The organism is Kitasatospora sp. NPDC091276, from assembly GCF_040684355.1.
Taxonomy (GTDB): Bacteria; Actinomycetota; Actinomycetes; order Streptomycetales; family Streptomycetaceae; genus Kitasatospora.
The window spans coordinates 115,344-172,418 of the sequence record NZ_JBFBFU010000008.1; the positions used below are offsets into that span (position 1 = coordinate 115,344).

At 72.2% G+C, this 57,075-nt stretch carries 50 protein-coding genes and 1 tRNA gene (2 of these 51 running past the window's edge); 9 read left to right on the plus strand and 42 right to left on the minus strand.

What is annotated here, in order from left to right:
• Positions 1–88, minus strand: the 5' end (the start) of a protein-coding gene (locus AB0O19_RS12545) for a histidine kinase (RefSeq protein ID WP_363619299.1). The gene continues 1,115 nt to the left of window position 1, outside the view; the window shows 88 of its 1,203 coding nt (coding positions 1–88); the start codon lies at positions 86–88; its stop codon lies off the left edge, out of view.
• A 156-nt stretch (positions 89–244) separates the two neighbouring features.
• Here AB0O19_RS12545 and AB0O19_RS12550 point away from each other — a divergent pair, with 156 nt between their 5' ends.
• The gene (locus AB0O19_RS12550; protein WP_363619300.1) at positions 245–847 is read left to right on the plus strand and encodes a hypothetical protein; all 603 of its coding nucleotides are present in this window, start codon (positions 245–247) and stop codon (positions 845–847) included.
• A gap of 28 nt (positions 848–875) precedes the next feature.
• On the opposite strand, the gene AB0O19_RS12555 is transcribed toward AB0O19_RS12550, so the two are convergent.
• From AB0O19_RS12555 to AB0O19_RS12680, 26 genes are all read right to left on the minus strand, one after another.
• Complete coding sequence (locus tag AB0O19_RS12555) at positions 876–1,448, minus strand: cob(I)yrinic acid a,c-diamide adenosyltransferase (protein WP_363582002.1); 573 nt, start codon at positions 1,446–1,448, stop codon at positions 876–878.
• A gap of 211 nt (positions 1,449–1,659) precedes the next feature.
• Positions 1,660–2,160, minus strand: coding sequence for a DUF2550 domain-containing protein (locus AB0O19_RS12560; RefSeq protein ID WP_063347798.1), 501 nt, complete (start codon positions 2,158–2,160; stop codon positions 1,660–1,662).
• Between the two features lie 149 nt (positions 2,161–2,309).
• Positions 2,310–2,693: a F0F1 ATP synthase subunit epsilon gene (locus AB0O19_RS12565; protein ID WP_363582000.1), complete on the minus strand. Its 384-nt coding sequence runs from the start codon at positions 2,691–2,693 to the stop codon at positions 2,310–2,312.
• Positions 2,694–2,875: 182 nt separating this feature from the next.
• Positions 2,876–4,321 carry a F0F1 ATP synthase subunit beta gene (gene atpD / locus AB0O19_RS12570; protein ID WP_363581998.1) on the minus strand — a complete coding sequence of 482 codons (1,446 nt, stop codon included), beginning with the start codon at positions 4,319–4,321 and terminating at the stop codon, positions 2,876–2,878.
• A 2-nt stretch (positions 4,322–4,323) separates the two neighbouring features.
• A complete protein-coding gene (locus AB0O19_RS12575) occupies positions 4,324–5,238 on the minus strand; it encodes a F0F1 ATP synthase subunit gamma (protein WP_363619301.1) in 915 nt (304 codons plus the stop codon).
• Between the two features lie 32 nt (positions 5,239–5,270).
• On the minus strand, positions 5,271–6,845 hold the full coding sequence (atpA, locus tag AB0O19_RS12580) for a F0F1 ATP synthase subunit alpha (protein WP_363581994.1): 1,575 nt from the start codon (positions 6,843–6,845) through the stop codon (positions 5,271–5,273).
• A 161-nt stretch (positions 6,846–7,006) separates the two neighbouring features.
• Positions 7,007–7,822 (minus strand): F0F1 ATP synthase subunit delta, encoded by an 816-nt coding sequence (locus AB0O19_RS12585; protein ID WP_363619302.1) that lies wholly within the window; start codon positions 7,820–7,822, stop codon positions 7,007–7,009.
• Positions 7,819–8,376, minus strand: coding sequence for a F0F1 ATP synthase subunit B (locus AB0O19_RS12590; RefSeq protein WP_363581990.1), 558 nt, complete (start codon positions 8,374–8,376; stop codon positions 7,819–7,821). The genes AB0O19_RS12585 and AB0O19_RS12590 overlap by 4 nt, the downstream gene beginning before the upstream one ends.
• 34 nt (positions 8,377–8,410) lie before the next feature.
• Positions 8,411–8,647 (minus strand): ATP synthase F0 subunit C, encoded by a 237-nt coding sequence (gene atpE / locus AB0O19_RS12595; protein ID WP_350879602.1) that lies wholly within the window; start codon positions 8,645–8,647, stop codon positions 8,411–8,413.
• Between the two features lie 93 nt (positions 8,648–8,740).
• On the minus strand, positions 8,741–9,556 hold the full coding sequence (gene atpB / locus AB0O19_RS12600; RefSeq protein WP_350879603.1) for a F0F1 ATP synthase subunit A: 816 nt from the start codon (positions 9,554–9,556) through the stop codon (positions 8,741–8,743).
• A gap of 285 nt (positions 9,557–9,841) precedes the next feature.
• Positions 9,842–10,285 carry a hypothetical protein gene (locus tag AB0O19_RS12605; protein ID WP_363581988.1) on the minus strand — a complete coding sequence of 148 codons (444 nt, stop codon included), beginning with the start codon at positions 10,283–10,285 and terminating at the stop codon, positions 9,842–9,844.
• A 301-nt stretch (positions 10,286–10,586) separates the two neighbouring features.
• Complete coding sequence (locus AB0O19_RS12610) at positions 10,587–11,864, minus strand: MraY family glycosyltransferase (protein ID WP_363581986.1); 1,278 nt, start codon at positions 11,862–11,864, stop codon at positions 10,587–10,589.
• A 175-nt stretch (positions 11,865–12,039) separates the two neighbouring features.
• Entirely contained in the window at positions 12,040–13,320 is a 1,281-nt protein-coding gene (locus tag AB0O19_RS12615) for a serine hydroxymethyltransferase (RefSeq protein ID WP_363619303.1), read from the minus strand.
• A gap of 181 nt (positions 13,321–13,501) precedes the next feature.
• Positions 13,502–14,143: a protein-tyrosine-phosphatase gene (locus tag AB0O19_RS12620; RefSeq protein ID WP_363372045.1), complete on the minus strand. Its 642-nt coding sequence runs from the start codon at positions 14,141–14,143 to the stop codon at positions 13,502–13,504.
• A 32-nt stretch (positions 14,144–14,175) separates the two neighbouring features.
• Entirely contained in the window at positions 14,176–14,823 is a 648-nt protein-coding gene (locus AB0O19_RS12625; RefSeq protein ID WP_063347809.1) for an L-threonylcarbamoyladenylate synthase, read from the minus strand.
• 220 nt (positions 14,824–15,043) lie between these two features.
• Positions 15,044–15,910: a peptide chain release factor N(5)-glutamine methyltransferase gene (prmC, locus tag AB0O19_RS12630; RefSeq protein WP_063347810.1), complete on the minus strand. Its 867-nt coding sequence runs from the start codon at positions 15,908–15,910 to the stop codon at positions 15,044–15,046.
• Positions 15,911–15,972: 62 nt separating this feature from the next.
• The gene (prfA, locus tag AB0O19_RS12635; protein WP_363581982.1) at positions 15,973–17,049 is read right to left on the minus strand and encodes a peptide chain release factor 1; all 1,077 of its coding nucleotides are present in this window, start codon (positions 17,047–17,049) and stop codon (positions 15,973–15,975) included.
• A gap of 156 nt (positions 17,050–17,205) precedes the next feature.
• Positions 17,206–17,427: a 50S ribosomal protein L31 gene (gene rpmE / locus AB0O19_RS12640; protein WP_030057539.1), complete on the minus strand. Its 222-nt coding sequence runs from the start codon at positions 17,425–17,427 to the stop codon at positions 17,206–17,208.
• A 138-nt stretch (positions 17,428–17,565) separates the two neighbouring features.
• Complete coding sequence (locus AB0O19_RS12645) at positions 17,566–18,666, minus strand: LCP family protein (RefSeq protein ID WP_363619304.1); 1,101 nt, start codon at positions 18,664–18,666, stop codon at positions 17,566–17,568.
• A 138-nt stretch (positions 18,667–18,804) separates the two neighbouring features.
• Complete coding sequence (gene rho, locus AB0O19_RS12650; protein ID WP_363581978.1) at positions 18,805–20,922, minus strand: transcription termination factor Rho; 2,118 nt, start codon at positions 20,920–20,922, stop codon at positions 18,805–18,807.
• A gap of 596 nt (positions 20,923–21,518) precedes the next feature.
• Complete coding sequence (thrB, locus tag AB0O19_RS12655; RefSeq protein WP_363619305.1) at positions 21,519–22,457, minus strand: homoserine kinase; 939 nt, start codon at positions 22,455–22,457, stop codon at positions 21,519–21,521.
• Between the two features lie 361 nt (positions 22,458–22,818).
• Positions 22,819–23,916 carry a threonine synthase gene (gene thrC, locus AB0O19_RS12660; protein ID WP_063347816.1) on the minus strand — a complete coding sequence of 366 codons (1,098 nt, stop codon included), beginning with the start codon at positions 23,914–23,916 and terminating at the stop codon, positions 22,819–22,821.
• A 9-nt stretch (positions 23,917–23,925) separates the two neighbouring features.
• Complete coding sequence (locus AB0O19_RS12665) at positions 23,926–25,218, minus strand: homoserine dehydrogenase (protein ID WP_363581974.1); 1,293 nt, start codon at positions 25,216–25,218, stop codon at positions 23,926–23,928.
• A gap of 138 nt (positions 25,219–25,356) precedes the next feature.
• Positions 25,357–26,799, minus strand: coding sequence for a diaminopimelate decarboxylase (gene lysA / locus AB0O19_RS12670; RefSeq protein WP_363581972.1), 1,443 nt, complete (start codon positions 26,797–26,799; stop codon positions 25,357–25,359).
• 85 nt (positions 26,800–26,884) lie between these two features.
• Positions 26,885–28,546 (minus strand): arginine--tRNA ligase, encoded by a 1,662-nt coding sequence (gene argS, locus AB0O19_RS12675; protein ID WP_363619306.1) that lies wholly within the window; start codon positions 28,544–28,546, stop codon positions 26,885–26,887.
• 84 nt (positions 28,547–28,630) lie between these two features.
• On the minus strand, positions 28,631–29,050 hold the full coding sequence (locus tag AB0O19_RS12680) for a response regulator (protein ID WP_363582150.1): 420 nt from the start codon (positions 29,048–29,050) through the stop codon (positions 28,631–28,633).
• Positions 29,051–29,248: 198 nt separating this feature from the next.
• Here AB0O19_RS12680 and AB0O19_RS12685 point away from each other — a divergent pair.
• Positions 29,249–29,320 (plus strand) — tRNA-Arg (locus tag AB0O19_RS12685).
• Between the two features lie 109 nt (positions 29,321–29,429).
• Here AB0O19_RS12685 and AB0O19_RS12690 read toward each other — a convergent pair.
• The 4 genes from AB0O19_RS12690 to AB0O19_RS12705 all read right to left on the minus strand — a co-directional run bounded on the left by AB0O19_RS12690 (position 29,430) and on the right by AB0O19_RS12705 (position 34,980).
• A complete protein-coding gene (locus AB0O19_RS12690) occupies positions 29,430–30,458 on the minus strand; it encodes a serine protease (RefSeq protein WP_363619307.1) in 1,029 nt (342 codons plus the stop codon).
• 116 nt (positions 30,459–30,574) lie between these two features.
• Positions 30,575–31,489 carry a carbohydrate kinase family protein gene (locus AB0O19_RS12695; RefSeq protein ID WP_363619376.1) on the minus strand — a complete coding sequence of 305 codons (915 nt, stop codon included), beginning with the start codon at positions 31,487–31,489 and terminating at the stop codon, positions 30,575–30,577.
• Between the two features lie 84 nt (positions 31,490–31,573).
• A complete protein-coding gene (locus AB0O19_RS12700) occupies positions 31,574–33,010 on the minus strand; it encodes an MFS transporter (protein ID WP_363619377.1) in 1,437 nt (478 codons plus the stop codon).
• A gap of 263 nt (positions 33,011–33,273) precedes the next feature.
• Complete coding sequence (locus AB0O19_RS12705) at positions 33,274–34,980, minus strand: DUF885 domain-containing protein (RefSeq protein WP_363619308.1); 1,707 nt, start codon at positions 34,978–34,980, stop codon at positions 33,274–33,276.
• 162 nt (positions 34,981–35,142) lie between these two features.
• Here AB0O19_RS12705 and AB0O19_RS12710 point away from each other — a divergent pair, with 162 nt between their 5' ends.
• The gene (locus AB0O19_RS12710) at positions 35,143–35,898 is read left to right on the plus strand and encodes a TetR/AcrR family transcriptional regulator (protein WP_363619309.1); all 756 of its coding nucleotides are present in this window, start codon (positions 35,143–35,145) and stop codon (positions 35,896–35,898) included.
• Positions 35,899–35,949: 51 nt separating this feature from the next.
• Here the strand turns inward: AB0O19_RS12710 and AB0O19_RS12715 are convergent, their stop codons facing one another.
• From AB0O19_RS12715 to AB0O19_RS12750, 8 genes are all read right to left on the minus strand, one after another.
• Positions 35,950–36,801 (minus strand): fumarylacetoacetate hydrolase family protein, encoded by an 852-nt coding sequence (locus tag AB0O19_RS12715; protein WP_363619310.1) that lies wholly within the window; start codon positions 36,799–36,801, stop codon positions 35,950–35,952.
• 208 nt (positions 36,802–37,009) lie between these two features.
• Entirely contained in the window at positions 37,010–38,218 is a 1,209-nt protein-coding gene (locus tag AB0O19_RS12720) for a serine/threonine-protein kinase (protein WP_363619311.1), read from the minus strand.
• Positions 38,219–38,311: 93 nt separating this feature from the next.
• The gene (locus AB0O19_RS12725; protein WP_363619312.1) at positions 38,312–39,295 is read right to left on the minus strand and encodes an ABC transporter substrate-binding protein; all 984 of its coding nucleotides are present in this window, start codon (positions 39,293–39,295) and stop codon (positions 38,312–38,314) included.
• A 152-nt stretch (positions 39,296–39,447) separates the two neighbouring features.
• Positions 39,448–40,239 carry an amino acid ABC transporter ATP-binding protein gene (locus tag AB0O19_RS12730; protein ID WP_363619313.1) on the minus strand — a complete coding sequence of 264 codons (792 nt, stop codon included), beginning with the start codon at positions 40,237–40,239 and terminating at the stop codon, positions 39,448–39,450.
• Positions 40,236–41,339 carry an amino acid ABC transporter permease gene (locus AB0O19_RS12735; RefSeq protein ID WP_363619314.1) on the minus strand — a complete coding sequence of 368 codons (1,104 nt, stop codon included), beginning with the start codon at positions 41,337–41,339 and terminating at the stop codon, positions 40,236–40,238. The genes AB0O19_RS12730 and AB0O19_RS12735 overlap by 4 nt, the downstream gene beginning before the upstream one ends.
• Before the next feature lie 28 nt (positions 41,340–41,367).
• Positions 41,368–42,318, minus strand: coding sequence for an ABC transporter substrate-binding protein (locus AB0O19_RS12740; RefSeq protein ID WP_363619315.1), 951 nt, complete (start codon positions 42,316–42,318; stop codon positions 41,368–41,370).
• Positions 42,319–42,328: 10 nt separating this feature from the next.
• Positions 42,329–42,841 (minus strand): GNAT family N-acetyltransferase, encoded by a 513-nt coding sequence (locus AB0O19_RS12745; RefSeq protein ID WP_363619316.1) that lies wholly within the window; start codon positions 42,839–42,841, stop codon positions 42,329–42,331.
• Positions 42,838–43,998, minus strand: coding sequence for an LLM class flavin-dependent oxidoreductase (locus AB0O19_RS12750; RefSeq protein ID WP_363619317.1), 1,161 nt, complete (start codon positions 43,996–43,998; stop codon positions 42,838–42,840). Before AB0O19_RS12750 ends, AB0O19_RS12745 begins: the two co-directional genes overlap by 4 nt.
• 659 nt (positions 43,999–44,657) lie before the next feature.
• Between AB0O19_RS12750 and AB0O19_RS12755 the strand changes: the two genes are divergently transcribed.
• From AB0O19_RS12755 to AB0O19_RS12765, 3 genes are all read left to right on the plus strand, one after another.
• Positions 44,658–45,641: an amino acid ABC transporter permease gene (locus AB0O19_RS12755; protein ID WP_363619318.1), complete on the plus strand. Its 984-nt coding sequence runs from the start codon at positions 44,658–44,660 to the stop codon at positions 45,639–45,641.
• Positions 45,638–47,689, plus strand: a complete 2,052-nt coding sequence (locus AB0O19_RS12760) for an FAD/NAD(P)-binding protein (RefSeq protein WP_363619319.1) — start codon at positions 45,638–45,640, stop codon at positions 47,687–47,689. Before AB0O19_RS12755 ends, AB0O19_RS12760 begins: the two co-directional genes overlap by 4 nt.
• 198 nt (positions 47,690–47,887) lie before the next feature.
• Positions 47,888–50,173, plus strand: a complete 2,286-nt coding sequence (locus tag AB0O19_RS12765; RefSeq protein ID WP_363619320.1) for an FdhF/YdeP family oxidoreductase — start codon at positions 47,888–47,890, stop codon at positions 50,171–50,173.
• Between the two features lie 53 nt (positions 50,174–50,226).
• On the opposite strand, the gene AB0O19_RS12770 is transcribed toward AB0O19_RS12765, so the two are convergent.
• Entirely contained in the window at positions 50,227–51,846 is a 1,620-nt protein-coding gene (locus tag AB0O19_RS12770) for an NlpC/P60 family protein (protein ID WP_363619321.1), read from the minus strand.
• A gap of 333 nt (positions 51,847–52,179) precedes the next feature.
• On the opposite strand from AB0O19_RS12770, the gene AB0O19_RS12775 reads away from it, so the two are divergent.
• Positions 52,180–53,364, plus strand: a complete 1,185-nt coding sequence (locus AB0O19_RS12775; RefSeq protein ID WP_363619322.1) for an inorganic phosphate transporter — start codon at positions 52,180–52,182, stop codon at positions 53,362–53,364.
• A gap of 26 nt (positions 53,365–53,390) precedes the next feature.
• Positions 53,391–53,639, plus strand: a complete 249-nt coding sequence (locus tag AB0O19_RS12780; RefSeq protein ID WP_063347835.1) for a hypothetical protein — start codon at positions 53,391–53,393, stop codon at positions 53,637–53,639.
• Positions 53,640–53,741: 102 nt separating this feature from the next.
• Here the strand turns inward: AB0O19_RS12780 and AB0O19_RS12785 are convergent, their stop codons facing one another.
• Positions 53,742–55,289 (minus strand): MDR family MFS transporter, encoded by a 1,548-nt coding sequence (locus AB0O19_RS12785; protein ID WP_063347836.1) that lies wholly within the window; start codon positions 55,287–55,289, stop codon positions 53,742–53,744.
• 209 nt (positions 55,290–55,498) lie between these two features.
• Positions 55,499–55,948: a MarR family transcriptional regulator gene (locus AB0O19_RS12790; RefSeq protein ID WP_363581937.1), complete on the minus strand. Its 450-nt coding sequence runs from the start codon at positions 55,946–55,948 to the stop codon at positions 55,499–55,501.
• A gap of 112 nt (positions 55,949–56,060) precedes the next feature.
• Here AB0O19_RS12790 and AB0O19_RS12795 point away from each other — a divergent pair, with 112 nt between their 5' ends.
• Positions 56,061–57,075, plus strand: the 5' portion of a protein-coding gene (locus tag AB0O19_RS12795) for an ABC transporter permease (RefSeq protein ID WP_363581935.1). It continues 38 nt past the right edge of the window; the window shows 1,015 of its 1,053 coding nt (coding positions 1–1,015); the start codon lies at positions 56,061–56,063; the stop codon falls past the right edge of the window.

Consider the following 57,075-nt stretch of genomic DNA (forward strand, 5'->3'; position numbering starts at 1 on the left):
GGAGCGCGATCAGCAGCGCTCCGCCGAGCAGACCGAGCAGGGCGATCCCCCGGTCCTCCTGGCGCGGGGTGAGGGTCGGTCTCAGCACACCTCCATCTCACCATCCCCGGGCGCCGCCCGGCTCCGGTCCCCGGAGGAGCCGCCGTACATCGAAAGGTGCAGGCCGGGACGGCACCCGGCGACGACGACGCGGCCACGCCCGCGCGCCAGGCTGGAGGCACCGCCGACCGCCCGGGAGCACAACGTGATCGTCACCCTCATCGTCGCGGCCGAGATCTCCTTCTGGATCCTGCTCGGCCTCGGTCTCACCGCCCGCTACCTGCTCCGGTGGCGCCGCACCAGCACCGCCCTGCTGGTCGGCCTGCCGGTGGTGGACCTCACCCTGTACGTGCTCACCGTGCTCGACCTGCGCGGCGGCGCCGCCGCGAGCTGGACGCACGCCCTCGCGGCGAGCTACGCGGGCTTCTCGATCGGGTACGGGCCCTCCCTGGTCCGCTGGGCCGACCGGCACTTCATGTACCGCTTCGCCGGCGGCCCCAAGCCGCCGCGCTCACCGAAGTACGGCCTGGCGCGGTCCCGGTACGAGTGGCAGATCTGCCGCCGCACGGTGGTCTCGGCCGCGATCACACTGAGCCTGATCACCCTGCTGGTGCCGCTGTCGGGAGGCTCCGCGCACTTCGGCACCTTCCTCCAGTGGTACCTCAAGCTGGGCATCGCCGCCGTGGTCAACGTGGTCATCGCCGTCAGCTACACGCTCTGGCCGAAGCAGCCGCCGGCCGGCGAGCAGGACGCGGACGACCCGATCGCCGAGCAGCCCGTCGCCGGCGTCCCGGAGAAGCGGCTCTGAGGGGCTTGCCGGCGGTTCTGAGGGACCGCTAGCGGTTCTCGCCCGGCACCCAGAGCACGTCGCCGCGCTCCTTGTTGGCCGCCCGGGCCAGGATGAACAGCAGGTCGGAGAGCCGGTTGAGGTACTTCGCGGTCAGCGGGTTGACGCTGTCCCCGTACTCCGCGATCGCCGCCCAGGTGGCCCGCTCGGCCCGCCGCACCACCGTGCAGGCCAGGTGCAGGTAGGCCGCGCCGGGCGTACCGCCGGGCAGGATGAAGCTGCGCAGCTTCTCCAACTGCTCCAGGTAGTGGTCGCAGTCCCCCTCCAGCCGGTCGACGTACGACGGCAGCACCCGCAGCGGCGGGTACTTCGGGTCCTCGACCACCGGCGTGGACAGGTCCGCGCCGACGTCGAACAGGTCGTTCTGGATCCGGACGAGCACCGTGACGATGTCCTCGGGCAGCGATCCGGCGGCGACGGCCACGCCGATCGCCGCGTTCGCCTCGTTGGTGTCGGCGTACGCGACCAGGCGGGGATCGGTCTTGGTGGTCCGGCTCATGTCGCCGAGCGCGGTGGTGCCGTCGTCGCCGGTGCGGGTGTAGATGCGCGTCAGATTCACCATGCGGCCAGCGTAGCCGGACGGGTTAGGCGGCGTTAACCCCGAGCGGGACCAGCTCTACCCGGCGTTGTCCCCGAGGGTCCCGCCGCTACGCGACGTTGACCTCCCCCAGCCTCCGGCCGGGGGTACCCCCACCCCGAGGGTCCCGCCGCTACGCGACGTTGACCTCCCCCAGCCTCCGGCCGGGGGTACCCCCACCCCGAGGGTCTCGCCGCTACGCGACGTTGACCCTCTGCCCGGGTGGGGCGGCCTCCAGCCAGGCGAGGAAGCCGGTGAGCGCGTCCTCGCTCATCGCCAGCTCCAGCGGCTCCCCGTTGTGCAGGCAGCGCAGCACCACCGAGCCGGAGAGCAGGGCGAGCTCCTCCTGGCCCTCCGGGTAGCGCCGGCCGAGCACCTCGATCTCCCGGCGCGGCAGCACCCTGCGCGGGCGCGGGGCGTACGAGAAGACCCGGAACCACTCGATCGAGTCACCGCTGTAGCGGCCGATACCAAAAACCCACCCCTTGCCGTCGGTCTGGGGGACCGGGGCCGAGGTGGGTTTGCCGTTCTCGTCGAGGTCGGGCTGCGTCGAGGCGTCGGCGGGCATTTTGAGTCGGTAACTGCAGTCGAACGTGCCGCCGACCCGCTGGATCAGGCGGCGTCGTACCGCGAACGCCACCAGGCCGATCACACCCAGCGCCACGACCGCCGCACACACCACAAGCGCGAGGACCATGCTCACCTACCTCCTCGCTACCCGCGTTCCCCGTATCGGTCGTATCAAGCGACCGCGTTGACCTACCAACTACGACGACAGTCCCGGGGTCACGCTCACGCGTCCCCGGGACCGTCGGTCGACCCCGCTGAACCAGGGTCTTGGCGCACTCAGACGTGGGCCTTGAGGCCGCGCGCCGCGAACAGGCGGACCTCGGCGCGCCGCTCGGCGTGCTCGTCCAGGCCCGACTTGGCCTTCTCCAGCGCGCGCTCGGCACGGGCGACGTCGATCTCGTCCGCCAGCTCGGCGATCTCCGCGAGCAGAGACAGCTTGTTGTCGGCGAAGGAGATGAAGCCGCCGTGCACCGCGGCGATCACGGTGCCGCCGTCCGCCGTGCGAATGGTGACCGGACCGGTCTCCAGCACGCTCAGCACCGGGGTGTGACCCGGCATGATGCCGGTGTCGCCGGAGGCCGTACGGGCGACGACGATGGTGGCCGCACCGGACCACACCTTGCGGTCGGCTGCGACCAGCTCGACGTGCAGCTCAGCCAACGTGGGCTCCTAGGCTCATGCAACCCCCGATTACTCGGGAGTTTCGGTAAGAATAACGGCCGCGCGCCTCCGGCATGAAACCGGCGGCACGGATTTGACCGGAATCACAGCCGATGCGACGCGAGGGGTGGTCCCGGGCTCGGGGCCACCCCTCACGGTCACTCAGCTGCTACCGGCCGCGACTACTTCTTCGCCAGCTCGGCGGCGTTCTTCTCGAGGTCCTCGATGCCACCGCACATGAAGAAGGCCTGCTCCGGGATGGAGTCGTACTTGCCGTCCGCGATCGCGTTGAAGGCCTCGATGGTCTCCGACAGCGGCACGGTCGAACCCTCGACACCGGTGAACTGCTTCGCCACGTAGGTGTTCTGCGAGAGGAAGCGCTCGATGCGACGGGCACGGTGGACCGTGACCTTGTCCTCCTCGGACAGCTCGTCGATACCGAGGATCGCGATGATGTCCTGGAGGTCCTTGTACTTCTGCAGGATCCCCTTGATACGGAGGGCCGTGTCGTAGTGGGTCTGCGCGATGTACCGCGGGTCGAGGATGCGGGACGTGGAGTCCAGCGGGTCGACGGCCGGGTAGATGCCCTTCTCCGAGATCGGGCGCGACAGAACGGTCGTCGCGTCCAGGTGGGCGAAGGTGGTGGCCGGGGCCGGGTCGGTCAGGTCGTCCGCGGGGACGTAGATCGCCTGCATCGAGGTGATCGAGTGACCGCGGGTCGAGGTGATGCGCTCCTGGAGGAGGCCCATCTCGTCGGCCAGGTTCGGCTGGTAGCCCACCGCGGAGGGCATGCGGCCGAGCAGGGTCGACACCTCGGAACCGGCCTGGGTGAACCGGAAGATGTTGTCGATGAAGAGGAGCACGTCCTGCTTCTCGACGTCACGGAAGTACTCCGCCATGGTCAGCGCGGAGAGCGCGACGCGCAGACGGGTGCCCGGCGGCTCGTCCATCTGGCCGAAGACCAGCGCGGTCTTGTCCAGAACGCCCGAGTCGACCATCTCGTCGATGAGGTCGTTGCCCTCACGGGTGCGCTCGCCGACGCCGGCGAACACCGACACACCACCGAAGTTCTCGGCGACGCGGTAGATCATCTCCTGGATCAGAACGGTCTTGCCGACACCGGCACCACCGAACAGACCGATCTTGCCACCCTGGACGTACGGGGTGAGGAGGTCGATGACCTTGATGCCGGTCTCGAACATCTCGGTCTTGGACTCGAGGTCCTTGAACTCCGGCGCCTTGCGGTGGATCGGCCAGCGGACCTCGACCTGCTGGTCGAACTCCTTCTGGTCCACGTTCAGCACGTCGCCGAGGGCGTTGAAGACCTTGCCCTTGGTGATCTGGCCGACGGGCACCGAGATGGCGGCACCGGTGTCGGTGACCTGGGTGCCACGGACCAGACCGTCGGTCGGCTGCATCGAGATGCCGCGGACCATGCCGTCGCCCAGGTGCTGGGCGACCTCGAGGGTCAGGGTCTTCTTGCCCGAGCCGTCGGGGTTCTCCGCCTCGACGTGCAGGGCGTTGAACATGTTCGGAATAGCGTCGACGGGGAACTCCACGTCGACGACCGGGCCGATGACCCGCGCGACGCGGCCCGTCGCCGTGGTCGGCTCAACAGTGGTGGTCATTCTCATTCGCTCCCGCGGCTAGCGTCGGCGAGGGCGTTGGCACCGCCGACGATCTCGCTGATTTCCTGGGTGATCTCGGCCTGACGGGCCGAGTTGGCAAGCCGCGTGAGCGACTTGATGAGCTCGCCGGCGTTGTCCGTCGCGCTCTTCATCGCGCGTCGGCGGGCGGCGTGCTCGGAGGCGGCCGACTGCAGCAGCGCGTTGTAGATCCGGCTCTCGACGTACCGCGGCAGCAGCGCGTCCAGCACGCCCTCCGCCGACGGCTCGAAGTCGTACAGCGGGAAGATCTCCGCCTTGGCCGGCTGGTCGTCGCTGAGCTGGACCTCGTCCAGCTTCAGCGGCAGCAGCCGGGCCTCGACCGCGTTCTGCGTCAGCATCGACACGAACTTGGTCGAGATCAGGTGGAGCTCGTCCACGCCGCCCGTCTCGGCCGTGAAGGCCTCGATCAGGTCGGCCGCCACGGTCTTCGCGTCCCCGTAGGTCGGCTTGTCCGAGAAGCCCGTCCACGACTCCGCGATCTCGAAGCCGCGGAACGTGTAGTACGAGACGCCCTTGCGACCGACGATGTACGTCACCACGTCCTTGCCCTCGGCCCGCAGACGCTCGCTGAGCGACTGCGCGGCCTTGATGGCGTTGGTCGAGTAACCGCCCGCCAGGCCGCGGTCCGCCGTGATCAGCAGGACGGCGGCGCGCGAGGCGCTCGGGTTCTCGGTGGTGAGCGGGTGCTTGGCGTTGGACCGGGTGGCCACCGCCGTCACCGCACGGGTGAGCTCATCGGCGTACGGAGTGGAGGCGGCCACCGCGCGCTGCGCCTTGACGATGCGCGACGCGGAGATCATCTCCATCGCCTTGGTGATCTTCTTCGTCGCGGTGACAGAGCGGATCCGGCGCTTGTAGACCCGAAGCTGTGCTCCCATGGGTCGTTACGTCCTTTCCCTCGCTACCGGACTCAGGCCTGCTCGGAGAGCAGCTTGCCGTCAGCGGTCTGGTAGCCCTGCTTGAACGCGTCGATGGCGCTGGTCAGCGCGTCGACGGTGCCCTCGGCGAGCAGACCGGTCTCGACGATGCCCGCGAGCAGGTCCTTGTGCTGGAGGCGCACGTGGTCCAGGAACTCGCGCTCGAAGCGGCGGATCTCGGCGACCGGGACGTCGTCCAGCTTGCCGGTGGTGCCGGCCCAGATGGAGACGACCTGTTCCTCGACCGGGAACGGCTGGTACTGACCCTGCTTCAGCAGCTCGACCATGCGCGCACCGCGCTCCAGCTGGGCCTTGGAGGCCGCGTCCAGGTCGGAACCGAAGGCGGCGAAGGCCTCCAGCTCGCGGTACTGGGCGAGGTCCAGACGCAGACGGCCGGCGACCGAACGCATGGCCTTGATCTGGGCGGAGCCACCGACGCGGGAGACCGAGATACCGACGTTCACGGCCGGGCGGATGCCGGCGTTGAACAGGTCGGACTCCAGGAAGCACTGGCCGTCGGTGATGGAGATGACGTTGGTCGGGATGTACGCCGAGACGTCGTTGGCCTTGGTCTCGATGATCGGCAGACCGGTCATCGAGCCGCCGCCCAGGGCGTCGTTCAGCTTGGCGCAACGCTCCAGCAGGCGGGAGTGCAGGTAGAAGACGTCGCCCGGGTAGGCCTCGCGGCCCGGCGGACGGCGCAGCAGCAGCGACACGGAGCGGTAGGCCTCGGCCTGCTTCGACAGGTCGTCGAAGATGATCAGGACGTGCTTGCCGTCGTACATCCACTCCTGGCCGATGGCCGAACCGGTGTACGGGGCGAGGTACTTGAAGCCGGCCGGGTCGGAGGCGGGAGCAGCCACGATGGTGGTGTACTCCAGCGCGCCGGCCTCCTCCAGGGCGCCGCGGACGGACGCGATGGTGGAGCCCTTCTGGCCCACGGCGACGTAGATGCAGCGGACCTGCTTCTCCGGGTCGCCCGAGCGCCAGTTGTCGCGCTGGTTGATGATCGTGTCGACGGCCACCGCGGTCTTGCCGGTCTGGCGGTCACCGATGATCAGCTGACGCTGGCCACGGCCGATCGGGGTCATCGAGTCGATGGCCTTGATGCCGGTCTGCAGCGGCTGCTTGACCGACTTGCGGGCCATGACGCCGGGGGCCTGCAGCTCCAGGGCGCGGCGGCCGCTGGAGGCGATGTCGCCCAGACCGTCGATCGGGTTGCCCAGCGGGTCCACGACGCGGCCGAGGTAGCCGTCGCCGACCGGAACCGAGAGGACCTCGCCGGTGCGGCGCACGGTCTGGCCCTCTTCGATGCCACCGAACTCACCGAGGATGACGACACCGATCTCGCGGGTGTCGAGGTTCAGCGCGAGGCCGAGCGTGCCGTCCTCGAACCTCAGCAGCTCGTTCGCCATGACCGAGGGCAGGCCCTCGACATGCGCGATGCCGTCCGCCGCGTCAGTGACCGTGCCGACCTCTTCCACAGAAGCGGCGTCCGGCTGGTACGACTGGACAAAGTCGGCCAGCGCGTCCCGGATCTCCTCCGGACGGATCGTAAGCTCCGCCATCAGGCTTCCCTGCTCTCCTAGTTTGCGATCCTCGGCCCGCCATTGAGGGCCGCAAGTATTCGACTCTCGGCCGGGTCTGCCGAACCGGCCGTCCGATGTGCCGGCTCCTTGGGGAGCCGGTTTCCCGACCGAGGGTCGGATGTGCTGCTGCTTCGGTGTGCTCAGCCTTCGAGCGACTGGCGAGCGCCTTCGAGGCGGCTCGACACGGTGCCGTCGATGATCTCGTCGCCGACCTGCACCCGGACACCGCCGACGACCTCGGGGTCGACGTCGATGTTCAGGTGGACCTGGCGGCCGTACATCCGGCCCAGAGCACCGGACAGGCGCTCCTTCTGGGTGTCCGACAGCGGCACCGCGGTGGTGACCAGGGCCACCACGCGGCCGCGGCGCGCGGCGGCGAGCTTCGAGTAGGACTCCAGGCCCTGCTCCAGGCTACGGCCACGCGGCGCGTTGACGATGGCCGTGACCAGCCGGACGGTGCCCGGGTGGGCGCGGCCGCCGAGCAGCTTCTTGATCAGCGCGGCCTTCGCGGCGATGCCGGCCTTCGGCTCGGTCAGCGCGGCGCGCAGCTCGTGCGAGCCGCCCACCACCCGGCTGAACCGGAACAGCTCGTCCTCGACGTCGTCCAGGGCGCCTGCCCTGTCCGCCGCGATGACCTCGGCGTACGCGGCCAGCTCCTCGGTCCCGTCCACCAGGTCGCGCGAGCCCGACCAGCGGGAGCGGACCAGACCGGAGACGAGGTCGACGGTCTCGCCGGAGACCTGACCGGTCAGCAGCGAGGAGACCAGCTGGGCCTTGTCCTGACCCGACCGGGACGGGTCGGTCAGGACACGGCGCAGCGACACCTCACGGTCCAGCACGGCCGTGACGGCGGTGAGCTCCTCGGCGAGCTTGGCCGCGTCCACCGAGGTGGAGTCGGTCAGGCTCTCCAGGTTCTGCCGGCCGGCGGCGAGGGCCTCGCGGCTGGCGCCGATCACTTGGCCGCACCCTGAGCAACGGCGGCCTTGGCCTCCAGCTCGTCCAGGAAGCGGTCGATCACGCCGCTCTGCCGAGCGCTGTCCTCGAGGGACTCGCCCACGATGCGGGAAGCCAGCTGGGAGGCCAGCGAACCCACGTCCTGGCGCAGGACGGCAGTCGCCTGCTTCTTGTCGGCCTCGATCTGCGCGTGGCCGGCGGCGACGATGGCCTCGCGCTGACGCTGGCCCTCCTCGCGCATCTCGGTGAGCTGGGCAGCGCCCTGCTCGCGAGCCTGCTCGACGATGCGGGCAGCCTCGTGACGCGCCTCGGCGAGCTCGGCGCGGTACTGCTCAAGCAGGGCCTGGGCCTCCGCCTGAGCGGCCTCGGCGCGCTCCATGCCGCCCTCGATGGCGTCCCGACGCTCCGACAGCACCTTCTCGATGCTGGGGAGGAGCTTCTTGCCGAGGAGACCGAAGACGATGAAGAAGCAGAGCAGGCCGATGATGATCTCGGGCCACGCGGGGAGGAGAGGGTTCATCTTCTCCTCGGCCGCGAGCGTAACCGCGATGCTCATATCTGGACCTTCCTCGAATGGGTCTGCGGCAGGATTACTTGTTGCCGAAGACGAACGGCATGACGATGCCGATGAGGGCGAGCGCCTCGGTCAGCGCGAAGCCGATGAACATGTTGGAGCGGATCAGGCCGGCAGCCTCGGGCTGACGGGCCATGGCCTGGACACCGTTGCCGAAGATCAGACCGACGCCGATGCCGGGGCCGATCGCGGCGAGGCCGTAGCCGATGGAGGCGACGGAACCGTAGACGTTGCCCTCAGCGAGGATGCTCATTGACGTTGTCCTTTGCAGGGGTGGTGAACCGGTGGTGATTGGCCACCGGGCAATCCGGAGAGGTTGGTTCAGGGAGGGCCGAAGCCCCCTGGCTCAGTGCGCCTCTTCGAGGGCACCGGCGATGTAGCTGCTGGCCAGCATCACGAAGATGTAGGCCTGCAGGAACTGGACCAGCAGCTCGAAGGCGGTCAGCGCGACGGCGACGATGAACGAGGCCGAGCCGTAGAGCGCACCCAGGGTCGGGCTGAGCAGGTACCAGGAGGCGATGGAGAACATCACGATCAGCAGGTGGCCGGCGAACATGTTCGCGAAGGCTCGGACCGCGAGCGTGAAGGGGCGCACGAAGATGTTCGAGAAGAACTCGATCGGCACCAGGATGAACATGACCCAGCCGGGGATGCCCGAGGGCCAGCAGAGGTTCTTCAGACCGCCGACGAAGCCGTGCTTCTTGAAGGTCAGCGTCATGTAGGTGATCCACACGACCGCAGCGAGGCCGGCCGGGAACGCGATCGCCGCCGAGACGGGGAACTGCGCGAAGGGGATGATCGACATGATGTTCATCAGCCAGATGAAGAAGAACATCGAGACGAGCATCGGGACGTACTTCTCGCCCTTCTTGCCGATCGTCTCCAGCACGATGGAGCGCTTGACGAAGTCGTAGCCGATCTCGCCGACGAGCTGCAGCTTGCCGGGGACCAGGCGCGGCTTGGCGAAGGCGGCCCAGAAGAAGACGACGACCAGCAGCGCAACGATGACCGACAGCAGCATCGGCTTGTTGAACTCGATACTGCCGATCGAGAAGATCGGCTTGAACTGGAACTCGTTCAGACCCGGGGCCGGGAAGCCGCAGCCAGCGTCCCCGAAGTGGCAACTGCCTGAGGCGAGGAACGTGAGCTGATCAGCACTCACCACGGACTCCTTCGTCGTGACGCATGGTTACGGCAACCTCGGTGTGTCGGCGTGGCCTGCGGCCACGGAGCGGCACTGGAACTTGATGGGTTTCTCGCGGATCCCGCGCGCCGGTGCGCCGCACCACAGCGGGATCATCGAAGACTGCGCGGATCCGGGGGGCGATCCGTCCGCTGTTCGGACAGACCTGGCCGCTTCCCGTACTCCGTTGTTGCGACGGACGATAGCAGTCCGTCAGTGCGACATAAACACCGCCCCCCTCGTTGGGGGGACAGCCAGGGCTCGTCACTGTTGACGCCCCGAGTCGGAGGGCTTGTCGCCCTTGTTTTCGGAGGCGTCGGGGTCGACGTAGAAGGTCTTGGCCTTCAGCGCACCGCGCACCTGGAACCCCGTCCAGATCAGCGCGCAGCCGAGCAGGGTGAAGGCGAAGGCCTGCCGGTTGAAGAGCCCGGTGTTCTTGAAGACCGCCAGCACGATGCCGACCAGCAGGATCTGCGTGGTGTACACGAGCAGCGCCGCGGCCATCATGATGTGCGGGTTCGACCTGGTCAGCCGGTCGAGCGCGACCTGGCCGAAGCTGAAGAAGGCCATCACCAGGAGTGCGCCGAAGAGGGCGCCGAGCAGCCCCTTCCCACCGGCGACGGCGAACGAGATCGCCATGGCGATGATCCCGGCGGCCGCAGTGGGAATCGCGGCGCCTCGGAGGATCCGGGCGTCGGTGGACGGCATGTCGGCAGCTCCGGCGGCATGTCGATGTGACGGGGGACGGGGCACAGAAGGTGGTGGGTGACACCGGACCGAGAGGCCGCCGCCCGGGCCGCCCGCTGGAGCGGCGGGCCCGTCGAGGGAGACCGACCAGGGACGGAAGTCCTCCACCTGTCAGGTCTTTCGGCGTGTTCTCGGTACTCGTGAACGGTATCACAAACTATTTGATGAGAGCTTTACCATGAATGTGTGGCACCTGTCACACCGACGGCGCAACGGTGCGGCCGAACGGGTGAGGCCATTTGACGGAACATCAACTGCCTTGCTAGCGACGGCCGGTGGCCCGGCCGTGGTCGTCGAGCGCGGAGGCTCCCCGGTCGGCTTCACCAAGAAGTTGCTTGTCCTTTGCCGACAGTTCAGCCATGGGGGCGGACGGACGGCGCCGGTAGCGCGGCGGCACGAAGGCCTGCACCGCCTTCGGCGCGCGCGGCCGGAACTGCGGCGTCAGCAGCACCACCAGGCCGACCAGGCAGAGCCCGGCGAGCGTCAGCACCACCGTGCGGCCGGTGTTGGTGACCGAGAAGGCCACCGTGCCGAAGGCGATCAGCGCGGCCCAGAAGTACATGATCAGCACCGCGCGGCTGTGCGAGTGCCCGACCTGGAGCAGCCGGTGGTGCAGGTGGCGCTTGTCCGCGGCGAACGGCGACTGGCCGGCCCAGGTGCGGCGCACCACCGCGAGCAGCAGGTCCGCCAGCGGCAGCGCGATGACCGTCAGCGGCAACAGCAGCGGGATGTAGATCGGCACCAGGGCGTGCACGGTCGCGGTCTGCGAACCGGTCTCGCTGCTGATCAGGTCCGGGTCGACGCGGCCGGTGATGGAGATCGCGGCCACGGCCAGCATCAGGCCCAGCATCATCGAACCGGAGTCGCCCATGAAGATCCGCGCGGGGTGCATGTTGTGCGCCAGGAAGCCCAGGCACATGCCGATCAGCAGCACGCTGAACAGCACCGCGGGCGCCGCGTCGGTGATCGTGTAGCCGTACCAGAGCCGGTAGCTGTACAGGAAGAACGCCATCGCGGCGATGCAGACCATGCCGCCCGCCAGGCCGTCCAGGCCGTCGATGAAGTTCACCGCGTTGACCATGACGACGACCAGGGTGACCGAGATGACCATGCCCTGGGTGGGGCTCACCGCGACCGCGCCGACACCGGGCACCGGGAGGGTGATCACCGTGACGCCCTGCCAGACCATCACACCGGCGGCGATCATCTGGCCGCCGAGCTTCACCAGCGCGTCCACGCCCCACTTGTCGTCGAGCACCCCGAGCAGCCACATGATCCCGGCGCCGGACAGCAGCGCGCGGATGTCGGTGCCCTGGGAGAACACCTTGCTCAGGTTGTCCAGCTGGGAGGCGACCAGGATGCCCGCGCACAGCCCGCCGAACATGGCGATCCCGCCGAGCCGCGGTGTCGGCTCGCGGTGCACGTCCCGGGCGCGGACCGGCGGCATGGCGCCCGCCGCGATGGCGAACTTCCGGACCGGGCCGGTCAACAGGTAGGTGACGGCGGCGGTGCAGAACAGCACCAGCAGATACTCACGCACCACCGGCCTCCTGCGTCACTGTCCAACGGGGAGGTACCGAAGGTACTCCCCTGCGTTCCCGGGGTTCGAGGTGCGTCGCCACGCCCCACACCTTATTGAGTCGGACGCTCAAGGCACGCATCGCGGTTCGCTCTCCCGGGTAGGAGATCCGAATATCCGTCGACGACGCTCTTGTTCACCGCCGGTCGGCGAAGGACAGGGCCAGCTCCCGGACCCGGTTCGCCACCCGCGCGCCCGTGCCCCCGGCGAGCACCTGGGCGATCAGCCCGGCGAGCTCGGCGAGTTCCGCCTCGCCCATCCCCTGGCTGGTCACCGTGCCGGTGCCCAGCCTGATCCCGGAGGCCTCGGCCGCCGGCGCCGGGTCGTAGGGCAGCGCGCACTTGCCGAGCAGCAGTCCGGCCACGGCGCAGCGCCGCTCGGCCTCCGCGCCGGTGACGCCCAGCGGGCTCACGTCCGCCGTCACCAGGTGGGTGTCGGTGCCGCCGGTCAGCGGGCGCATCCCGGCCGCCGCGAGCCCTGCCGCCAGCACCCGCGCCCCGTCCACCGTCCGCTGCGCGTACGCCCGGTAGCCGGGCGTCGCCGCCTCGGCCAGCGCCACCGCCTTGCCGGCCACCTCGTTCATCGCCGCCCCGCCCTGGCTGAACGGGAACACCGCCCGGTCGATCCGCTCGGCCAGCTCCGCGGTGGACAGCAGCAGGCCCCCGCGCGGGCCGCGCAGCAGCTTGTGGGTGGCCGCCACGGTGACGTCCGCGTACGGCACCGGGGAGGGCGCCACCCCGGCGGCGACCAGGCCGGCGGTCTGGGCGACCGAGGCGATCAGGTAGGCGTCCACCTCGTCGGCGATCTCCCGGAAGGCGGCCCAGTCCGGGTGCCGGGGGTGCGAGATCGAGCCCGCCACGATCGCCTTCGGGCGGTGCTCGCGGGCCAGGTCGCGCACCTGGTCGAGGTCGATCAGGCCGTCGGCCTCGCGCACCCCGTACCCGGTGAAGGCGAACCAGCGGCCGGAGAAGTTCGCCCGCGAGCCGCAGCTGAGGTGGCCGCCGTGCTCCAGCGACATCGCCAGCACCCCGTCGCCGGGCCGCAGCAGCGCCGCGTACGCCGCCAGCATCGCCGAAGTCGCCGACCGGGGCTGGACGTTGGCGTGCGGGGCGGCGAACAGCTCACGGGCCCGGTCGATCGCCAGCAGCTCGGCGGCGTCCGCGAGGGCGCAGCCGGTGTGGTGCCGGCGGCCCGGGTAGCCCTCGGCGTACTTGTCGATCAGCGGCCCGGTCAGCGCCGCCAGGACGGCCGGGGAGGTCAGGTTCTCCCCCGCCAGCAGCTGGACCGTCTCGGCCCGCCGCTCGGCCTCGGCCGCCAGCAGGTCGGCCACCTGCGGATCGGCCCGGTGCAGTGCCTCGGAGGCCCACGGGCGCCCTCTGGTCGCGGTCGGGCCGGTCGGGGCGTCGGTGACGGTCATGGCGGGGCTCCGGGGCGGCGTGGGGGGCGCCTCCCGGCATGGGGGCCGGGAAGGGTGGGTTCCTCCAGCGTAGGACCGGCCGGGCCGGGCGGCTCGTCGGCGCGGGGCCATTCGGCGCTCGGCCGCCGCGGGCCGTCCCCGGGCCGCCGGGGGGCCTCCGGGCCGCTCGCGGCGCGGGCGGTCAGCGCAGCGCGGGCACGCCGGTGAGCGCGGTGACCACCGGGTCGACCGCGTGGAATATCTCCTCGCCGCAGTTGCGGAACATGCCGATCGGGGCCCCGTACGGGTCGTCCAGTTCGTCGGACTCCGGGGTGGCGGCGAGCAGCCAGCCGCGCAGCGCGGCGGCCGCCCGGACCAGGGCGCGGGCGCGCTCGGTGACGTCGGCGCCGCGGCGCGGGTCGGGCAGGGTGCCCGGGTCTATCGTCCGCACCAGGCGGGTGAACTCCTTCAGGGTGAAGGTGCGCAGTCCCGCCTCGTGGCCCATCGAGATGACCTGGGCGCGGTGGTCCAGGGTCGCGGTGAGCACCAGGTCGGCCTCGACCACGTGCTCGTCCAGCAGCTCGCGGCCGGTGAAGCCGCCGCTGTCGGCGCCGTACTCGTCCAGGACGGTCGCGGCGTGGTCCTCCATCGGCGCGCCCACGTGGCCCCAGGTGCCGGCGCTCTCCACCAGGATCCGGCCGGCCACCCGGGGGCTGAGCCGGGTGTCCAGCTCACGCCGGGTGAGCCGCTCGGCGATCGGCGAGCGGCAGATGTTGCCGGTGCAGACGAACAGGATCCGGAAGTGGTCCAGCGGCCTGGGACCCACGCTCAGGTACGGCGCTATGCCGGGCCCGGCATGGAGCGAGGCGATGGGCGTCAACTGCCGGCCTCCAGGTCGGGGACGACCTCCCTCAGCTGCTCGACGCTGATCGCGCCCGCCCGCAGCAGGACCGGGACCTTGCCCGTGACGTCGACGATGGACGAGGCGGTCGCGTGGTCCGCCTGTCCGCCGTCCAGGTAGACCGAGATGGCGTCGCCGAGCTGCGCCTGCGCCTCGTCGCAGGTGGCCGGGGACGGGCCGCCGGTCTTGTTGGCGCTGGAGACGGCGAGCGGGCCGGTGGCGTTCAGCAGCTCGATGGCGACCGGGTGCAGCGGCATCCGGACGGCGACGGTGCCGCGGGTCTCGCCGAGGTCCCAGCGCAGCGAGGGCTGGTGCTTGGCGACCAGGGTGAGCCCGCCCGGCCAGAACGCGTCGACCAGCTCCCAGGCCTGCTCGGAGAAGTCGGTGACCAGGCCGTGCAGGGTGGTCGGCGAGCCGACCAGCACGGGCGAGGGCATGTTGCGGCCGCGGCCCTTGGCGGCCAGCAGGTCGCCGACGGCCTCCGGCGAGAAGGCGTCCGCACCGACCCCGTACAGGGTGTCGGTGGGCAGCACGACGAGTTCGCCCCGGCGAATGGCCGAGGCGGCCTCGCGCAGGCCGGTGGCGCGGTCCCCGGCGTCGGCACAGTCGTAACGGCGGCTCATCGGTGCGGTCCCCTTCCGGAATGGCTCATCACAGCGTTCACAGCACGGTCTTCACGGCGCGGCCGGGCGAGCGGCGGTACCGCGGCCCGGCCGGTCACGACGACGCCCCTCGGGTGGGCGTACGGCACTCGACCGCTCACAACGACGCCCTGCGGGCTGTCGTACTGTGCTCGATCGTTCACAACGACGCCCTGCGGGCTGTCGTACTGTGCTCGACCCTTCACAACGACGCCCTGCGGGCTGTCGTGAAGCGCGGTCGGTTGTTCAGGTCGCGGTGGTCGGCGGTGTCCGTCCAGCCGCGTTCCTCGTTGAAGATCCACGGGACCTGCCCGCCCTGCTGGTCGGCGTGCTCGATCACCACCGCGCCGCCGGGGCGCAGCAGCCGGGCGGCCACCCGCTCGATGCCGCGGATGGTGTCCAGGCCGTCCTCGCCGGAGAACAGCGACATCTGCGGGTCGTGGTCGCGGGCCTCCGGGGCGACGTACTCCCACTCGGTGAGCGGGATGTACGGCGGGTTGGAGATCACCAGGTCGAAGCGGCCGTCCCAGGAACGGTCGTCGGCGAAGGCCCGGGTGGCGTCACCGGCGTGCAGGGTGACCCGGGCGCGGTCGGGGCTGGCCTCGATGTTGCGCCGGGTGTACTGCAGCGCGCCCTCGTCGAGTTCGAAGGCGTGCACGGTCGAGCGCGGCAGCTCCTGGGCCAGAGCGAGCGCGATGGCGCCGGAGCCGGAGCACAGGTCGACGACCAGCGGCTCGGCCACGTCCATGTCGCGGACGGCGTCTATGGCCCACTCGACGACCGTCTCGGTCTCCGGCCGGGGCACGAACACCCCGGGGCCGACCTCCAGTTCGAGGTAGCGGAAGAACGCCCGCCCGGTGATGTGCTGGAGCGGTTCGCGCGCCTCGCGGCGGGAGACGGCCTCCCAGTAGCGGGCGTCGAAGTCGGCGTCCTTCACCGAGTGCAGCTGGCTGCGCTTGACGTTGTGGACGTAGGCGGCGAGTTCCTCCGCGTCGAAGCGCGGCGACGGCACGCCGGCCGCGGCCAACCGCTGGGTGGCCTGGGCCACCTCGGCGAGCAGCAGGTTCATCCGTACGACCTCTTGTTTCTGCGCTCCGGCTCGCGCCGTCGCTCGGGCTGGGCGCGCCGGTCTCAGTTCTGTTGGGCCGAGGCGAGCTTGGCCGCCGCGTCCGCGTCGACGCAGGACTGGATCACCGCGTTCAGTTCGCCGTCCAGGACCTGGTCCAGGTTGTACGACTTGAACCCCGTGCGGTGGTCCGAGATGCGGTTCTCCGGGTAGTTGTAGGTCCGGATCCGCTCGGAGCGGTCCACCGTACGGACCTGGCTGCGACGCGCGTCCGAGGCCTCGCGCTCGGCCTCCTCCTGCGCGGCGGCCAACAGGCGCGACCGCAGGATGCGCATCGCCTGCTCCTTGTTCTGCAGCTGGCTCTTCTCGTTCTGGCAGGACGCCACGATACCGGTCGGCAGGTGGGTGATCCGGACCGCGGAGTCGGTGGTGTTGACCGACTGGCCGCCGGGGCCGGACGAGCGGTAGACGTCGATCCGCAGGTCGTTGGCGACGATCTCGACCTCGACCTCCTCCGCCTCGGGGGTGACCAGCACGCCCGCCGCGGAGGTGTGGATGCGGCCCTGGGACTCGGTGGCGGGGACGCGCTGCACGCGGTGCACGCCGCCCTCGTACTTCAGCCGGGCCCAGACGCCCTGCCCGGGCTCGGCGTTGCCCTTGGTCTTCACGGCCACCGAGACGTCCTTGTAGCCGCCGAGGTCGGACTCGTTGGCGTCGATGATCTCGGTCTTCCAGCCGATCCGCTCGGCGAAGCGCAGGTACATCCGGAGCAGGTCGCCGGCGAACAGCGCGGACTCCTCGCCGCCCTCACCCGCCTTGATCTCCAGGATGACGTCCTTGTCGTCGCTCGGGTCGCGCGGCACGAGCAGCAGCCGCAGCTCCTCGGTCAGCCCCTCGCGGCGCTGCTCGCCCTCCTTCACCTCGGCGAGGAACTCCGGCTCCTCGGCGGCGAGTTCGCGCGCGGCCTCGATGTCCTCGCCGGCCTGTCGCCACTGCCGGTAGACCCGGGTGATCGGGGTCAGCTCGGCGTACCGCTTGGCCAGCTTGCGAGCGTTGGCCTGGTCGGCGTGGACGGACGGGTCGGCCAGCCTCTTCTCGAGGTCGGCGTGCTCGACGAGGAGCTCTTCGACTGCCTCGAACATGGCGTGGGCCTTCTTCCCGTGAGAACCGTTGGAAGCCGGTGAGGACCGGCCGGTCGTGCGAACCGCTGGAGGGGGTGCTGGGGGATGCGAACGGCGCCGGCCCCCAGCGCCCCCGGAACGAGTACGGGGGCACCGGGAACCGGCGCCGTGGGAGCGCTAGGCCTTCGCGCTGTGCTGCTTGCCGAAGCGGGCCTCGAAGCGGGCCACGCGGCCACCGGTGTCGAGGATCTTCTGCTTGCCGGTGTAGAACGGGTGGCACTGCGAGCAGACCTCGGCGCGGATCTCGCCACTGGTCTCGGTCGAGCGGGTCGTGAACTCGGCGCCGCAGGTGCAGGTCACACGGGTGACCACGTACTCGGGGTGAACGTTGGGCTTCAAGGGGTTCTCCTAGGTTTCGGGAGGGCACCGGGTCGGCGGCTGGAGCGCCGCACGTGAACCGGGACCGACGGACCAGTCTGCCAGGACCGGCCGCATCTTCCCAAACCGGGTCGTGTTCCGGGATATTCCGGGCGCTGCTCAGCGCCTGGCGGGAGCCTTCGCCGGGGCCGTGGGGGCGGCCGTGGGGGCGGCCTGGGCGGGGTTCTCGGGCTGCGCCGAGACGATCGCCTGCGGGACCGGCTGGTCGGCCTTGAGGGCCGCCCAGAGCTGGTCCGCCTGCGGCTGCTGCTCGACCACCCGGTTGGGGTCGCCGGGGGCGGTCATCACCGGCAGGGTCACCATGCCGAGCTGGTCCGGCCCGATCCCCTTGAGCTCCTGGACGAGCCCCACCAGGGCGTTCACCGAACCCAGCGCGGAGTCGGTGGTGATGCTGCGGGTCATGGTGTCGCCGATCGACCAGAGCTTGACCGGGTTGGAGAACAGCCCGATCCCGCCGGCCTGCTGGAGCAGCGACTTCACCATCTGCTTCTGGAGTTCGATCCGGCCGAGGTCACTGCCGTCGCCGACGCCGTGCCGGGTGCGGACGAAGGCCAGCGACTGCTGCCCGTCGAGGTGGTGCTCGCCCGGTGGCAGGTCGAGCCCGCTGTCCTTGTCGTGGATGGCCACCGCGGTGCTCACGGTGGCCCCGCCTATCGCGTCCACGACGCGGGCGAAGCCGGCGAAATCGATCTGCACGTAGTGGTCCATCCGCAGCCCGGTGAGCTGCTCGGTGGTCTTGACCGCGCAGGCCGCGCCGCCGGCCTCGAAGGCGCTGTTGTACATCGCGCGCTTGGCGCCGGCCACCGCCTTGCCCGCGGCGTCGGTGCAGTCGGGCCGGGTGACCAGGGTGTCGCGCGGGATCGAGACGACCTCGGCGTGCGAGTGGTCCTGGTTGACGTGCAGCACCATCGCGGTGTCCGAGCGGGCGGTGTCGCCGGTGTCGCCGCCGGCCAGGTCGCCGTTCTCGCCGTTGCGCGAGTCGGAGCCCAGCACCAGGACGTTGAACGAGCCGTCGGTGGCGGCCGGCGGGCGGGCGTCGCCGAGGCGGGCGTTGATGTCGACGCTCTTGATGTTGCCGTTGAGTTCGACGTACGCGTACCCGGCCGCTCCGGCGCCGAGGACGACGAGCGCGGCGAACGCGCAGGCGGCCGCCCGCAGGATCTTGCGGCGGCGGGTCAGGACCCTCTTGTGCTCGGCCATACGGTCCAGAGTAAAACGGACAAGATGATCAAAAAGCCTCATGATGTCCCAACTCTGGAACAAAGCCGAGCGGACGCACCGAACCCCGGACCGCTCGCGCGGTCCGGGGTTCGGTGGGCGACAACCGTCCGGCTACGGTCAGTCGTTGGAGCCGGGGGTGGTCTTGGCGATCTGCATCAGGAACTCGGCGTTGCTCTTGGTCTGCTTCATCTTGTCCAGGAGCAGCTCGATCGCCTGCTGCGAGTCGAGCGCGTGCAGCACCCGGCGCAGCTTCCAGACGATGGCCAACTCCTCGCTGCCGAGCAGGATCTCCTCCTTGCGGGTGCTGGAGGCGTCCACGTCAACGGCCGGGAAGATGCGCTTGTCCGAGAGCTTCCGGTCGAGCTTGAGCTCCATGTTGCCGGTGCCCTTGAACTCCTCGAAGATCACCTCGTCCATGCGCGAGCCGGTCTCGACCAGCGCGGTGGCCAGGATGGTCAGCGAGCCGCCGTTCTCGATGTTGCGCGCGGCGCCGAAGAACTTCTTCGGCGGGTACAGCGCGGTCGAGTCGACACCACCGGACAGGATGCGGCCGGAGGCCGGCGCCGCCAGGTTGTAGGCGCGGCCGAGACGGGTGATCGAGTCCAGCAGGATGACCACGTCGTGGCCCAGCTCCACCAGGCGCTTGGCGCGCTCGATGGCCAGCTCGGCGACGGTGGTGTGGTCCTCGGCCGGACGGTCGAAGGTCGAGGAGATGACCTCGCCCTTCACCGACCGCTGCATGTCGGTGACCTCTTCCGGACGCTCGTCGACCAGGACGACCATCAGGTGGCACTCGGGGTTGTTGTGGGTGATCGCGTTGGCGACCGCCTGCAGCACCATCGTCTTGCCGGTCTTCGGCGGCGCGACGATCAGACCGCGCTGGCCCTTGCCGATCGGCGACACCAGGTCGATGATCCGGGTGGTCAGGATGCCCGCGTCGGTCTCCAGACGCAGCCGGTCCTGCGGGTAGAGCGGGGTGAGCTTGTTGAACTCGGGGCGGCCGCGGCCGCTCTCCGGGTCCATGCCGTTGACGGAGTCCAGCCGCACCATGGCGTTGAACTTCTCGCGGCGCTCGCCGTCCTTGGGCTGGCGCACCGCGCCGGTGATGGCGTCGCCCTTGCGCAGGCCGTTCTTGCGAACCTGGGCGAGCGAGACGTAGACGTCGTTCTGGCCCGGCAGGTAGCCGGAGGTGCGCACGAACGCGTAGTTGTCGAGGATGTCGAGGATGCCCGCGACCGGGATCAGGACGTCGTCCTCGCCGACCTGCGGCTCGGCGGGGCCGGCCTCGAAGCCCTCGCGGCGGGCGCCACGGCCCCGGCGGTCGCGGTAGCGGCCACGGCGGCCACGGCGGCCGTCACCGAACTCGTCGTCGTCGTAGCCGCCCTGCTGAACCTGCGGCTGCTGGGTCTGCTGGCCGCCCTGGCGGGCCTGCTGGCCGTCGCCCTGACCGGCCTGCTGCTGGCCGCCGCCCTGCTGGGGCTGGCGGTCGGTGCGCTCGCGGCGGTTGCGGCGGTCGCGGCGCGACTCGCGGGAGTCGCCGTCCTGGGCCTCGCCGCCGTCCTGGCGCTCGGCGCGCTCGGGGCGGTCGGCCCGCTCCGGGCGGTCGCCGCGGTCCCGGCGGTCCCGGCGGTCGCGACGGGTCTCGGTGCGGCCCTCCTCGCGGCCCTCGAAGGCGCGGGTCTCGGCCTGGCGGGTCTCGGCCTGCTTGGGCTCGGCCACCGCAACGGCGGCGTCGGCCGTGGCGTCGGCGGTCGGGGCACCGGCGGCCGAGGTGGCGCGGCGGCGGGTGCGCTCGGCACGGGCGGGCGCGGCGGTCTCGGCGGCGGCCTGGACCGGGATCTCGATCTGGGCCTGCGACTCGGCGGCGGCCGGGGCCGCGGCGGCGGTAGCGGCAGCGGCGGCGGCCTTGGTGCGGCGGGCCGGCTTCTCGGCCGGCGCCTCGGCGGCGTCCGCCTTGGCGGCGGTGCGCTTGGCGGCGGCCGGAGCACCACCGGCGGCGAGCAGCGGGTCTCCGCCGCTCTTCTCCTTGATGGTCTCGATCAGCTGGCTCTTGCGCATGCGTCCGGTACCGGTGATGCCCAGGTCCCCGGCGAGCTTCTGCAGCTCGGCCAGGACCATGCCGTCCAGGCCGGCGGCGGCGGTACGGCGGCGCCGCGCCGGGGCCGCGGGGGCGGCGGCTGCGTCCGACGCCTCGGCGTCCGGGCGCGCGCCCATCAGATCGGTGGAGTCGCTCACTAAGGGTCCTTCCCTGGAGCGGACGTCGGCCTGTCTGGCTCGGCGACCGGTTGTGCTGTCCTGACCAACGCTCGACTGCGTCGGTCCGAGGCGGTGATCCCCCGAAAGGCGGAAGCCGGTCGAGGGAGAGCTGCGAGGTGCGGTGCGTGAAGCACGGTGGTGCTGAGTGGCGCGGCGGGCCGGTCGGTCGTGTGCCGACCGGGCGTACCCCCACGCTTGCCTGCGAATCCCGGGCCCCCGTCGCGTGACGGTGGACCGCGCTCCGCCCGTCCTGGCCTCAAGGTGGGAGGCCGCGGGTGGGAGTCAGGTGCCGTCACGGCTTCGGGATGCGGCCGCGTGTCGCGCAGGCAGGCTGCGTACGCGCTGCGGTGGGCTCCCGGAGAATCGTCGCCCCGTGCATCGCCGCGACTCCACGGCAGTGGAGTGCTGGGATCGGGACGCGGCGCACCGAGCCCCGGAGGGCACCTGGTGCAGCAATGAGGTTAACACTACCGACCCCCTCAGACATTCCCCAGCCTTGCGCTTGCCAATCGTGTCCGGACGGCCCGGCTCTCAGGTGGCCGGGCCGGGCCGGACGAGCAGCCCGGACGGGCCGTTCAGCCGTCCAGCGGGAGCACGGTGGCCCCGATCCGGTCGAGCTCCAGGCGGTGCGCGGCGAACGCCGGGTCGCCGCCGTGGCCGTGGTGCCCGGCGAAGGAGAGCACCTTGTCGGCGCCCGCCTCGTCGGTGAGCGCGAGGACGGTCGGGCCGGCCCCGGAGATCACCGCGGGGACGCCCTCCGCGCGCAGCGCGCCCACCAGGGCGGCGCTGTCGGGCATGGCGGAGGAGCGGTAGTCCTGGTGCAGGCGGTCCTCGGTGGCGGCGAGCAGCAGCTCGGGCCGCCTGGTCAGCGCCTCGACCAGCAGCGCGGCGCGGCCGGCGTTGACGGCGGCGTCGGTCAGCGGGACGGTCTTCGGCAGCAGGCCGCGGGCGGTCTCGGTGAGCACCTCGTCAGCGGGGACGAACACCACCGGGACGACCCGGTCGGAGGGCTCCAGGCTGACCGCCTTGGCCGACTCCTCGTCCGTCCAGGCGATGGTGAAGTTGCCGCGCAGGCAGGCCGCGACGTTGTCGGGGTGGCCCTCCAGCTCGGAGGCGAGGGCCAGCAGCGCGTCGTCGTCCAGCGCGGACGGGCCGCCGATGGTGACCGCTCGGGCGGCCACGATGCCGGCGCAGATCGCGGCCGAGGAGGAGCCGAGGCCGCGGCCGTGCGGTATCCGGTTGGCACAGACCACTTCGAGGCCGCGCGGCTGGCCGCCGAGGCGGTCGAAGGCGGCGCGCATCGAGCGGACCAGCAGGTGGCGCTCGTCGCGGGGCAGCGTGTCGGCGCCCTCGCCGGCGATGTCGATGGAGAGCCCGGAGTCGGCGACCCGGACGACCACGTCGTCGTACAGGCCCAGCGCGAGGCCGAAGGCGTCGAAGCCCGGGCCGAGGTTGGCACTGGTCGCGGGAACCCGGACCCGGACGGCGGCGGCACGGAACGCGGGACCGGCCATGCGGTGGACTCTCCTGGGGAAATCGGGCGGCGCGGATCGCGTCGTCGGTGCGAAGGCGGGGAATGGACCACAGGCCCCGGCGGGGCGGGCGGTCACGGTCGTTGGCGCGGCCTGGAGAAGGCCGGACCCGGGGCATGTGCCACACGGCCGAACCCAGAGTATCGAAGAGAGGTTCCCCAGTGGTACACCCCGTGGTCCTCCGATCTGGTGTGTTGCCGCTTCTGGCCGGAATGCGTACCGGAATCGGATCGGAATGCGCGGCGTAATTGACACAAAAGTGTCACCGGAGAACATCGACGGGCCGACCCCCGAAAGGGTCGGCCCGTCGAGGCGTCGGGCGCCCGCGGGGCCCGACGGCAGGTCAGTCGAGCAGGCCCAGGCGCTGCGCCGCCGCCTCCGGGTCGATCGGGACGATCTGCGGCTGCGGCGCGCCGGCCACCGCCCAGTCCGGGTCCTTGAGGCCGTTGCCGGTCACGGTGCAGACGATGCGCTGGCCCGGGTCGACCAGGCCGGCCTCCGCCTTGGCCAGCAGGCCGGCCACCGAGGCGGCCGAGGCGGGCTCCACGAAGACGCCCTCCTGCGCGGCCAACAGCCGGTAGGCGGAAAGGATCTGACGGTCCGTCACCTTGTCGATGAGGCCGCCCGACTCGTCCCGCGCGGCGAGCGCGAAGTCCCAGGAGGCCGGGTTGCCGATCCGGATCGCGGTGGCGATGGTCTGCGGCTTGAGCACCGGCGCGCCGTCCACGATCGGGGCCGAGCCGGAGGCCTGGAATCCCCACATCCGCGGGGTGCGCGTGGCCAGGCCGTCGGCGGAGTACTCGCGGTAGCCCTTCCAGTACGCGGTGATGTTGCCCGCGTTGCCGACCGGCAGGACGTGGATGTCCGGGGCGTCGCCGAGCATGTCGACGATCTCGAAGGCCGCGGTCTTCTGGCCCTCGATCCGCACCGGGTTCACCGAGTTGACCAGCGCCACCGGGTACTTCTCGGACAGTTCACGCGCGAGGGTGAGGCAGTCGTCGAAGTTCCCGTCCACCTGGAGGATCTTGGCGCCGTGCACCAGCGCCTGGCCCATCTTGCCGAGGGCGATCTTGCCCTGCGGGACGAGCACCGCGCAGACCATCCCGGCCCGCACCGCGTACGCGGCGGCGGAGGCCGAGGTGTTGCCGGTGGAGGCGCAGATGACGGCCTGCGCCCCCTCCTCCTTGGCCTTGGAGATGGCCATCGTCATCCCGCGGTCCTTGAAGGAGCCGGTCGGGTTGGCGCCCTCGACCTTGAGGTAGACCTCGCAGCCGGTGCGCTCGGACAGCACCTGGGCGGGGACCAGCGGCGTGCCGCCCTCCAGCAGGGTGACCACCGGGGTGGCCGCGGTGACCGGCAGGCGGTCCCGGTACTCCTCGATCAGGCCGCGCCACTGGTGGGTGTGCGCGCCTCGGACGACGTTCTCGGCAACGGCGTTCATGGCTGTTCCTTACTCCCCTTCGACCCGCATGATGCTGGCCACGTCCCGCACGCTGTCCAGCGCGCGGAGCTTGTCGACCGTCGCCGACAGCGCGGCGTCGGTGGCACGGTGAGTGACCACGACGAGCGAGGCGTCGCCGTCGCGGCCCTGCTGGCGCACGGTGTCGATGGAGACGCCGTGCTCCGCGAAGACGGACGCGACCTGGGCGAGGACACCCGCACGGTCGTCCACGTCCAGGCTGACGTGGTAGCGGGTGACCACCTCGTCCATCGGCTTGGCGGGCAGCTGCGTGTACACCGAGTCACCGGGACCGGTGGCACCGGCCAGCTTGTTGCGACAGACCGCGACCAGGTCGCCGAGCACCGCGGAGGCGGTCGGCGAACCGCCCGCGCCCGGGCCGTAGAACATCAGCCGACCGGCCGCCTCGGCCTCGACGAACACCGCGTTGTACGCCTCGCGGACGGAGGCCAGCGGGTGCGACAGCGGGATCATCGCCGGGTGGACCCGCGCGGTGACGGACTCGCCGTCCGCCGCCCGCTCGCAGATCGCGAGCAGCTTGACCACGCAGCCCATCTCCTTGGCGGAGGCGATGTCGGCGGCCGTCACCTCGGTGATGCCCTCGCGGTAGACGTCCGCCGCGGTGACCTTGGTGTGGAAGGCGATGCCGGCCAGGATCGCGGCCTTGGCGGCGGCGTCGAAGCCCTCGACGTCGGCCGTCGGGTCGGCCTCGGCGTAGCCCAGCGCGGTGGCCTCCTCCAGCGCCTCCGAGTAGCCGGCGCCGGTGGTGTCCATCTTGTCGAGGATGAAGTTGGTGGTGCCGTTGACGATGCCCAGCACCCGGTTGACCTTGTCCCCCGCGAGGGACTCGCGCAGCGGGCGCAGCAGCGGGATCGCGCCCGCCACCGCGGCCTCGTAGTACAGGTCCACCCCTGCCGCGGCGGCCGCGGCGTGCAGTTCGGTGCCGTCCTTGGCGAGCAGCGCCTTGTTGGCGCTGACCACCGAGGCGCCCCGCTGGAACGCCGACAGGATGAGGTGTTTGGACGGCTCGATGCCGCCCACGACCTCGACCACCACGTCGATGTCGCCCCGGTTGACCAGGGCCTCGGCGTCGGTGGTGATCAGGTGCTCGGGCACGCCCGGACGCACCCGGCCGGCCCGGCGGACCGCGATCCCCGCGAGCTCGACCGGGGCACCGATGCGCGCGGCGAGGTCGTCGGCCGTCGTCGTCATGATGCGCGCCACCTCGGAGCCCACCACACCACAACCCAGCAACGCCACCTTCAGCGGGCGCGTACGCATCATCCGACTCCGCTCTGCATTCTTCGTGCTTCGGTAATTCCGGCGGGATTCTGGGGGCCGCCGGGAACTTCGGTCCGTACCAGTCTCGGGGACTTCCCGCACGGATCTACGGTCGTTCCATGATCTGAGACAAGGATTTCGTCATCCGATATCGAGACGCAGGAGATCCTCCTCCGTCTCGCGCCGGACGATCACCCGCGCGGCGCCGTCCTTGACGGCCAGCACGGGAGGCTTCAGGGCGTGGTTGTAATTGCTCGCCATCGAGCGGCAGTACGCGCCGGTGGCGGGCACCGCGATCAGGTCGCCCGGGGCCAGGTCGGCCGGCAGGAAGGCGTCCCGGACCACGATGTCGCCTGACTCGCAGTGCTTGCCGACCACCCGCACCAGCATCGGCTCGGCGTCGCTGCGGCGCGACACCAGGGCCACCGAGTACTCGGCGTCGTACAGCGCGGTCCGGATGTTGTCGGACATCCCGCCGTCCACGCTGACGTAGGTGCGCAGGCCCTCCAGCGGCTTGACGGTGCCGACCTCGTACAGCGTGAACGCCGTCGGGCCGACGATCGCCCGGCCCGGCTCCACGCTCAGCCGGGGGGTGTTCAGGTTCGCGGCGGCGCACTCGCGGCGCACGATGTCGGCCAGCGCGGCCGCGATCTCGGCCGGCTCGCGCGGGTCGTCCTCGCTGGTGTACGCGATGCCCAGGCCGCCGCCCAGGTCGATCTCGGGCAACTCGACGCCGTGCTCGTCGCGGATCTCGGCCAGCAGGCCGACCACCCGGCGGGCGGCCACCTCGAAACCGGCGGTGTCGAAGATCTGCGAGCCGATGTGCGAGTGGATGCCGCGCAGCTCCAGGCCCTCGTGCCCGAGCACCCGGCGCACCGCCTCGGCGGCCGAGCCGCCCTCCCGGCGCCCACCACCACCCTCGACCGAGCCGCTTCGCGGCGCGGCCAGACTCAGCGACAGCCCGAACTTCTGGTCCTCGTGCGCCGTGGCGATGAACTCGTGGGTGTGCGCCTCGACGCCGACGGTGATCCGGATCAGCACCTGCTGGCGGACGCCCTGGCGGGCCGTGATCGCGGCCAGCCGCTCGATCTCCTCGTAGGAGTCGACCACGATGCGCCCGACACCGGTCTTCACCGCGTGTTCGAGCTCGTCCGCCGTCTTGTTGTTGCCATGCAGCGCGATCCGCTGCGGCGGCATCCCGGCGGCCAGCGCCACCGTCAGCTCGCCGGAGCTGCACACGTCGAGGTTCAGGCCCTCCTCGTGCAGCCAGCGCACGATCGCCTTGGAGAGGAACGCCTTGCCGGCGTAGAAGACGTCCGCCTCGGTGCCGAAGGCGTCGCGCCAGGCCCGCGCCCGGGCCCGGAAGTCGTCCTCGTCGAGCACGTAGGCCGGCGTGCCGAACTCGGCCGCCAGGGACTTGACGTCGATCCCGCCGACGGTGGCCACGCCCTCGGCGTCGCGGGCGACGGTGCGCGACCAGACCTTGGGGTCGAGCGCGTTCAGGTCGGCCGGCGGGGCGGCGTAGTGGCCCTCGGGCAGCACGTCACCGTGACGGGGGCCTGCGGGGTGTGCGGAGCGAGACATGTCCTGCTTCCTTGACCTATGGCGAGGGGCGGCGACGGTCTCCGTTGACCGTCAGCCGCCCCCGCTGCGCACTTGGGGGTGGTGCCTACATCCGCTCGGGCGCCGTGACGCCCAGGAGCGTCAGGCCGTTGGCCATCACCGTTCGCGTGGCCTCGACCAGCCAGAGCCGGGCGCGGTGCGTGTCCGTGAGCTCCTCGTCGCCCTTGGGCAGGAACATGCAGTTCTCGTACAGGCGGTGGTACTTGCCCGCCAGGTCCTCCAGGTAGCGGGCGACCCGGTGCGGCTCGCGCAGCTCGCCGGCCGTGGCCAGGATCCGCGGGAACTCGCCGAGGGCACCGAGGATGTCGTTCTCCCACACGGTGGCGAGCAGCTCGGGCTTGAAGTCCTCCGCCGCGCCCTTGTCGACGCCGAGCTGCGCGGCCTTGCGGGCCACGCCGCACATCCGGGTGTGCGCGTACTGGACGTAGTAGACCGGGTTCTCGTTGGACTGGCTGGTCAGCACGTTGATGTCGAGCGTGATGGTGGAGTCCGTGGGGGACCGCGTCAGGGTGTAGCGGGCGGCGTCCACGCCGATCCACTCGATCACGTCGTCGATCGTGATGATGTTGCCGGCCCGCTTGGACATGCGGACCTCTTCGCCGTCGCGAAGCATCTTCACGAACTGGCCGATCTTGACCTCGATGTTGCGGTTCATGTCGTCGCCCGCGCAGGCCACGATGGCCTTCAGCCGGTTGACGTAGCCGTGGTGGTCGGCGCCCAGCATGTAGACGGAGACCTCGGCACCGCGGTCCCGCTTCGACAGGTAGTACGCGGCGTCGGCGGCGAAGTAGGTGGTCTCGCCGTCGGCCTTGACCAGGACGCGGTCCTTGTCGTCGCCGAAGTCGGTGGTGCGCAGGAAGACCGCGCCGTCCTGCTCGAAGACGTGGCCCTGCTCGCGCAGCCGGTCCATGGCCTTCTCGACCGCGCCGGACTCGTGCAGCGTCCTCTCGGAGAACCAGACGTCGAAGTGGGTGCCGAACTCCTGCATCGAGCGCTGGATCTCGGCCACCATGAGCTTGAGGCCCTCGGTGCGGAAGGCCTCCAGCTGCTCGGCGTCGGGCAGGTCGAGCACGCCCGGGACGCCGTCGGTGATCGCCTTGGCGATGTCGCCGATGTACTCGCCCACGTAGCCGTCGGCGGGGACGGGCTGACCGTTCGCGGCGGCCTTCAGCGAGCCGGCGAACTTGGAGATCTGCACGCCGGCGTCGTTCAGGTAGTACTCGGTGGTGACGTCGGCGCCGCTGGCCCGCAGCACGCGCGCCAGCGAGTCGCCGACGGCGGCCCAGCGGACGCCGCCGATGTGGATCGGGCCGGTCGGGTTGGCGGAGACGAACTCCAGGTTGATCTTCAGGCCCTTGAGCGCCTCGTTGCGCCCGTAGGCCTCGCCCGTCTCGACGATGGTGCGCGCCAGCGCACCCTGGGTCGCGGCGTCCATGGTGATGTTCAGGAAGCCCGGCCCGGCGATGTCGACCTTGGCGACGCCGGTGATCCCTCGCAGGCGGTCGGCCAGCAGTTCCGCCACGGCTCGCGGCGGGCGGCCGGCCGCCTTGGCGAGCTGGAGGGCCACGTTGATCGCGTAGTCGCCGTGGTCCCTGTTCTTGGGCCGCTCGACCGTCACGTGCTCGGGCACGGCGACGGTCAGCTCGCCCGCCTCGACGGCGGCGCTCACTGCGGCCTGGACTGCCTGGGAAAGCTCTGCGGGTGTCACGACGCCAAGCGTAGGCGAGACGGGGTGCCCGCCCGCCACCCGGTTTGCCGGTCGGGACGCCCGCGGGCCCTCCCGTCAGCGGTGTCAGCCTCGATCGGTCCGCTCTGTTCGCTCAGGGCGAAACCCGCCCGGCTGTCCGCCCAGGGCCATCAGCCGCCGCACCAGCGCCACCAGATCGGCCGGGTCGAAGGGCTTGCCGAGGTAGCCGTCCACCCCGACGGCCTCCCCCAGGTCCAGATCGGCCGGGGTGCAGGCGCTCACGATCGCGATCGGCAGCCGGCTGGTCCCCGGGGTCGCGCGCAGCCGGGCCGCCGTCCGCAGGCCGTCCAGCCGCGGCATCATCACGTCCAGCGTCACCACGTCCGGCTTCACCCGGCGGACCACCTCCAGGCACTCGGCGCCGTCGGCGGCGGTCACCACCTCGAAGCCCTCGAGCTCCAGGTTGACCCTGATCAGCTGGCGGATCACCTCGCTGTCGTCCACCACGAGGACCCGCCCGGACACTCCCGACACCTCACCGAGGGTATCGGCGCCCCCGCCGCCCCGTCCGGCCTTTGGGCACTTCCACCGACCCCCGCCGCCCGCCGCCGGCGCACCCCGCACCCGCTCCGGCACCCCCGCCGCAAACCCGTGCACGGACCACGCCCGGAGCCTGGTAGTGTTCTTCACGTCGGAGGCCGAAACGCCGACGACACCGAGCAGGCCCCCGTAGCTCAGGGGATAGAGCACCGCCCTCCGGAGGCGGGTGCGTAGGTTCGAATCCTACCGGGGGCACTTCGCAAGGAGTGCAACTGAGGCCCAGATCAGTGGAGTTGATCCACGGATCTGGGCCTTCGTCATGTCCGGGCCCGGTTGGCGGCGCGCGGTGCCGGCCCGGCCGGGCTCAGGACGAGGTGCCCTCGACCTGGGAGACCAGCCCGGCGATGGTGTGGTCGAAGTAGGCGCTGTAGGACACGTCGTCGGTGTCGCCGCCCTGCTGGTAGCCGCCGATGGCGCCGACCACGTCGCCGGTGGCGACGTTGATCCAGGGGCCGCCGCTGGTGCCGGACGGGTAGGCGGGGCAGTCGATGACGCGCTGGTAGGTGCTCTGCCGGCCGGTGGTGTTGGTGCACAGGAGGGGCTCCTCGGCGTCGCCGGGGTAGCCGTAGAGGCGGACGGTCGCGCCGAAGGGCTCGTCGGCGCCGAGCCGGTTGCCGCCGACCACGTCCTCGACGTTGCGGCCGTTGCTCGGGGCCGTCTCCAGGATGGCGAAGTCCTCGTCCTGGTCGCCCTTCTGGGACCAGCCGGTGGTGGTGTGGACCGCGGTGACCTGCCAGCTGCCGTACGGGGCGGAGCCGTCGCGGTAGCCGGGGACGAAGGTGACGCCGCCGGCGCTGCTGAGGCAGTGCGCGGCGGTCAGCAGCAGGTTGCCGCCGGGGCTGTGCAGCACGCTGGCGGTGCAGAAGTGGTTTCCGGCCGCCACGGTGCCGCTGAACAGCGCGCCCACGGTGGCCGCTTCGGGGGTGGCGGCGGCGGTGGCGGTGGTGCCGAGGACGGCGCCGCGGGTGTCGGGGGTGGCCGGCGCGGAGGGCGTCGGGGTGGCCGCCGGGGCGCTGCCGGGGTCGGCGCTCGCACTGCCGGTCGGGCTGTCGGTCGGGTTGTCGGCCGGGGCGGCGGAGGGGCTGTCGGTCGGAGCGGGGGCGTCGACCGGTGCGGGTGCGGCGGGCGCCTCGGACGCGGGCCCGGTCGCGGCCGGCGCGACGGCGGCCCGGGAGCTGCGGGCCGCCTTCCCGGCGGCCGTCGCGTCGGACAGGCTCAGCCCGTGCGTGCCGGTGACCACGGCGGCCACCACCACCGCCGAGAGCGCGGTGAACAGGGTCGGCCCCAGAAGGCTGCGGCGGCGGCGCGACGTCGGGCGGCGGTGCTGACCCATGTCTGTCTCTCCTGCCAGTGATCGACGGTTTCCCGGGGGCTGCGTGCGATCAACGACTATGCCGTTTCAGCCTGGAAAGGTCGTTACCGGTGGCTGGGATATCCATGAGAAAAACCTCACCCGTCGACGAGTAAGCGGTCCAGCGCGCTCCCCAACTCCTCGGCCCCGACGAAGGCGGTGTGCGTCCCGGCGACGGTGCAGGTGAAGGCACCCGCGACCGAGCCGGCCCGGGCGCACTCCAGCGGCGGGCGGCCCCGGAACCAGGCGGCGAGGAAGCCCGCGACGAAGGCGTCCCCGGCGCCGTTGGTGTCCACCACCGGACGGCCCGGGTCGACGGCCGGGAGGTGGCGCACCTCGCCGTCGTCCCGGGTGAGCAGGTAGCAGCCGTCGGCGCCCGCGGTGGCGGTGACGACACCGGCGCGGCCCTCGGCGAGGATCGCGCGCATCACCTGCTCGTGCCGGCCGCGGCAGCCGGCCACCGAGAGGAACACCAGGTCCGAGCGGAGCGCGTAGTCGCGGTGGTGCGGGTTGGTGCCGTCCCAGTCGTGCAGGTCGGTGGAGGTGGTGCGGCCGAGCCGGTGGAGGTCGGCGTACATGTCCCGGTTGACGCCGGTGATGGAGAGGTGGACGTGCCGGCTGCGCCGCGCGTACGGCAGGTAGAACTCGGGCGGCAGCCGCAGGTCGGCGGGGTGGCGGCCGTCGAAGAAGGAGAACCGGCGGCCGGCGGCGTCCACCAGGTTGACCCCGCGCGGGGTGCCGTGCGGGCTCACCAGGTGCGCGAAGTGCAGGCCGTGGCGCTCGTAGGAGGCGCGGACCAGGGCGCCCTGCGGGTCGTCGCCGAGGAAGTCGAGGAAGGCGGTGCGCAGGCCGAGGTGGTGGGCGCCGAGGGCGACGCCGTTGCCGGTGTGGCCGACGTAGTCGCGGACGGGTCCGACGAACAGCGAGTCGCCGGGCGGGACCTCCAGCCGGTCCACCCGGACGATGGTGTCGACGCCGGAGCCGCCGACGACGAGCAGGTCGAACTCGGGCAGCACGACGGCGCCTCCTCGGTTCCTGGACGGTGGCCAGGAGTCAAGCAGGCGCCGGAGGTTGACTGCAAGGTCTTGCTGAAAATTTCAGGGTTCTCGTCGGGGCTCTGCCGGGACGGCCGTGTGGGCCTGCGCCCCGCCCGGGACGACGGTCGTCACAGCGGGCGCCGGCCGGTGGTCGATCACCCGGAAGGCGATCAGCGCGGCCAGCAGCAGGACGCCCGTCGACACCCAGGTGGCGACCACGTAGCCGTGCACCGTGCCCTGGGCCCGTACCGCCGGCGACGAGGCGATCCTGGTGGCCAGGAACGACGCGGTGGCACTGGCCGCGACCGTGTTCAGCAGCGCCGTGCCGAACGAACCGCCCACCTGCTGGGCCGAGTTGATGGTGGCCGAGGCCGCGCCCGCCTCACGCGGGGAGACCCCGAGGGTGGCCAGGTTCATCGACGGCATGAAGACCAGGCCCATGCCGGAGCCGAGCAGCAGCTCGGCGGGCAGCACCGTGCCGGCCCACGGGCTGTCGACCGTCATCCGGGTCAGCCAGGCCATGCCGGCCGCGGCGAGCAGCAGCCCGGGGCAGACCAGGTTCCGGGTCGGCACCCTGGTCATCAGCCGGGCCGCGAAGCCGGTCGAACTGAGCACGATGGCGGCCGTCATGGGCAGGAAGGAGACGCCCGACAGCACCGGCGAGAAGTGCTTGATGACCTGGAGGTAGTAGGTGAGGAAGAGGAACAGGCCGAACATGCCGATCATGGCCAGGCCGACCGAGAGGGCGGCGCCGCCGCGGTTGCGGTCGGCGACGATGTGCAGCGGCAGCAGCGGGTGCGCGGTGCGCCTCTCGACCAGGACGAACACCGCGAGCAGCGCCAGGCCGGCGGCCAGCGAACCGAGCACCAGCCCGTCGCCCCAGGTCCGGGTGACGGCCTCGGAGGTGCCGAAGACGATCGCCAGCAGGCCGCCGCAGCCGAGCAGCGCGCCGGGCAGGTCGAGCCGGACCCGGCGCCCCCCGGCGGCGTTGTCGCGCTCCAGGAGGCCGGTGGCCGCGAGGGCCGCGGCGGCGGCGATCGGGACGTTGACGAACAGGCACCAGCGCCAGTCCAGGTACTCGGTCAGCAACCCGCCCAGGATCAGGCCGAGTGCGGAGCCGCCGGCGGCGATCGCGCCGAAGACACCGAAGGCCGTACTGCGCTCCCTGGGGTCCGTGAAGGTGGTGGAGAGCAGCCCCAGGGCCGAGGGGGCGAGCAGGGCGCTGAACCCGCCCTGGAGTGCGCGGGCACCGAAGAGCATGGCGGAGCCGTCCGCCGAGCCGCCGAGGGCGGAGGCGGCGGCGAAGCCCAGCAGGCCGACGGTGAAGACGCGTTTGCGGCCGAAGAGGTCGCCCAGCCGTCCGCCGAGCAGCAGCAGGCCGCCGAAGGCGAGCGTGTAGGCGGTGATCACCCACTGCCGGTCGGCGTCGGAGATGCCCAGGTCCCGCTGCGCCGACGGCAGCGCGATGTTCACGATGGTGACGTCGAGGACGATCATGAGCTGGGCGATGGCGATGACCGCCAGCACCCACCAGCGGCGGCTGTCCGCGTTCTCATGACCGGTGGCGGTTTGCGCAGACACTGGTCGGCCTTCCGGAGGGGTACGGAGGGGTCACGCAGTCGGGGATGTCACGCAGTCGCCTTCAAGCGAAGCTCCCGCACGGGCGGATGGCAAGGAAAAACCTCGCCAAATCGACCTTTTCGGGCCAAAGGACCAGCGGCCCCGGGACTCGCGGACGAGGCCCGGGGCCGGCGGCCGCCCTACAGCGCGGACAGCTCCTCGACCAGGTCGTCCAGCCCCAGCGAGCCCTGCGAGAGCGCCGCCATGTGCCAGGCCTTGAGGTCGAACTCCTCGCCGCGCGCCTCGTGCGCCGCCCGCGCCGCCGCCCGGCCGCGCAGCCAGGCGCGCTCGCCCAGCTTGTAGCCGATCGCCTGGCCGGGCATGCCCAGGTAGCGGACCAGTTCGCTGTCCAGGTAGTCGGGGGTCAAGCCGCAGTACCGGCCGAAGAACTCCCGGGCCGCCTCCGGGCTGACCGGCTCGCCCGGCAGGTACGGGGAGTCGGCCGGGAAGTCCAGGCCCGCGTGCATGCCGATGTCGACGATCACCCGCAGCGCGCGCATCATCTGCGCGTTGAGGTAGCCGAGGCGGTGTCCCGGGTCGGTGAGGTAGCCGAGCTCGTCCATCAGGCGCTCGGCGTACAGCGCCCAGCCCTCCAGGTTGGCGCTCACCCCGCCCAGGCTGACCTGGTAGGTGGAGAGCCGGTCCGCGACGTAGTTCCACTGCGCGAGCTGCAGGTGGTGGCCCGGGACGCCCTCGTGGTACCAGGTGGAGACCAGGTCCCAGACCGGGAAGCGCTCCCGGCCGAGCGCCGGCAGCCAGGTCCGCCCGGGGCGGCTGAAGTCCAGCGAGGGCGCGCTGTAGTACGGCGCGGCCGCGCTGCCGGGCGGGGCGATCCTCGACTCGACCCGGGTGATCGGCTCGGCCAGGTCGAAGTGGGTGCCCTGGAGGTCCCGGACCGCCTGGTCCATCAGCTCCTGGAGGTACACGCGGGTGGCCTCGGCGCCCTCCACGGCCGGGCCGTCCGCCTCCAGCCACTTCATCGCCGCCATCGGGCCGGCGCCCGGGCGTACCTTCTCGGCCTCGGCCTCCATCTGCGCGAGCAGGTCGTGGAACTCGCCCCAGGCCCACGTGTAGGCCTCGTCCAGGTCCAGGTCGGAGCCGGTCCAGAAGCGGACGAAGCGGCGGTAGCGCTCGCGGCCGGTGGTGTCGGGGGTGTCCGCGGCGGCCGGGCCGTAGACGTCGCGCAGCCAGTCGCGCAGGGCGGCCAGCGCCTCCCCGGCGGCCAGCGCGGGCCCGGACAGCTCAGCGCGCAGGCCCTCCGGCGCGCCCTGGACGAACTCGCCGAACCAGCCGCCGGGTACGTCCCCCTCCAGCCACTCGCCGAGCTGCCCGACCACGGTGGCCACCTGGCGCGGGCCGGACAGCAGGCCGCGCTCGATGCCGGCGGCCAGCGTCTCCCGGTACTGCGCCAGCGCGAGCGGGACGCGGGCCAGCCGGCGGCCGACCACCTGCCACTCGGCCTCGGTGTCGGTCCCCATCAGGGTGAAGACGTCCCGGACCTCGTGCACCGGGGAGCCCAGGTTGCGCACCGCGCGGAAGTTCTCCCCGGCCTCGTGGACGGCGAGGGAGGCGGTCAGCCGCTCGCGCAGCAGCCGGGCGCAGCGGCGCTCCGCCTCGTCCTGCGCGGCGTCGGAGAGTTCGGCCTCGGCGAGGGCCGCCAGGGTGCGGCGGCCGAGGTCGGCGATCGCCTCGGCACCGGCCGGCGAGAGGTCGGGCAGCCGGTCGTCCTCGGGGCTGAACCCCAGGTAGACCGCGGTCAGCGGGTCGAGTTCGGCCAGGGCCCGGACGTAACCGTCGGCGATGCGACGCGGGGTGGTGGCGTCGGAGGTGATCAGTTCTTCAACCATTCGGACATCATGGCGTGGCGAGGGCCGATTGCAAGCCTTAACCGGGCGATCGGTGACATGCACCGGTCGACCGCCGCCGGGCGAGTCCAGACAAACGCACGTTCGGGAAACCGCCGCGCGCGACAGGATCCGATCGGGCCCGCGCCCATTACGCTGACCGCCATGGAAGCCCGCCCCACCACGGCAACCGACCAGGTGCCCGCCCCGACCGCACCCGGCCCCCGCCCGCGCCGCACCGGCTACCGGCGACTGCCGGTGCAGCAGCGTCGCGAACAGCTGATCGCGGTCGCCCTGGAACTGTTCGCCGCCCGGCCGCCCGAGGAGGTGGGCCTGGACGACGTCGCCGAGGCCGCCGGAGCCTCCCGCCCGCTGGTCTACCGCTACTTCGCGGGCGGCAAGCAGCAGTTGTACGAGGCCGCGCTGCGCAGCGCCGCCGACGAGCTGACCAGCCGCTTCGCCGTCCCGCTGGCCGGGACCCCGTCCGAGCAGCTGGCGGCCGTCCTGGACGGCTACTTCGCCTTCGTGGCCGAGCACGACGCCGGCTACTCGGCGCTGCTGCGCGGCGGTTCGGTGGTGGAGACGGCCCGCACCTCGGCGATCGTCGACGACGTCCGGCGGGCGGCGCTCAAGCGGACCCTGCGGCACCTCGGCGTGCGGGAGGCCGGGCCCCGGCTGACGCTGCTGGTGCGCTCGTGGATCGCGGTGGTCGAGGGCGCGTCGCTGACCTGGCTGGACGAGGGGCGCACGCTGCCGGTGGGCGAGCTGCGCGACTGGCTGGTGGACCAGTTCACGGCGATGGCGGCGGCGACCGCGCTGCACGACCCGCAGACCGCGCAGGTGCTGGCCCTGCTGCTCGCGCTGGAGGGCCCGCAGGCGTCGCGGGCCGAGCGGCTGCGCGAGGTACTGGCGGCCCGGTGACCCGACCCCCGTGCCCGGGGTCGGGGCGGCCGGCGCCGCGCCGGCGGGGCGTTACGCCGTGCCGAGGACCTGCCGCTGGCGGCCGAGGCCCTCGATCTCGATCTCGACGATGTCGCCCGGGGCCAGGAACGGCGTACCGGGGTGGCCCAGGGTGACGCCGGCCGGGGTGCCGGTGACGATCACGTCGCCCGGCTCCAGGACCATGAACTGGCTGACGTAGCGGACCAGTTCGAGCACCGGGAAGATCATCTTGCCGGTGTTGCCGTCCTGCCGCAGCTCGCCGTTGACCCACAGCCGCAGCAGCAGCTGCTGCGGGTCGGCCACCTCGTCCGCGGTGACCAGCCAGGGCCCCAGCGGGGTGAAGGTCTCCGCCGACTTGCCCTTGTCCCACTGGCCGCCGCGCTCGAACTGGAAGGCCCGTTCGGTGACGTCGTTGGCGATCGTGTAGCCGGCGATCACCGCCGCGGCCTCCTCGTGCCCGGCCAGGTAGCGGGCGGTGCGGCCGATCACGAGGGCCAGCTCGGCCTCGTAGTCGGTCTTCTCGCCGCCGCGCGGCACCAGCACCTCGTCGTACGGGCCGACCACGGTACAGCTCGGCTTGAGGAAGATCACCGGCTCGTCCGGGGCCGCGACCCCGGCCTCGGCGGCGTGGTCGCGGTAGTTGAGCCCGATGCCGACCACCTTGCCCGGACGGGCGACCGGCGCGCCCACCCGCTGCCCGGCGAGGTCCACCCGGGGCAGCGCCCCGGCGGCCACGTCCCGGGCCAGGGCGGCGGCGTCCAGCCCGGCCAGGAAGGCCCCGTCGATGTCCCGGGCACGCCCGGAGAGGTCGTACCCGATGCCGTCCCGGCCCAGCACGACCGGGCGCTCGGCGCCCGGGGGTCCGACGCGGAGGAGCTTCATCGATCCGTCACCAGCCTTTTCGTCGCAGCTCGCCGGGGCGGCCGAAGACACCGCACCCGACTCCGGCAACGAGGTATATCAACGCCACCGGTCGGTGGACCAGACAGTCCCGATGGGCGGATTCCTATCAATTCCCACAGTCGCCGCAGGCGCCGAATCAGCGGCCCGCACGGTTGACAGCCTCCCGCCCGAACGGCGCCGAGGGCCCTCAGCCGCCCTGCGGGCCGCCGCCGAGCAGGCCGGCCAAGCTCAGCGCCCGCGGCCGGCCCGGCCCGCTCCGGGCGGCCTCCCGGTGCCAGCGGTCCAGGTCGCGCAGCGCGTCGGCCCGGACGTCCGGTTCGGCGGCCGGCTCCGCGGCCAGCTCGCGCAGCAGCGCGACGGCGGTGCCCGGGCTGCCGTCCTGGGCCAGCCAGAGGGCCAGGTCGTGGCAGGTGCGCAGGGTGCGCGGGTCGGCCGGGCCGCAGATCCGGGCGAGGTCGGGGATGAGCGCGGTGAGCATCGCGACGGCCTCCCCGGGGGCGCCCTGCGCGCCGCGCCGCCAGGCCTGGTCGGCCCGGCGGCGCAGTTGCTCCGGGCTGGGGTCGTCCGGGCGGAGCACCCCCGGCCGGATCCGGCGCAGCCGTTCCAGCACCTCGGCGGCGGTGGCCGGCCGGTCCGCGGGCCGTTTGGCGAGCAGCCCGGCGACCAGGTCGGCCAGCGCCGGATCGGTGCTGCGCACCCGGGGCGGGGTCTCCTCCAGGTGCTTGTACATGTACTCGGCGGCCGAGGAGGCGCGGAACGGGCGCCGCCCGGTGCAGAGTTCGTACAGCATGACGCCGAGCGCGTAGAGGTCGGCCCGGCCGTCCACGGCGGCGCCGGACCAGCACTCGGGCGCCAGGTACGGGACGGTGCCGACCACGCTGCCGGTGGAGGTGAGCACCGCGGACTGGGTGAGCAGCCGGGCGATGCCGAAGTCCAGCACCTTGGCCTTGCCGCCCGCGTCGACCATCACGTTCTCGGGCTTGATGTCGCGGTGGACGACGCCCGAGCGGTGCGCGGCGTCCAGTGCCTTGCAGACCTGGCGCATCCACTTCAGCGCGGCCTCCTGGTCCGGGGCGCCGTCCTTGAGGATGTCGGACAGGGCCCGGCCGCGGACGAGTTCCAGCACCAGGTAGTGGGTCCCCCCGGCGGCGGTCGTGACCAGTCCGTAGTCGTACACCGTCACGATGTGCGGATTGGAGAGACCGCCGGCCGTGCGGGCCTCGCGGACGAACCGCCCGACGGCCTCCCGGTCGGCGGCGTGCTCCGCCAGCAGCAGCTTGACCGCGACCTCTCGGTCGAGCCGCTGGTCGGTCGCCTTCCAGACCACGCCGAAGCCGCCCCTGCCCAGCCACTCGTCCAGCCGGTAGCGGCCGTCGAGCACCTCCCCCTGCTGCATGTCCTCCCCCAAGTCCGCCGTGTCCGGGCGGTGTTCGCCGCCGGAGGGGTCACCATAGCGGCGGGGGGCGGCGAACGGGTGAACGGAGAGGCCCTACTGCTTGGGCAACCCGGGCGGGTTGACCTCGGAGGTCGGCACGGCCTCGTTGTCCAGGCCCCAGCGCTTGAGCACCTGGCCGTAGCTGCCGTTCCTGATCACCTCGTTCAGCGCCTCGTTGAGCGCCCGGACCAGCCCGTTGTCCTTGCGGGTGGTCGCGGCGATCTTGCCGAGGACGTCCGCGCCGCCGCCCGAGTAGGTGCCGACGATCTCGGTCTCGCCGGTCTGCGCGACGTGGAAGGCCAGGCTGGGATTGGGGCCGACGTAGGCGTCGATCCGGCCGGAGGAGAGCGCCAGGTAGAACTCGGTGCCCTGGAAGTACTTGATGTCGATCGGCTTGAGGCCGTTCCTGGTGTTCTCCTCGCTCCAGGAGATCAGCAGCTTCTCCTGGTTGGTGCCGGAGGAGACGCCGACCGACCTGCCCGCCAGGTCCTTGGCGCCGGCGACCTTGAGGCCGCTGCCCTTCCTGGCCTCGAAGCCGAGGACGTCCAGCCGGTAGGTGGCGAAGTCGTACTTCTCCTTGCGCGCCTCGGTGACGGTGATGTTGGAGAGGCCGACGTCGTACTTGCCGCTGTCCAGGCCGACGAAGATGTTCTCCCAGGAGACCGGGTTGAACTCGACCTTGAGGCCGAGCACGTTGCCGACCAGGGTGGCGATGTCCGGCTCGACGCCGATGACGGTCCTGTCGTCGTTGGCGTAGAAGTCCAGCGGCGGGGTGGTGCCGAGGGAGTCGACGACGGCCAGCGTCCCCCTCCTCCTGATCTCCTCCGGGACGAGCGCCGCGATCGCGTCGACCTTGGCCGTGGTCACCCGGTTCTGCTCGGCCGTCAGGTTCACCACGGCGCCGTTCGGCGCGGTGCTGCCCTTGGCCGGGGCGAGTTCCGCCGTGGCTCCCGAGGACGCGCCGCCACAGGCGGTCAGGGCGAGGGCGGCGGCGAGGGCGCCGGCGGCGGTCACCAGGGCGCGACGGGGTAGGGGCATGGCGGAACTCCTGCTCGGTGAAGGGGGTTGCGGTGCGGCGGGGAGGGCTGGAGCACCTCGGTTCAGGGCACCTCGGTTCAGGACACCTCGGTTCAGGACACCTCGGCTCAGGACACCTCGGCTCAGGACACCTCGGCTCAGGACACCTCGGCTCAGAGCACCTTGGCGAGGAACGCCCGGGTGCGTTCGTGCCGGGGGCGGTCCAGGACTTCGGCCGGCGGGCCCTGCTCGACCACCACGCCGCCGTCCATGAAGACGACGGTGTCGGCGACCTCGCGGGCGAAGCCGATCTCGTGGGTGACCACGATCATGGTGGTGCCGGTCCGGGCGAGGTCCTTGATGACGTCCAGCACCTCGCCGACCAGCTCCGGGTCGAGCGCCGAGGTGGGCTCGTCGAACAGCAGCACCTTCGGCTCCAGGGCCAGCGCCCGGGCGATCGCCACCCGCTGCTGCTGGCCGCCGGAGAGCTGCCGGGGGTACGCGGCGGCCTTGTCGGCCAGTCCGACCCGCTCCAGCAGCGCCAGCGCCGCCGCCCTGGCCTCGGCCCTGGGGCGGCGCAGCGCGGCGATCGGCGCCTCGACCAGGTTCTCCAGCACGGTGAGGTGCGGGAACAGGTTGAAGTTCTGGAACACGAAGCCGATGTGGGTGCGCTGGCGCAGCACCTCGCGCTCCCTGAGCTCGTACAGCCGGTCGCCGGAACGCCGGTAGCCGATCAGCTCGCCGTCGATGGCGACGTAGCCGCCGTCGAGCTTCTCCAGGTGGTTGATCGCGCGCAGCAGCGTGGACTTGCCGGAGCCGGACGGGCCGAGCACCACGGTGACCGAGCCGGCCGGGACGTCCAGGTCGACGCCGCGCAGCACCTCCAGTGGCCCGAAGCTCTTGTGCAGGCCGCGGACCTGCACCATCGGTGCGGCCGCCGGTTCGGTCTTGGTGAGCGTGGTCATCGACGTCCTCCGGTGGTGCGCGCGGTCGCTGCGCGAGTGGTCGGCGTGCGGGCGGTCGGCGGGCGGGCGGGCAGGCTCCGGACGAAGGCCCGGGCGCGCTGGAGCGGGGTGGGCGGCGGGGTGCGCTGCGCGCCGCGGGCGAAGTAGCGCTCGACGTAGTACTGGCCGATGGACAGCACCGTGGTCAGCAGCACGTACCAGACGGTGGCGACCATCAGCAGCGGCACCACCCGGCCGGTCCGGCCGTAGACCACCTGGGCCTGGTAGAAGAGCTCGCCGATGGCCATCACGTAGACCACCGAGGTGCCCTTGAGCAGTGAGATCACCTCGTTGGCGGCGGCCGGCAGGATGCCGCGCATCGCCTGCGGCAGCACGATCCGCCAGCCCTGGCGCCAGCGCGGGATGCCGAGCGCGGTGGCGGCCTCCCGTTGGCCGGCGTCCACCGCGATGACGCCGCCGCGGATGATCTCGGCGGCGAACGCGGCCTGGTGCAGCCCGAGGCCGAGCACGGCGGCGCCGAGCGCGCTCAGCACGCCGACCGTCTCGAAGTCCCCGAAGGTCGGGCCGAACGGGATGCCGATCCCGAACCGCTTGTAGAGGTACGAGAGGTTGAACCAGAACACCAGCTGGACGATCAGCGGGATCGAGCGGAACACCCACACGTACGCCCAGGCGATGGACTGGAGGATCGCGCTGCGGGACAGCCGCATCGCGGCCACCACGGCGCCCAGCAGGAAGCCCAGCCCGGTGCCGTAGACGGTGAGTTCGAGGGTGCGGCCGACCGCCTGGACGATCGTGTCGGCGGTGAAGTAGACCCGGAAGGTGGCCCAGTCCCAGCCGGGATTGGTGGCCAGGCCGTGGGCGAACTGGGCGAGCACGACGAGGGCGGCGACCCCGATCCCCCAGCGCCAGGGGTGCCGGGCGGGGACGGCCCGCAGAGCGGCCAGTTCGTCGAGGTCCAGGCGGGGGCCGGGGCCCGGACCGGGATCGGGTCCGGACGCCGGTGCCCGCTCGACCCGGGCCTGGGCCTGGGCTTGGGCCTCGGCTTGGGCTTGGGCCTGGGCTTGGGCCTGGGACGTCGCGGCGGTGCTGGCGGTCATCGGGGGGCTCCTTCGGCAGACCCGGGGATCACTGGTGTTCGGGCGGGCTGATCAGGGACTCCTTGATCGCCGATTCGGCGACCCCCCACTTCTTGAGGATCCGCTCGTACGTCCCGTCCTTGATCAGCTGGTTGACCGCCGCCTGGAAGGCCGGGGTGAGCTTCGAGCCCTTCTTGAACGCGAAGCCGACGTCCAGCCGGTGGAACTCGCCGAGGAAGCGCGTCCCGGAGGCCTCCTGCGCGGCCTGGTAGCGCAGGCCGTTGATGGTGGACATCAGGACGTCGACCCGGCCCTGCTGGAGGCCGGTGAGCACGGCCCCGGGGTCGCTGAACGCCCTGACCTCGTACGGCTTCTTCCCGGCGTCGGTGCAGGCGGTGCGCTTCGCGTTCAGCGTGGTCTCGAAGGTGGTGCCGGCGCCGGTGCCGATGGTCAGCCCGCAGAGCTGGAGCAGGTCGGTGACCGGCTGGACGCCCTGGTTGTCCTTGCGGACGGCGAAGCCCTGGCCGTCGTCGATGTAGGTGACGAAGTCGATGGTCTTCAACCGGGCCGTGGTGACCCCGAAGTTGCCGGTGCCGACGTCGAACTTGCCGCTGTCCAGGGCGGGCAGGATGGTCTCGAAGGCGGCCTCCTGGCGCTGCACGGTCAGGCCGAGCAGCCTGGCCACCGCATCGGTGAAGTCCACGTCGATCCCGGCCGGCTTCTTGGTGGCCTGGTCGGCGTAGAAGGCGGTGGGCGGCGAGCCGAAGGACGCGCCGAAGGTCAGCGTGCCGGCCTTGCGGACCTCCTCGGGCAGCAGCGCGGCGGCGGCGTCCGACTTCGCGAGGCCGGAGACGACGTCCTGGGAGACGGCGGTGGCGGCGGGCCCGCTCGCCCCCGCCGGGCCCGCGATCTTCGGGTCCGAGCCGCACGCGGCCAGCGCCAGCACCGGCAGCAGGGCGGTGGCCGCGAGCAGGCGGCGGCGGACGGTGGTGCTTCTCACGGGGGGCCTTTCAGGGGGTCGGAGCCAGCACCGTCAGGTGCTTCTCGAAGGGGAGCGGGCCGATCGTCAGGGGATCGGCGGCGACGTCGAACAGCGGGGTGTAGCCGGACGCCAGGTAGAGGCCCCTGGCCTCCGGCTGGCGCGGACCGGTGGTGAGGTAGATCCGGGCGTAGCCGGCGGCGGCCGCCGTCCGCTCCAGCTCGGCCAGCACCCGACGGGCCAGGCCGCGGCGGCGGTGCGCGGAGTGCGTCCACATCCGCTTCAGCTCGGCGGTGCGCTCGTCGTACCGCTTGTACGCGCCGCCGGCGACCGGCTCGCCGTCCTCCAGCAGGAGCAGCAGGACGCCGTGCGGCTCGGCGAAGGCGTCCCGGGGGTAGCGGGTCATCTCCTGGTGCGCCTCGGGGCCGTAGCGGCTGACGTACTCGTGGGTGAGCTCGCGCAGCAGCGGTTCGACCAGCGGGTCGTCGATGGTGACCCGGCGGAACCCGGCCGCCGGGCCGGCCCACCGGTCCGGAGCGCTCACGCCTGCACCGCGATCAGCTGGTGCCGGTCCCGCTCGGCGCGCTCGGCCGCCGCCGCGGCCTTGGCGGCGTCCCGCTTGGCGACCTCCTCGCGGACGATCGGGATGACGTGGCGGCCGAAGTCGATCGCGTCGTCGAGCAGGTGGTAGCCGCGGGCGGAGAGGATGTCCACGCCGAGGTCGTAGTAGTCGAGCAGCGCCTCCGCGACCGTCTCCGGGGTGCCGACCAAGGCGTTGGAGTTGCCGGCCCCGCCGGTGGCCGCGGCGGTCGGGGTCCACAGCGCGCGGTCGTAGCGCTCGCCGGCCTCGGCGATCTCGATCAGCCGCTGGGAGCCGGCGTTCTCGGGCGCTGCGGCGCCGAGCGGGCGGCCCCGGCGGACGAGCTCCCCGGACTCCCGGCGGGCCTTGATCGCGGCCACCGTCCGGTGCGCCTTCTCCCAGGCCAGTTCCTCGGTCGGCGCGATGATCGGCCGGAACGCCACCTGGATCCGCGGCACGTCGGTGCGCCCGGCGGCCCGGGCCGCCTCCTTCACCCGCTCGATCTGCTCGGCGGTGCGGGCCAGCGGCTCGCCCCACAGGCAGTAGACGTCCGCCTCGGCGCCGCCGGCCGCGTAGGCGGCGTCCGAGGAACCGCCGAAGGAGACCCCGGGGCGCGGCTGCTGGACGGGGAAGACGTCGGAGACGAAGTCGTTGAAGCGGTAGTGGGCGCCCTCGTGGTCGAAGGGCTCCCGGCTGGTCCACGCCTTCTTGACGATGCCGATGTACTCGCGGGTGCGCTCGTAGCGCTCGTCCTTGGACAGGAAGTCGCCCTCGCGCTGCTGCTCGTGGTCGCTGCCGCCGGTGATGAAGTGGACGGTCAGCCGCCCGTCGCTGATCTGGTCCAGGGTCGCGAAGGTCTTGGCGGCGAAGGTCGGGTAGGAGACGTTCGGCCGGTGCGCCAGCAGGATCTGCAGCCGGTCCAGGTGCGAGGCGAGGAAGGCCGCCGCGGCCGCGGGTTCCGGGGAGCCGGCGCCGTACGCGAAGAGCACCCGGTCCCAGCCGTGGTCCTCGTGGGCCCGGGCCAGCCGCAGGGTGTAGTCGCGGTCGAAGGCGGCGGTGGAGCGGGGGGTGGTCTCCGAGCCGTCGCCGGTGGCGGCGATACCGAGGAATTCGACGGGCATGGCGGAACCTTTCGGGGTGAGCGGAGTCCGGTGGACTGCGGGTGGGCAGGCCGGAGCCGGCCGGGGCGGGGCGGCCGTGGAACGGGTGCGCGGCGGCCGCGCCGACGGTGGGGTCGGCGCGCGCGGCGGGAGGAGGTGGGAGGCAGGCGTGGACGAGGGAGTACTGCCGGAGTTCAGTGCGAGGTCGTCGGACGGCAGCGTGCGCCTGGGACGCCGTCAGCTGCGGACGGCTGGTCCCGGCCCGCGGCGGGGCAGACCGAGGGAGGGCTCCCCGCGGGAGATCGGGGCCGGACGGGCGGCCCGCTGCCGGGTCAGCCGCGACACGCCGCGGACCACACCCGACCGAAGTCGATGTGGTCGCGGGTGACCAGGGGCTGCTCGGCGTACATGGCCTCAAGTTGAACAGCCCGCCAAGTGGTCCGTCAACCACCCATCATTGCCGCTCTGTTGCGATCTCCTGTCGTCCTGCGACCGGTCCGCGCCGGGCCCCGGTCGGGGCCCGGACCACCCTTGACAGCCGTCGATCGCGCATGCGTACGATCACGGCGGAGTGCAGTGCACAGCGCCGGCCGTGTTGAGGGACGCGGGCCGGTGCGACGGCCGTACGTGACCACACCCGTACCTCCCGCCCGCCCGCACCTCCGCCAGGAGCCGCCGCCATGGCCACCCCGCAGGACCTCCTCACCGCCCGCTCCACCCCCGCCCCCGCGGGCGCCACCGCCCCCGACCGCCCCGGCCCGCCGCCCGACCCCGGCGCCCGGATCGTCGCCCGCCGCCGGCCCGGGCAGTGGGTCTGCGCCGGGATCGCGCTGCTGCTGGCCGCGATGGCCGTCAACTCCGTGGTGCGCAACAAGGCCTTCCAGTGGGACGTGGTCGCCGACTGGTTCACCGCCGGGTCGGTGCTCAACGGCCTCACCCTGACCCTCTGGCTCACCGCCGTCACCCTCGCCCTCGGCTTCGTCCTCGGCACCGGCCTCGCCGTCATGCGGATGTCCGGCAACCCGGTGCTGCGCACCCTGGGTTGGGGCTACATCTGGATCTTCCGCTCCACCCCGCCGCTGGTGCAGCTGCTGTTCTTCTTCAACATCGGCGCGCTCTACCCGACCCTCGGCCTGGGCATCCCGTTCGGCCCCGAGTTCGTCACCGTCAAGACCGTCAACCTGATCGGCCCCACCCTCACCGCCGTCATCGGCCTCACCCTGCTGGAGACCGCGTACGCCGCCGAGGTGATCCGCGGCGGCATCCTGTCCGTCGACCGCGGCCAGCTGGAGGCCGCCTCGGCGCTCGGCCTCGGCCGGTGGCGGGTGCTGCGCCGGATCGTCGTCCCCCAGGCGATGCGCTCGATCGTGCCGACCGCCGGGAACATGCTGATCAGCGCGCTCAAGGGCACCAGCATCGTCAGCGTGCTGGCCGTCTCCGACCTGCTCTACTCGGTGCAGCTGGTCTACCTGCAGTCGTACCGGGTCATCCCGATGCTGGTGGTCGCCACCATCTGGTACCTGGTGGTCACCACCCTGCTGTCCGTCGGCCAGTACTACGTCGAGCGCCACTACGCCAAGGGCGCCACCCGGGACGGCCTGCCGCCCACCCCGCTCCAGCGGGCCCGGGCCGCCCTACGGCGGCTGCGGGAGGTGGCGGCATGAGTCTTCTGGTGATCGTCGGCGCGGGCCCGCGGGGCACCGGGCTGCTGGAGCGGATCGCCGCCAACGCGGCCGAACTCCTGCCCGCCGAACGGCCGTTGCACGTCCACCTGGTCGACCCGCACCCGCCCGGCGCGGGCCGGATCTGGCGCCACGAACAGTCCCCGCTGCTGCGGATGAACTCGATGGCCGAGGACGTCACCATGTTCACCGACGAGCGCTCGACCATCGACGGGCCGGTCCGCCCGGGCCCCTCGCTGGCCGAATGGGCGCTCCGGCGGCGGGAGTTCGCGCCCTACCGGGAGGTCGCCGACCCGGCCGTCCGGGCCGAACTGGACGCCCTCGCGCCCACCGACTTCCCCACCCGCCGGGCCCAGAGCGCCTACCTGGACTGGGCGTTCCGCCGCGCCGTCGCCGACCTGCCCCCGCACGTCACGGTCACCGTGCACCGGGACACCGTCCGGCGGATCGACGGCCCGCCCGACGGCCCGCAGACCGTCCACCTCACCGGCCGCACGCTCACCGCCGACCACGTCGCCCTCACCCTCGGCCACCTCGACTCCACCCCGCACCCCCGGTACGCCGCCGACGCCGACTTCGCCGCCCGGCACGGCCGCTTCCACCTCCCGCCCGCCTACTCCGCCGACGCCGACCTGGACGGCATCGCCCCCGGCGAGCACGTCGTGCTGCGCGGCCTCGGCCTGGCCTCCGTCGACCTGGTCGCCCTGCTCACCGAAGGGCGCGGCGGCCGCTTCGAGCCCACCGGGGACGGGCTGCGCTACCGCCCGTCCGGCCGCGAACCGGTGCTGCACCTCGGCTCCCGGCGCGGAGTCCCGTACCACTCCAAGACCGGCTACCGCCTCCAGGGGCCGCCCGCCCCGCTCCCCCGGTACTTCGACGCGGCCGCCGTGGACGCCGTCCTCGCCACCGGCGGTCCGCTCGAACTCCGGCGCGACTTCTGGCCGTTGATGGCCAAGGAGACCGCCTTCGGGCACTACCACGAGCTGTTCCACGCCCACCCCGAGCGCACCGCGCTGCCCTGGCCGGAGTTCCTGGCCCGGTTCGACCGGCACGACTGGCACTCCCCCGCCCTGGCCGCCCTGGTCGCCGAGGCCGTACCCGACCCGGCCGACCGGATCGACTTCGAACGGCTCGACCACCCGCTGGCCGGCCTCGAACTCGGCTCCGCCGAGGAGCTCCAGCAGCACCTGCGCGCCTACGTCACCGCCGACGCCGACCGCCGCGCCGACCCCGCGCACAGCGCCGACCTCGGCGCCTTCCTCGCCCTGCTCTCGCTGTTCGGCCAGCTCCCGCGCATCCTCGCGACCGGCCGGCTCACCGCCCGCTCGGTCGCCGAGGAGGTGGACGGGTGGTTCTTCGGCTACTTCAGCTACCTCGCCTCCGGCCCGCCCGGCTTCCGGCTGCGCCAGCTGCTCGCCCTCTCCGAGGCCGGGATCGTGCGATTCCTGGGCGCGGGCGTCCGGGTCGAACGGGACGAGGCCACCGGCACCTGGCGGGCCGGCGGCGCCACCGTGCCGGGCCACACCGTCGCCGCCACCGCCCTGGTCGAGGCGTACCTGCCCAAGCACCAGCTGACCCGCACCCTCGACCCGGTGCTACGCGAACTGCACCGCGCCGGGCGGCTCGTGGAGGAGGTGGTCGCCGACGAGGACTACACCCACCGCTCCGGCCTGGTCACCATCGCCCCCGGCGACAGCCGCCTGCTCGACCCGGCCCTGGGCGGCGCCCCGCACCCCCGGCGCACCGCACTCGGCCCGCACACCAGCCTGCGCGCCGCCGCCGCCTTCGCCCGGCCCCGCACCAACTCCCCGGGATTCCGGCAGAACGACGCCGCCGCCCGCGCGCTGCTGCGGGCGCTGGCCGCGCTCCCGGCCGCCGCCCCGGGGCCCGTCGACGATCCCCCGCCCGCCCGCCGCCGCCAGGGCACCCGCCTCGCCGCGCTGTCGGCGGTCGCCGCCCCTGCTCCGCCGTGCGGTCAGCGCACCCCGCCACCGCCGCGCCCGCCCTCCGGCCGGACGAGGGGGGCCTGAAGGCGGGCCCCGGGGTGGGCCCGGCCGCGGGTTCAGGGCCCACCCCCGCCTCTCCGACTCCACCGACGCCCGTTCAGCCCCCCTCCCCCCGCCTTCACCCGGATGGAAGGATGGGCCCTGAGCCCCCGTGACGAAGCGGCGGGCCCGACGGCCCCGGTGTCGCGGCCGCCGGACGAGCAGAGCCGAGGAGAAGCGGTCATGGCCAAGCAGGCCCCGCAGAGCGACCCGGCGCAGGACGCCCCCGAGGTGTCCGCGCCCCAGCACGCGGCGGCCGGGCTGCCCGCGGTCGGCCACAGCCTGCGGATGGCCGCCGAGCAGATGGGCCCCCTCCGCACCCTCGCCACGCTGCGCAAGGTCAACCAGCCGGACGGCTTCGACTGCCCCGGCTGCGCCTGGCCGGAGCCGGGGAAGACGCACACGGCGGAGTTCTGCGAGAACGGCGCCAAGGCCGTCGCCGAGGAGGCCACCGAGCGCCGGATCCGCGCCGAGTTCTTCGCCGCCCACCCGGTCGCCGAGCTGGCCGGGCGCTCCGGCTACTGGCTGGGCCAGCAGGGCCGCCTCACCCGGCCGATGCTGCTCGACGAGGGCGCCACCCACTACACGCCGGTCTCCTGGGACGACGCCTTCGCGCTGATCGCCGAGGAGCTGCGCGCCCTGGACACCCCGGACGGCGCCGCCTTCTACACCTCCGGGCGGACCAGCAACGAGGCCGCCTTCGCGTACCAGCTGTTCGCCCGCCGGCTGGGCACCAACAACCTGCCGGACTGCTCCAACATGTGCCACGAGTCGTCCGGTTCGGCGCTCACCGAGACGCTCGGCGTCGGCAAGGGCAGCGTCAGCCTCAAGGACCTCTACCAGGCCGACCTGATCATCGTGGCCGGCCAGAACCCGGGCACCAACCACCCCCGGATGCTCTCCGCGCTGGAGCGCGCCAAGCGGGCCGGCGCCACCATCGTGAGCGTGAACCCGCTGCCGGAGGCCGGCCTGGAGCGCTTCAAGAACCCGCAGCACGCGCGCGGCCTGGTCGGCCACGGCACCAAGCTGACCGACCTGTTCCTGCAGATCCGCCTCGGCGGGGACCTGGCGCTGTTCCGCGCGCTCAACCGGATGATCCTGGAGCAGGACGGCGTCGACCGCGCCTTCGTCACCGAACACTGCCACGGCTTCGAGGAGTTCGAGGCGCAGGCGGGCACGACCGACCGCGCCGAGGTGCTCGCCGCGACCGGCCTGCCGTGGGAGCAGATCGAGGAGCTCGGCCGGCTGGTGCTGGGCTCCCGGAAGATCATCGTCTGCTGGGCGATGGGCCTCACCCAGCACAAGCACGCCGTCCCGACCATCCGCGAGGTGGTCAACTTCCTGCTGCTGCGCGGCAACGTCGGCCGCCCGGGCGCCGGGGTCTGCCCGGTGCGCGGGCACAGCAACGTCCAGGGCGACCGGACGATGGGCATCTTCGAGCGGCCCTCGACGGCCTTCCTGGACGCGCTCGGCGAGGAGTTCGGCTTCGAGCCGCCGCGCGCGCACGGCCTCGACTCGGTGGACACCATCCGGGCGATGCGCGACGGCCGGGTCGGGGTGTTCTTCGCGATGGGCGGCAACTTCGTCGCGGCCACCCCGGACACCGACGTCACCGAGGCGGCGATGCGCCGCTGCCGGCTGACCGTGCACGTCTCCACCAAGCTCAACCGCTCGCACGTGGTCACCGGCGCCCGCGCACTGATCCTGCCCACCCTGGGCCGCACCGACCGGGACGTCACCGGCGCAGGCGCCCAGTTCGTCAGCGTCGAGGACTCGATGGGCCAGGTGCACTCCTCGCGCGGCGGCCTGCGCCCGCCCGCCCCCGGCCTGCTCTCCGAGACCGCGATCGTCTGCCGGCTGGCCCGCGCCGTCCTCGGCCCCGGGGACACCGTGCCGTGGGAGGACTTCGCCACCGACTACGACACCCTGCGGGACCGGATCGCCCGGGTCGTCCCCGGCTTCGAGGACTACAACGAGAAGGTCCGCCGCCCCGGCGGCTTCACCCTGCCGCACGGCCCGCGCGACTCCCGGACCTTCCCCACCGCGACCGGGAAGGCCAACTTCACCGTCAACCCGCTCACCGCCCCCGAGGTCCCGCCGGGCCGCCTGCTGTTGCAGACGCTGCGCTCGCACGACCAGTACAACACCACCGTCTACGGCCTGGACGACCGCTACCGGGGCATCAAGGGCGGCCGCCGGGTGGTCCTGGTCAACCCGGCCGACGCCGCCGAACTCGGCCTGGCCGAGGGCGACTTCGTCGACCTGGTGAGCGAGTGGCGGGACGGCGTCGAGCGGCGCGCCCCGCACTTCCGGGTGGTCCACTACCCGGTGGCCCGCGGCGGCGCGGCGGCCTACTACCCGGAGACCAACGTGCTCGTCCCGCTGGACTCCACCGCCGACATCAGCAACACGCCGACCTCCAAGGCCGTGGTCGTCCGCTTCGAGCCGGACACCGGCGCCCCGGCGTGACGCACGCGAAGGCCGCCCGGTGTCCGCGGACGCCGGGCGGCCTTCCTCATGGCTCAGTTGGTGCCGAGCGGCAGTGTCGCGGTGGCGCTGCCCGGGGCCCCGGCGCTCGCCGAGCCGGTGGTGGTGGAGGCGGCGGTGCCGGTGGAACCCGGGGTGCCGGCGCCGGTCGGGGTGGGCGTCGCCGGGCCCGTGCCGGTCGGCGCCGGGGTGCCCGTCCCGGTCGGGGCGGGCGTGCCGGTCCCGGTGCCGGTCCCGGTCGGCGTCGGCGTGGGCGTGGGCGTTCCGGGGGCGGTGGTGCCGGTGCCGGACGGCGTCCCCGGGTCGGTGGGCGTTCCGGTGCCGGACGGCGTGCCGGTGCCGGTGTCCGCGGGCGTGCCCGGGGTGGTGGACGGCGTGCCCGGGGTGGCCGGCGGGTTGGCGGGCGTGCCGGGGGCCGGGGCGGTCGGGACCTGGTTGGCCGGGCTGGGCGCGATCGGGGTGACGGTGTCCCAGCCGGCGGGCAGGTCGGGCACCTTCCAGCTGCCGCCGGCCTCGTCCGCCGCGCCGGACGGGTCGGGCCGCACCGCCCCGAGGATCGGCATCGAGCCGATCGGCGACACCTTGATGACGGCGCCCGGCCGGGGTGCCTGGACGACCAGCCCGCCGCCGATGTACATCGCGACGTGCGTGGCGCCCTCGAAGTAGATGACCAGGTCGCCGGGGCGGAGCTGGTTCAGCGCGATGTGCGGGAGCTGGGCCCACTGCTCCTGGCTGGTGCGCGGGATCGGCAGCCCGGCGTGCAGCCAGGCCTGCGAGGTGAGGCCCGAGCAGTCGTAGGAGTCCGGCCCCGCGCCGCCCCACAGGTACGGCTTGTTGAGCTGGGCGAGCGCGAAGGCGACGGCGGTGCGGCCGGCCGCCGACGGGGTGCGCTCCCCCTTGCCGAGGGCGCCGGAGGCGAGGAAGGCGAGCTGGGCCTCGTCGGCCTTGGCCTTCTCCAGCTTCTCCAGTTCGGTGCGCTGGGCGCCGGTGAGTGAGGAGACCAGCTGCTCGACGGAGGCGAGGTCGGTGGCGACCTTGGCCTTGGCGGCGTCCTGCTGGGTGACCAGCGTCTGGGAGGTCCTGAGCGCGTCCTCGGTCTGCTTCGTCAGGCCGGCGAGGGCCTCGCGGTCGGTCTTCAGCCGGTCCAGGAACTCGGACTGCGAGCGGCTGGCGGCGGTGAGCAGTTCCGCGATGGTGACGGCCTCGTACGGGTCCTTGGAGAGCAGCAGTTCGGCGTAGGCGGAGGCGGCGCCGTTGCGGTACTGGGCGGCGGCGAGCTGGGAGGCGATGTCGGTGCCGGCGTCGACCTGCTTCTGCTGGCGGTCCAGCCGGCCCTGGAGGTCGGTGAGCGCGGCCTGCTGCTCGGCGACCTTGGCGACGGCGCCGTTGTACTGCTCGGTGGCGGTCTCGGCGCTCTGGTAGAGCGTGTGCAACTGGTCGAGCAGCGGGCCGAGGGTGGCCTTGGCGGCGGCGAGCGGGTCGTCGCCCGGGCTGGCCGCGGTGATCGAGGCGCCCGGATCGGGGGCGGCGTACGCGGCCTGCGCGGCGAGCGGGAGGGCGAGCGCGGCGGCCGCGAGGGCGGCTCCGCAGCGCAGTGCCGCCCGCAGCCAGGGCCGTACGACTGCCGATTCAGTGCGCTGTGCAGCCCCGCCCATGGGTTGGTCCTCCCCGCCCCAGCCTGTCACCGGCGTCCCCGGATCCCGCAGATCCTCCCACGGGTTACTCACCGGAAACAGGGCGCATCCGGACTGGGAGGTTAATTCTCGGTTGATCTGTGAGACAGCTCTCAGCAAACCGGAGCGAACCGGGGCGAACTTCGCTAATGTCCAGCTCAGCGCGACCGCCGACACCCCTCCGAAAGCTTCCGGACACCACTGGGACACCAGCGGAACCACGATTCCCGGCTCAGTTCACCTTCCGTTTACCAAACAGACCTACGGTCGCGACGACACCAACGTCCGTGCGACAACTACGACGATTGTTTGGGTATGGAACACATCTCGTTCCTGGTAGCCGTTGTGATCATCACGGCGCTCGCCTTCGACTTCACCAACGGGTTCCACGACACCGCCAACGCGATGGCCACCTCCATCGCGACGGGAGCCCTCAGGCCGAAGGTCGCGGTCACCATCGCGGCCGTCCTCAACTTCGCGGGCGCGTTCCTGTCCGTGAAGGTCGCCACCACCATCTCCGGCGGCATCGTCAACGAGAAGAGCGGCATCCACCCCGAGATCATCTTCGCCGCACTGGCGGGCGCGATCCTCTGGAACCTGCTGACCTGGCTGCGCGGCCTGCCGTCCAGTTCCTCGCACGCGCTGTACGGCGGCCTGATCGGCGCCACCGTGGTCGGCGTCGGCATGAACGGCGTCAACTTCGACACCGTCCTCTCCAAGATCCTGATCCCGGCGATCGCCTCCCCGCTGGTCGCCGGCCTGGCCTCCTGGGGCGCCACCAAGCTGGCCTACGCGATCACCCGCAAGGGCAACGAGGCCACCGCCACCAAGGGCTTCAAGACCGGCCAGATCTTCTCGTCCTCGCTGATCTCGCTCGCGCACGGCACCAACGACGCCCAGAAGACGATGGGCATCATCACCCTGACCCTGGTGTCGGTCGGCGCCCTGCCGCACGGCGCGCTGCCGCCCACCTGGGTGATCATCTCCGCGGGCGCCGCGATCGCGCTCGGCACCTACATGGGCGGCTGGCGGATCATCCGCTCGATGGGCAAGGGCCTCGCCGACATCAAGGCGCCGCAGGGCTTCGCCTCCGAGTCGGCCGCCGCGACCGTCATCCTGACCTCCTCGCACATGGGCTTCGGCCTCTCCACCACCCAGGTCTGCTCCGGCGGCATCATGGGCGCCGGCCTCGGCGGCCCGAAGGCCGAGCTGCGCTGGAGCCTGGTGCGCCGCATGGTCTACACCTGGGCACTGACCCTGCCGGCCGCCGCGCTGGTCTCGGGCGGTGCCGCGCTGCTGGTCCGGCAGGGCACCTGGGGCATCGTCCTAGTGGGCGCCGTGCTGGTGGCCGGCTCCGGCGCGATGTGGCTGATCTCCCGCCGCCAGCCGGTCAGCGCGGACAACGTCAACGACGTCAACGACGTCACCCCGGTGGAGATCCCCGCCACCGCCGCCCCCGCGAACGCCCCCACCCCCGCCTCGACCACGGTCGCGGCCTGAGCGCCGCAGGCTGAGGAGCACCCGCCATGCACATCAAGTGGAACGCCCTGGCCCAGACCGCCGGTGCCAGCTTCGGCATCACCGTCGCCGTGGTCTCCGTCTTCGCGCTCGGCATCCTGGCCCTGTCCCGCCGCGAGGCCGCGCTGAGCGCCCGCGAGGGCGAGGCCGCCCAGGAGCCGGGCGGCGGCCGGCTGGCCCTGGCCGGCGCCTACGCCTGCTTCGGCCTCTGCGCCGCGGCCGTCGTCTACGGCCTGGTCCTGATCGCCGCGCCGTAGGGCGCGGTCCGACGGTTCCCGCCGTCCGCGCGCGGGACGAACCGAACGGGCCGGGGAGTGTGATCCACACTCCCCGGCCCGTTCGCGCGTCCCCGCCCGGAGTCAGCCCTGCTGGCTGGTCTTCAGCGCGGTCTCCCGGATGAACAGCACCGTGACGAAGGCCAGCGCCGCGAACGGCGCGGCCCACAGGAAGACGGTGCCGACGCCGTGCCCGAACGCGTCCGTCACCAGCGGGACGATCGGGGCGGGCAGCTTGTGCAGGTCCGGGATGCCCCCGCCGCCGGCCGCGCTCGCGGCCGGGATGTGCGCGGCGGCCAGGTTCTCCGCGAGGTAGTGGGTCACCTTGCTGTTCATCAGCGCGCCGAGCGCGGAGACGCCCATCGCGCCGCCCATGGTGCGGAAGAAGGTCACCACGGAGCTGGCCGCGCCGAGCTCGTGGCGCGGCACCGTGTTCTGCACCGCGAGCACCAGGTTCTGGCTGGTCAGGCCGAGGCCGATGCCGGTGATCGCCATGTAGACGCAGAGCAGCTTGTAGTCGGTGTCGGCGCGGGCGGTGGCGAGCAGGCCGAAACCGATCGCGAGCAGCGCCGTGCCGGCGACCAGGTAGGCCTTCCACTTGCCGTACTTGGTGATCAGCCGGCCGGCGACGGTGGAGGCGAGCGCCAGGCCGAGGATCATCGGCAGGGTCATCAGGCCGGCCATGGTCGGGGACTTGGCGCGGGCCAGCTGGAAGTACTGGCTGAGGAAGGTGGTCGCGCCGTACATCCCGACGCCGACCAGCACGCTGGCCACCGCGGCCAGGGTGACGGTGCGGTACTTGAAGAGGTCCGGCGGGATGATCGGCTCGGCGGCGCGGCGCTCGATCACCACGGCCAGGGCGCCCAGCAGCAGGCCGCCGCCGACCATCGCGGCGGTCTGCCAGGACAGCCAGTCGTAGTTCGTGCCGGCCAGCGTGATCCAGATCATCAGCAGGCTGACGGCGCCGGTGATGACCAGCGCGCCGAGGTAGTCGATCTTCGCCTTGCGCTTGACCACCGGCAGCTTGAGGGTGCGCTGCACCACCAGGATCGCGGCCAGCGCGAACGGGATGCCGACGTAGAAGCACCAGCGCCAGCCCAGCCACGAGGTGTCCACGATGACGCCGCCGATCAGCGGTCCGCCGATGGTGGCCAGCGCGAAGACCGCGCCGAAGTAGCCGCTGTAACGGCCGCGTTCGCGCGGCGGGACCATCGCGGCCAGGCAGATCTGGCCCAGCGCGACCACACCGCCGGCACCGATGCCCTGGAGGGCGCGGCAGGCGATCAGCTCGGCGGTGTTCTGGGAGAGGCCGGCCAGGGCGGAGGTGGCGATGTAGATCAGCAGGGCTATCTGGAGCAGCAGCTTCTTGCTGACGAGGTCGGAGAGCTTGCCCCAGATCGGGGTGGAGGCGGTCAGGGTCAGCAGGGCCGCGGTGATCACCCAGGTGTAGGCGGACTGGCCGCCGTGCAGGTCGGTGAGGATGTGCGGCAGGGCGTTGGAGACGACGGTCGACGAGAGCACGGCCACGAAGAGGCCGAGCAGCAGGCCGGACAGCGCCTCCATCACCTGCCGGTGGGTCATCGGTTGATCGTCGACGGCGGCTCCGACGGTCGCCTCGGCTGTGACGGTCATCTGGGTCCTTCGGCGGGAGGAGTGAGCGGGGGGCGGGGGTGCGCGGGCAGGGAAAATCGTTGCCTTACGCAACCATAGGCCCGATGGTTGACTAAGGCAACTTTCTTCAAGCCCAAGTAAAGGCCTCGCCCCAGCCGCCGCCCCGGCCGCCGCCCCGGACCCGGTCCCAACCGCCACGGACCGGCCCCGCCCCGGGGCCCGGCCACCGGTCACTCCGCCGGCGGATCCCCGATCACGTCGTTGAAGCGGTGCAGCAGCACCGCGAAGCGGTCCACGTCCTCCGGCGACCAGCTGCCCAGCAGCTCCCGCACCCGCCGCATCCGGACGTCCCGGGCCGCCAGGTAGCGCCGCCGCCCGTCCTCGGTCAGCGAGACCAGTGCGGCCCGGCGGTCCAGCGGATCCGTCTCCCGGGCCACCAGGCCCAGCTCCTCCAGCGCCCGGATCTGCCGGCTCACCGTGGCCTTGCCGACCGCGAAGTGCACGCCGACGTCCGTCACCCGCACCCGCCCGGCCTGCTCGATGTAGCCGAGCATGCTGTAGGCCATCCCCTCCAGCTCGGGGTGCACCCGGCGTGAGAGCTCCGCCACTCGGGCCCGGCCCCGCCGGAACATCAGCGCGACCTCGCGCTCCACCGCCAGCAGGGATTCCTCGTCACTCACCGCGCCAGTATCCCGCAGCCGCACTGGCCGGAACGCGGCGCGCGGGGTGCGACAAGCCAACTAGTTCATGGTATGAAGTATCCGTTTTCCCCCAATACACAAGGAGATGTGGATGGCCGCCCCGGGGCAGGGTTTCGTCGCTGAACTGAAGGGCGCGGTCACACCGCGTGCGGCACTGCTCGTGATCGGCGTGCTGCTGCTGCAGCTCGGCTTCATCACCTCGTACGTCGGGGCGCTGCACCACCCGGCCCCGCACGAGCTGTCGATCGCGGTGGTCGCCCCGCCGCAGGTCACCCCCAAGCTGGTCCAGGGGCTGGAATCCGTGCCGGACGACGCCGTCAAGGCCGTCACCGCCCCGGACGCCGAGACGGCCACCCAGCAGATCAAGGACCAGAAGATCTACGCCGCGCTGGTCGTGAACCCGACCGGCACCGAGGACACCCTGCTGGTCGGCGGCGCCCGCGGCACCTCCGCCGCCAAGGCCGCCGAGTCCATCACCACCGCGCTGGACAAGTCCCAGGGCCGCACCGTCAAGGTCGAGGACGTCGTGCCGCTCGCCAAGGGCGACACCAACGGCCTCTCCGCGTTCTACCTGGTCATCGGCTGGTGCGTCGGCGGCTACCTGGTCGCCTCGATCCTCGGCATCAGCGCCGGCTCCAAGCCCGCCAACGTCCACCGCCTGCTGATCCGCCTCGGCGTGCTGGCGCTGTACTCGGTCGGCGCCGGCCTCGGCGGCACGATCATCGCCGGACCGGTGCTGGACGCGCTGCCCGGCTCGATCCTGGCCCTGACCGGCATCGGCGCCCTGGTGGTGTTCACGGTCGGCGCGTTCACCATGGCGCTGCAGTGCCTGTTCGACGTCATCGGCATCGGCGTCGCGGTGCTGATCTTCGTGGTGCTGGGCAACCCGAGCGCCGGCGGCGTCTACCCGGCACCGATGATGCCGCCGTTCTGGCGGGCCATCGGCTCGCTGATCCCGAACGGCGCCGGGACCAGTGCCACCAAGTCGATCGCCTACTTCGGCTCCACCAACCTGGGCATGCCGATCGTGGTCCTGGTGGTCTGGGCGCTGATCGGCATCGGCGTCGCCTACCTGGCCGTGCTGCGCGGCCCGCGCTCCGGCGGCC

Excerpts from the sequence above, each read along its gene's own strand:
- atpE (WP_350879602.1), bottom strand. The coding sequence starts at position 8,647 with ATGAGCATCCTCGCTGAGGGCAACGTCTACGGTTCCGTCGCCTCCATC.
- AB0O19_RS12715 (WP_363619310.1), bottom strand. The coding sequence starts at position 36,801 with ATGAAGCTCCTCCGCGTCGGACCCCCGGGCGCCGAGCGCCCGGTCGTG.
- atpD (WP_363581998.1), bottom strand. The coding sequence starts at position 4,321 with ATGACCACCACTGTTGAGCCGACCACGGCGACGGGCCGCGTCGCGCGG.
- AB0O19_RS12645 (WP_363619304.1), bottom strand. The coding sequence starts at position 18,666 with ATGGCCGAGCACAAGAGGGTCCTGACCCGCCGCCGCAAGATCCTGCGG.
- AB0O19_RS12560 (WP_063347798.1), bottom strand. The coding sequence starts at position 2,160 with ATGGTCCTCGCGCTTGTGGTGTGTGCGGCGGTCGTGGCGCTGGGTGTG.
- AB0O19_RS12780 (WP_063347835.1), top strand. The coding sequence starts at position 53,391 with ATGCACATCAAGTGGAACGCCCTGGCCCAGACCGCCGGTGCCAGCTTC.
- AB0O19_RS12735 (WP_363619314.1), bottom strand. The coding sequence starts at position 41,339 with ATGACCGCCAGCACCGCCGCGACGTCCCAGGCCCAAGCCCAGGCCCAA.
- AB0O19_RS12770 (WP_363619321.1), bottom strand. The coding sequence starts at position 51,846 with ATGGGCGGGGCTGCACAGCGCACTGAATCGGCAGTCGTACGGCCCTGG.
- AB0O19_RS12690 (WP_363619307.1), bottom strand. The coding sequence starts at position 30,458 with ATGGGTCAGCACCGCCGCCCGACGTCGCGCCGCCGCCGCAGCCTTCTG.
- AB0O19_RS12705 (WP_363619308.1), bottom strand. The coding sequence starts at position 34,980 with ATGGTTGAAGAACTGATCACCTCCGACGCCACCACCCCGCGTCGCATC.
- thrC (WP_063347816.1), bottom strand. The coding sequence starts at position 23,916 with ATGAACGCCGTTGCCGAGAACGTCGTCCGAGGCGCGCACACCCACCAG.
- prmC (WP_063347810.1), bottom strand. The coding sequence starts at position 15,910 with ATGAACCTGCTGCTCGCCGAGGTGGCCCAGGCCACCCAGCGGTTGGCC.
- AB0O19_RS12555 (WP_363582002.1), bottom strand. The coding sequence starts at position 1,448 with ATGGTGAATCTGACGCGCATCTACACCCGCACCGGCGACGACGGCACC.
- AB0O19_RS12590 (WP_363581990.1), bottom strand. The coding sequence starts at position 8,376 with ATGAGCATCGCGGTTACGCTCGCGGCCGAGGAGAAGATGAACCCTCTC.
- AB0O19_RS12775 (WP_363619322.1), top strand. The coding sequence starts at position 52,180 with ATGGAACACATCTCGTTCCTGGTAGCCGTTGTGATCATCACGGCGCTC.
- lysA (WP_363581972.1), bottom strand. The coding sequence starts at position 26,799 with ATGTCTCGCTCCGCACACCCCGCAGGCCCCCGTCACGGTGACGTGCTG.
- AB0O19_RS12755 (WP_363619318.1), top strand. The coding sequence starts at position 44,658 with ATGGCCACCCCGCAGGACCTCCTCACCGCCCGCTCCACCCCCGCCCCC.
- AB0O19_RS12785 (WP_063347836.1), bottom strand. The coding sequence starts at position 55,289 with ATGACCGTCACAGCCGAGGCGACCGTCGGAGCCGCCGTCGACGATCAA.
- AB0O19_RS12710 (WP_363619309.1), top strand. The coding sequence starts at position 35,143 with ATGGAAGCCCGCCCCACCACGGCAACCGACCAGGTGCCCGCCCCGACC.
- AB0O19_RS12575 (WP_363619301.1), bottom strand. The coding sequence starts at position 5,238 with ATGGGAGCACAGCTTCGGGTCTACAAGCGCCGGATCCGCTCTGTCACC.
- AB0O19_RS12720 (WP_363619311.1), bottom strand. The coding sequence starts at position 38,218 with ATGCAGCAGGGGGAGGTGCTCGACGGCCGCTACCGGCTGGACGAGTGG.
- AB0O19_RS12605 (WP_363581988.1), bottom strand. The coding sequence starts at position 10,285 with ATGCCGTCCACCGACGCCCGGATCCTCCGAGGCGCCGCGATTCCCACT.
- thrB (WP_363619305.1), bottom strand. The coding sequence starts at position 22,457 with ATGGCCGGTCCCGCGTTCCGTGCCGCCGCCGTCCGGGTCCGGGTTCCC.
- AB0O19_RS12730 (WP_363619313.1), bottom strand. The coding sequence starts at position 40,239 with ATGACCACGCTCACCAAGACCGAACCGGCGGCCGCACCGATGGTGCAG.
- AB0O19_RS12750 (WP_363619317.1), bottom strand. The coding sequence starts at position 43,998 with ATGCCCGTCGAATTCCTCGGTATCGCCGCCACCGGCGACGGCTCGGAG.
- AB0O19_RS12700 (WP_363619377.1), bottom strand. The coding sequence starts at position 33,010 with ATGATCGTCCTCGACGTCACCATCGTGAACATCGCGCTGCCGTCGGCG.
- AB0O19_RS12760 (WP_363619319.1), top strand. The coding sequence starts at position 45,638 with ATGAGTCTTCTGGTGATCGTCGGCGCGGGCCCGCGGGGCACCGGGCTG.
- atpA (WP_363581994.1), bottom strand. The coding sequence starts at position 6,845 with ATGGCGGAGCTTACGATCCGTCCGGAGGAGATCCGGGACGCGCTGGCC.
- AB0O19_RS12615 (WP_363619303.1), bottom strand. The coding sequence starts at position 13,320 with ATGACCGTCACCGACGCCCCGACCGGCCCGACCGCGACCAGAGGGCGC.
- AB0O19_RS12625 (WP_063347809.1), bottom strand. The coding sequence starts at position 14,823 with ATGAGCCGCCGTTACGACTGTGCCGACGCCGGGGACCGCGCCACCGGC.
- AB0O19_RS12765 (WP_363619320.1), top strand. The coding sequence starts at position 47,888 with ATGGCCAAGCAGGCCCCGCAGAGCGACCCGGCGCAGGACGCCCCCGAG.
- prfA (WP_363581982.1), bottom strand. The coding sequence starts at position 17,049 with ATGTTCGAGGCAGTCGAAGAGCTCCTCGTCGAGCACGCCGACCTCGAG.
- AB0O19_RS12725 (WP_363619312.1), bottom strand. The coding sequence starts at position 39,295 with ATGCCCCTACCCCGTCGCGCCCTGGTGACCGCCGCCGGCGCCCTCGCC.
- AB0O19_RS12665 (WP_363581974.1), bottom strand. The coding sequence starts at position 25,218 with ATGATGCGTACGCGCCCGCTGAAGGTGGCGTTGCTGGGTTGTGGTGTG.